This is a genomic window from Acidobacteriota bacterium, from assembly GCA_028874215.1.
Taxonomy (GTDB): Bacteria; Acidobacteriota; UBA6911; order RPQK01; family JAJDTT01; genus JAJDTT01.
Map to the genome: position 1 here is coordinate 1 of JAPPLF010000099.1, position 55,514 is coordinate 55,514.

At 63.5% G+C, this 55,514-nt stretch carries 57 protein-coding genes (1 of these 57 running past the window's edge); 23 read left to right on the forward strand and 34 right to left on the reverse strand.

Features of this window, described 5'->3' with window-relative positions:
- The first annotated feature begins 183 nt into the window (after window positions 1-183).
- Together argS and OXT71_19660 are read left to right on the forward strand one after the other, a co-directional pair.
- The gene (gene argS / locus OXT71_19655; GenBank protein MDE2928605.1) at window positions 184-2,214 is read left to right on the forward strand and encodes an arginine--tRNA ligase; all 2,031 of its coding nucleotides are present in this window, start codon (window positions 184-186) and stop codon (window positions 2,212-2,214) included.
- 2 nt (window positions 2,215-2,216) lie between these two features.
- Window positions 2,217-3,287: a hypothetical protein gene (locus OXT71_19660; GenBank protein ID MDE2928606.1), complete on the forward strand. Its 1,071-nt coding sequence runs from the start codon at window positions 2,217-2,219 to the stop codon at window positions 3,285-3,287.
- Between the two features lie 45 nt (window positions 3,288-3,332).
- Here OXT71_19660 and OXT71_19665 read toward each other — a convergent pair whose 3' ends face one another.
- The 8 genes from OXT71_19665 to ffh form a co-directional block, all read right to left on the reverse strand.
- Window positions 3,333-3,974, reverse strand: a complete 642-nt coding sequence (locus OXT71_19665) for a thiamine phosphate synthase (protein ID MDE2928607.1) — start codon at window positions 3,972-3,974, stop codon at window positions 3,333-3,335.
- The gene (locus OXT71_19670) at window positions 3,940-4,182 is read right to left on the reverse strand and encodes a hypothetical protein (GenBank protein ID MDE2928608.1); all 243 of its coding nucleotides are present in this window, start codon (window positions 4,180-4,182) and stop codon (window positions 3,940-3,942) included. The genes OXT71_19665 and OXT71_19670 overlap by 35 nt, the downstream gene beginning before the upstream one ends.
- Before the next feature lie 228 nt (window positions 4,183-4,410).
- Window positions 4,411-4,752, reverse strand: a complete 342-nt coding sequence (gene rplS, locus OXT71_19675) for a 50S ribosomal protein L19 (GenBank protein ID MDE2928609.1) — start codon at window positions 4,750-4,752, stop codon at window positions 4,411-4,413.
- Between the two features lie 10 nt (window positions 4,753-4,762).
- On the reverse strand, window positions 4,763-5,467 hold the full coding sequence (gene trmD / locus OXT71_19680) for a tRNA (guanosine(37)-N1)-methyltransferase TrmD (GenBank protein MDE2928610.1): 705 nt from the start codon (window positions 5,465-5,467) through the stop codon (window positions 4,763-4,765).
- 59 nt (window positions 5,468-5,526) lie between these two features.
- Window positions 5,527-6,042 carry a ribosome maturation factor RimM gene (gene rimM / locus OXT71_19685; protein MDE2928611.1) on the reverse strand — a complete coding sequence of 172 codons (516 nt, stop codon included), beginning with the start codon at window positions 6,040-6,042 and terminating at the stop codon, window positions 5,527-5,529.
- Window positions 6,043-6,273, reverse strand: coding sequence for a KH domain-containing protein (locus tag OXT71_19690; GenBank protein ID MDE2928612.1), 231 nt, complete (start codon window positions 6,271-6,273; stop codon window positions 6,043-6,045). It abuts the gene before it with no gap.
- An 85-nt stretch (window positions 6,274-6,358) separates the two neighbouring features.
- Window positions 6,359-6,607, reverse strand: a complete 249-nt coding sequence (rpsP, locus tag OXT71_19695; GenBank protein ID MDE2928613.1) for a 30S ribosomal protein S16 — start codon at window positions 6,605-6,607, stop codon at window positions 6,359-6,361.
- A 43-nt stretch (window positions 6,608-6,650) separates the two neighbouring features.
- Window positions 6,651-7,982, reverse strand: coding sequence for a signal recognition particle protein (gene ffh / locus OXT71_19700; GenBank protein MDE2928614.1), 1,332 nt, complete (start codon window positions 7,980-7,982; stop codon window positions 6,651-6,653).
- A 289-nt stretch (window positions 7,983-8,271) separates the two neighbouring features.
- Here ffh and selB point away from each other — a divergent pair, with 289 nt between their 5' ends.
- The 5 genes from selB (at window position 8,272) to tatA (ending at window position 14,453) form a co-directional block, all read left to right on the forward strand.
- Complete coding sequence (gene selB / locus OXT71_19705) at window positions 8,272-10,197, forward strand: selenocysteine-specific translation elongation factor (GenBank protein MDE2928615.1); 1,926 nt, start codon at window positions 8,272-8,274, stop codon at window positions 10,195-10,197.
- 325 nt (window positions 10,198-10,522) lie between these two features.
- Window positions 10,523-11,221, forward strand: a complete 699-nt coding sequence (locus OXT71_19710) for a spondin domain-containing protein (GenBank protein MDE2928616.1) — start codon at window positions 10,523-10,525, stop codon at window positions 11,219-11,221.
- A 161-nt stretch (window positions 11,222-11,382) separates the two neighbouring features.
- Window positions 11,383-12,864: a hypothetical protein gene (locus OXT71_19715; protein MDE2928617.1), complete on the forward strand. Its 1,482-nt coding sequence runs from the start codon at window positions 11,383-11,385 to the stop codon at window positions 12,862-12,864.
- Window positions 12,865-12,875: 11 nt separating this feature from the next.
- Window positions 12,876-14,195 carry a hypothetical protein gene (locus OXT71_19720; GenBank protein ID MDE2928618.1) on the forward strand — a complete coding sequence of 440 codons (1,320 nt, stop codon included), beginning with the start codon at window positions 12,876-12,878 and terminating at the stop codon, window positions 14,193-14,195.
- An 87-nt stretch (window positions 14,196-14,282) separates the two neighbouring features.
- Window positions 14,283-14,453, forward strand: coding sequence for a twin-arginine translocase TatA/TatE family subunit (gene tatA / locus OXT71_19725; GenBank protein ID MDE2928619.1), 171 nt, complete (start codon window positions 14,283-14,285; stop codon window positions 14,451-14,453).
- Window positions 14,454-14,605: 152 nt separating this feature from the next.
- Here tatA and OXT71_19730 read toward each other — a convergent pair whose 3' ends face one another.
- Window positions 14,606-14,923, reverse strand: coding sequence for a divalent-cation tolerance protein CutA (locus tag OXT71_19730; GenBank protein ID MDE2928620.1), 318 nt, complete (start codon window positions 14,921-14,923; stop codon window positions 14,606-14,608).
- A 13-nt stretch (window positions 14,924-14,936) separates the two neighbouring features.
- Here OXT71_19730 and OXT71_19735 point away from each other — a divergent pair, with 13 nt between their 5' ends.
- Window positions 14,937-15,269, forward strand: coding sequence for a septum formation initiator family protein (locus OXT71_19735; GenBank protein ID MDE2928621.1), 333 nt, complete (start codon window positions 14,937-14,939; stop codon window positions 15,267-15,269).
- Here the strand turns inward: OXT71_19735 and OXT71_19740 are convergent.
- Genes OXT71_19740 through pyrR form a run of 4 tightly spaced genes read right to left on the reverse strand, consistent with a single transcriptional unit; the run spans window position 15,214 to window position 19,927 of the window.
- Window positions 15,214-17,178: a protein-disulfide reductase DsbD family protein gene (locus OXT71_19740; GenBank protein ID MDE2928622.1), complete on the reverse strand. Its 1,965-nt coding sequence runs from the start codon at window positions 17,176-17,178 to the stop codon at window positions 15,214-15,216. The two genes, OXT71_19735 and OXT71_19740, sit on opposite strands and share 56 nt — an antisense overlap.
- Window positions 17,175-18,458 carry a dihydroorotase gene (locus OXT71_19745; protein ID MDE2928623.1) on the reverse strand — a complete coding sequence of 428 codons (1,284 nt, stop codon included), beginning with the start codon at window positions 18,456-18,458 and terminating at the stop codon, window positions 17,175-17,177. Before OXT71_19745 ends, OXT71_19740 begins: the two co-directional genes overlap by 4 nt.
- A complete protein-coding gene (locus OXT71_19750; GenBank protein ID MDE2928624.1) occupies window positions 18,455-19,390 on the reverse strand; it encodes an aspartate carbamoyltransferase catalytic subunit in 936 nt (311 codons plus the stop codon). Before OXT71_19750 ends, OXT71_19745 begins: the two co-directional genes overlap by 4 nt.
- Before the next feature lie 3 nt (window positions 19,391-19,393).
- Window positions 19,394-19,927 carry a bifunctional pyr operon transcriptional regulator/uracil phosphoribosyltransferase PyrR gene (gene pyrR, locus OXT71_19755; GenBank protein MDE2928625.1) on the reverse strand — a complete coding sequence of 178 codons (534 nt, stop codon included), beginning with the start codon at window positions 19,925-19,927 and terminating at the stop codon, window positions 19,394-19,396.
- A 69-nt stretch (window positions 19,928-19,996) separates the two neighbouring features.
- Between pyrR and OXT71_19760 the strand changes: the two genes are divergently transcribed.
- The 3 genes from OXT71_19760 to OXT71_19770 are packed head-to-tail and all read left to right on the forward strand — an operon-like array spanning window position 19,997 to window position 22,517.
- A complete protein-coding gene (locus tag OXT71_19760) occupies window positions 19,997-20,941 on the forward strand; it encodes a dihydroorotate dehydrogenase electron transfer subunit (GenBank protein ID MDE2928626.1) in 945 nt (314 codons plus the stop codon).
- Complete coding sequence (locus tag OXT71_19765; GenBank protein MDE2928627.1) at window positions 20,934-21,896, forward strand: dihydroorotate dehydrogenase; 963 nt, start codon at window positions 20,934-20,936, stop codon at window positions 21,894-21,896. Before OXT71_19760 ends, OXT71_19765 begins: the two co-directional genes overlap by 8 nt.
- A 3-nt stretch (window positions 21,897-21,899) precedes the next feature.
- Complete coding sequence (locus tag OXT71_19770) at window positions 21,900-22,517, forward strand: hypothetical protein (GenBank protein MDE2928628.1); 618 nt, start codon at window positions 21,900-21,902, stop codon at window positions 22,515-22,517.
- A 137-nt stretch (window positions 22,518-22,654) separates the two neighbouring features.
- On the opposite strand, the gene OXT71_19775 is transcribed toward OXT71_19770, so the two are convergent.
- Window positions 22,655-24,298, reverse strand: a complete 1,644-nt coding sequence (locus OXT71_19775; protein ID MDE2928629.1) for a M14 family zinc carboxypeptidase — start codon at window positions 24,296-24,298, stop codon at window positions 22,655-22,657.
- A 90-nt stretch (window positions 24,299-24,388) separates the two neighbouring features.
- Here OXT71_19775 and OXT71_19780 point away from each other — a divergent pair, with 90 nt between their 5' ends.
- Window positions 24,389-26,503 (forward strand): prolyl oligopeptidase family serine peptidase, encoded by a 2,115-nt coding sequence (locus OXT71_19780; protein ID MDE2928630.1) that lies wholly within the window; start codon window positions 24,389-24,391, stop codon window positions 26,501-26,503.
- Window positions 26,504-26,516: 13 nt separating this feature from the next.
- Here OXT71_19780 and OXT71_19785 read toward each other — a convergent pair whose 3' ends face one another.
- Together OXT71_19785 and coaD are read right to left on the reverse strand one after the other, a co-directional pair.
- Window positions 26,517-27,806: a peptidoglycan DD-metalloendopeptidase family protein gene (locus tag OXT71_19785; GenBank protein ID MDE2928631.1), complete on the reverse strand. Its 1,290-nt coding sequence runs from the start codon at window positions 27,804-27,806 to the stop codon at window positions 26,517-26,519.
- Window positions 27,807-27,855: 49 nt separating this feature from the next.
- Window positions 27,856-28,341, reverse strand: a complete 486-nt coding sequence (gene coaD, locus OXT71_19790) for a pantetheine-phosphate adenylyltransferase (GenBank protein ID MDE2928632.1) — start codon at window positions 28,339-28,341, stop codon at window positions 27,856-27,858.
- 279 nt (window positions 28,342-28,620) lie between these two features.
- Here coaD and OXT71_19795 point away from each other — a divergent pair, with 279 nt between their 5' ends.
- Complete coding sequence (locus OXT71_19795) at window positions 28,621-29,187, forward strand: RNA polymerase sigma factor (GenBank protein ID MDE2928633.1); 567 nt, start codon at window positions 28,621-28,623, stop codon at window positions 29,185-29,187.
- On the opposite strand, the gene rsmD is transcribed toward OXT71_19795, so the two are convergent.
- Together rsmD and recG are read right to left on the reverse strand one after the other, a co-directional pair.
- Window positions 29,132-29,794, reverse strand: a complete 663-nt coding sequence (rsmD, locus tag OXT71_19800) for a 16S rRNA (guanine(966)-N(2))-methyltransferase RsmD (GenBank protein ID MDE2928634.1) — start codon at window positions 29,792-29,794, stop codon at window positions 29,132-29,134. The genes OXT71_19795 and rsmD overlap by 56 nt on opposite strands.
- A 16-nt stretch (window positions 29,795-29,810) precedes the next feature.
- Window positions 29,811-31,934: an ATP-dependent DNA helicase RecG gene (recG, locus tag OXT71_19805; GenBank protein MDE2928635.1), complete on the reverse strand. Its 2,124-nt coding sequence runs from the start codon at window positions 31,932-31,934 to the stop codon at window positions 29,811-29,813.
- A gap of 70 nt (window positions 31,935-32,004) precedes the next feature.
- Between recG and OXT71_19810 the strand changes: the two genes are divergently transcribed.
- Complete coding sequence (locus tag OXT71_19810) at window positions 32,005-32,574, forward strand: type II secretion system protein GspG (protein MDE2928636.1); 570 nt, start codon at window positions 32,005-32,007, stop codon at window positions 32,572-32,574.
- The gene (locus tag OXT71_19815; protein ID MDE2928637.1) at window positions 32,574-33,443 is read left to right on the forward strand and encodes a thioredoxin fold domain-containing protein; all 870 of its coding nucleotides are present in this window, start codon (window positions 32,574-32,576) and stop codon (window positions 33,441-33,443) included. Before OXT71_19810 ends, OXT71_19815 begins: the two co-directional genes overlap by 1 nt.
- A 54-nt stretch (window positions 33,444-33,497) precedes the next feature.
- Here OXT71_19815 and ribA read toward each other — a convergent pair whose 3' ends face one another.
- The 5 genes from ribA to OXT71_19840 all read right to left on the reverse strand — a co-directional run bounded on the left by ribA (window position 33,498) and on the right by OXT71_19840 (window position 37,255).
- Window positions 33,498-34,097: a GTP cyclohydrolase II gene (ribA, locus tag OXT71_19820; GenBank protein ID MDE2928638.1), complete on the reverse strand. Its 600-nt coding sequence runs from the start codon at window positions 34,095-34,097 to the stop codon at window positions 33,498-33,500.
- Between the two features lie 12 nt (window positions 34,098-34,109).
- Complete coding sequence (locus tag OXT71_19825; protein ID MDE2928639.1) at window positions 34,110-34,706, reverse strand: UbiX family flavin prenyltransferase; 597 nt, start codon at window positions 34,704-34,706, stop codon at window positions 34,110-34,112.
- Between the two features lie 72 nt (window positions 34,707-34,778).
- The gene (locus tag OXT71_19830; protein ID MDE2928640.1) at window positions 34,779-35,798 is read right to left on the reverse strand and encodes a radical SAM protein; all 1,020 of its coding nucleotides are present in this window, start codon (window positions 35,796-35,798) and stop codon (window positions 34,779-34,781) included.
- Window positions 35,799-35,818: 20 nt separating this feature from the next.
- On the reverse strand, window positions 35,819-36,766 hold the full coding sequence (locus tag OXT71_19835; protein MDE2928641.1) for a paraslipin: 948 nt from the start codon (window positions 36,764-36,766) through the stop codon (window positions 35,819-35,821).
- A gap of 36 nt (window positions 36,767-36,802) precedes the next feature.
- On the reverse strand, window positions 36,803-37,255 hold the full coding sequence (locus OXT71_19840) for an NfeD family protein (GenBank protein MDE2928642.1): 453 nt from the start codon (window positions 37,253-37,255) through the stop codon (window positions 36,803-36,805).
- A 212-nt stretch (window positions 37,256-37,467) separates the two neighbouring features.
- Here OXT71_19840 and OXT71_19845 point away from each other — a divergent pair, with 212 nt between their 5' ends.
- The 3 genes from OXT71_19845 to OXT71_19855 are packed head-to-tail and all read left to right on the forward strand — an operon-like array spanning window position 37,468 to window position 40,412.
- Entirely contained in the window at window positions 37,468-38,397 is a 930-nt protein-coding gene (locus OXT71_19845) for a carbon-nitrogen hydrolase (protein ID MDE2928643.1), read from the forward strand.
- A gap of 1 nt (window position 38,398) precedes the next feature.
- On the forward strand, window positions 38,399-39,463 hold the full coding sequence (locus OXT71_19850; GenBank protein ID MDE2928644.1) for an agmatine deiminase family protein: 1,065 nt from the start codon (window positions 38,399-38,401) through the stop codon (window positions 39,461-39,463).
- A gap of 43 nt (window positions 39,464-39,506) precedes the next feature.
- A complete protein-coding gene (locus OXT71_19855; protein MDE2928645.1) occupies window positions 39,507-40,412 on the forward strand; it encodes a hypothetical protein in 906 nt (301 codons plus the stop codon).
- 44 nt (window positions 40,413-40,456) lie between these two features.
- Here the strand turns inward: OXT71_19855 and OXT71_19860 are convergent, their stop codons facing one another.
- The 5 genes from OXT71_19860 to ilvB form a co-directional block, all read right to left on the reverse strand.
- Window positions 40,457-40,906, reverse strand: a complete 450-nt coding sequence (locus OXT71_19860; GenBank protein ID MDE2928646.1) for a PIN domain-containing protein — start codon at window positions 40,904-40,906, stop codon at window positions 40,457-40,459.
- Window positions 40,903-41,160 (reverse strand): hypothetical protein, encoded by a 258-nt coding sequence (locus OXT71_19865; protein ID MDE2928647.1) that lies wholly within the window; start codon window positions 41,158-41,160, stop codon window positions 40,903-40,905. The genes OXT71_19860 and OXT71_19865 overlap by 4 nt, the downstream gene beginning before the upstream one ends.
- 175 nt (window positions 41,161-41,335) lie before the next feature.
- Complete coding sequence (locus OXT71_19870) at window positions 41,336-41,602, reverse strand: hypothetical protein (protein ID MDE2928648.1); 267 nt, start codon at window positions 41,600-41,602, stop codon at window positions 41,336-41,338.
- Window positions 41,603-41,741: 139 nt separating this feature from the next.
- Window positions 41,742-42,035, reverse strand: a complete 294-nt coding sequence (locus OXT71_19875) for a hypothetical protein (GenBank protein ID MDE2928649.1) — start codon at window positions 42,033-42,035, stop codon at window positions 41,742-41,744.
- 24 nt (window positions 42,036-42,059) lie between these two features.
- On the reverse strand, window positions 42,060-43,811 hold the full coding sequence (ilvB, locus tag OXT71_19880) for a biosynthetic-type acetolactate synthase large subunit (GenBank protein ID MDE2928650.1): 1,752 nt from the start codon (window positions 43,809-43,811) through the stop codon (window positions 42,060-42,062).
- Between the two features lie 215 nt (window positions 43,812-44,026).
- Between ilvB and OXT71_19885 the strand changes: the two genes are divergently transcribed.
- Entirely contained in the window at window positions 44,027-44,785 is a 759-nt protein-coding gene (locus OXT71_19885; protein MDE2928651.1) for a glucose 1-dehydrogenase, read from the forward strand.
- 13 nt (window positions 44,786-44,798) lie between these two features.
- Window positions 44,799-47,075: a PQQ-dependent sugar dehydrogenase gene (locus tag OXT71_19890; protein MDE2928652.1), complete on the forward strand. Its 2,277-nt coding sequence runs from the start codon at window positions 44,799-44,801 to the stop codon at window positions 47,073-47,075.
- Here OXT71_19890 and OXT71_19895 read toward each other — a convergent pair.
- The 4 genes from OXT71_19895 to OXT71_19910 form a co-directional block, all read right to left on the reverse strand.
- On the reverse strand, window positions 47,072-47,761 hold the full coding sequence (locus OXT71_19895; GenBank protein MDE2928653.1) for a gamma-glutamyl-gamma-aminobutyrate hydrolase family protein: 690 nt from the start codon (window positions 47,759-47,761) through the stop codon (window positions 47,072-47,074). The genes OXT71_19890 and OXT71_19895 overlap by 4 nt on opposite strands.
- Window positions 47,762-47,861: 100 nt before the next feature.
- On the reverse strand, window positions 47,862-49,112 hold the full coding sequence (locus tag OXT71_19900) for an Npt1/Npt2 family nucleotide transporter (GenBank protein ID MDE2928654.1): 1,251 nt from the start codon (window positions 49,110-49,112) through the stop codon (window positions 47,862-47,864).
- An 18-nt stretch (window positions 49,113-49,130) separates the two neighbouring features.
- A complete protein-coding gene (locus OXT71_19905) occupies window positions 49,131-50,501 on the reverse strand; it encodes an aminotransferase class III-fold pyridoxal phosphate-dependent enzyme (GenBank protein ID MDE2928655.1) in 1,371 nt (456 codons plus the stop codon).
- A 108-nt stretch (window positions 50,502-50,609) separates the two neighbouring features.
- On the reverse strand, window positions 50,610-51,791 hold the full coding sequence (locus tag OXT71_19910) for an aminotransferase class I/II-fold pyridoxal phosphate-dependent enzyme (protein ID MDE2928656.1): 1,182 nt from the start codon (window positions 51,789-51,791) through the stop codon (window positions 50,610-50,612).
- A gap of 255 nt (window positions 51,792-52,046) precedes the next feature.
- Here OXT71_19910 and OXT71_19915 point away from each other — a divergent pair, with 255 nt between their 5' ends.
- From OXT71_19915 to OXT71_19925, 3 genes are all read left to right on the forward strand, one after another.
- Window positions 52,047-52,325 (forward strand): hypothetical protein, encoded by a 279-nt coding sequence (locus OXT71_19915; GenBank protein MDE2928657.1) that lies wholly within the window; start codon window positions 52,047-52,049, stop codon window positions 52,323-52,325.
- A gap of 121 nt (window positions 52,326-52,446) precedes the next feature.
- Entirely contained in the window at window positions 52,447-52,686 is a 240-nt protein-coding gene (locus OXT71_19920; protein MDE2928658.1) for a hypothetical protein, read from the forward strand.
- 53 nt (window positions 52,687-52,739) lie between these two features.
- On the forward strand, window positions 52,740-53,897 hold the full coding sequence (locus OXT71_19925; GenBank protein ID MDE2928659.1) for a sialidase family protein: 1,158 nt from the start codon (window positions 52,740-52,742) through the stop codon (window positions 53,895-53,897).
- A 3-nt stretch (window positions 53,898-53,900) separates the two neighbouring features.
- On the opposite strand, the gene OXT71_19930 is transcribed toward OXT71_19925, so the two are convergent.
- Together OXT71_19930 and OXT71_19935 are read right to left on the reverse strand one after the other, a co-directional pair.
- Window positions 53,901-55,418: a sodium/solute symporter gene (locus tag OXT71_19930; protein ID MDE2928660.1), complete on the reverse strand. Its 1,518-nt coding sequence runs from the start codon at window positions 55,416-55,418 to the stop codon at window positions 53,901-53,903.
- A 53-nt stretch (window positions 55,419-55,471) separates the two neighbouring features.
- Window positions 55,472-55,514 carry the 3' portion of a glutathione peroxidase gene (locus tag OXT71_19935; protein ID MDE2928661.1) on the reverse strand. 545 nt of this gene lie beyond the right edge of the window, so the window shows 43 of its 588 coding nt (coding positions 546-588); the start codon falls outside the window, past its right edge; it ends in the stop codon at window positions 55,472-55,474.

Here is a 55,514-nt window from a genome sequence, read left to right on the forward strand (position 1 = left end):
CGGCTCGGCTCCCGTCTCCCGGCAGCTCAGGAATCGGCGGTTGGGAAACCGCCGCTCCTGGATGGGCGATTTCCTATTCGCCCGGCTCGGCTCCCGTCTCCCGGCAGCTCAGGAGCGGCGGTTGGGAAACTGCCGCTCCTGCGCCAAGGATGCCGCCCCTCCTGCGTCTGATATCATTGGCCCATGTTGCTGCGCCGGGCCCGCCAGAGCGAGGCGTTGTTCCGGGACTTCGTGCGCGAACGATTTTCCCTGGAACTGGGGTCCGCCGCCGCCAAATCCCCTCCCCGGATCGAGTTCGGGGACCTGGCCTTCGCCTTTCCCTTCGAATTGGCCCGGAGCCTGCGCCGGGCGCCCCGCGACATCGCCTCGGAGATCGCCGCCAACTTCCCGGTGCCCCCCTGGATGGAACGGGTCGAGGCGGCCGGAGGCTACGTCAACGTTTTTCTGAGGCGGGATCGATTCCTGGCCGATCTCCAAGACTCCCTCTCCCCATCGCCGGAACCGGCGCGCGGCCCGAAGATCATCGTCGAGCACACCAATATCAACCCCAACAAGGCGGCTCACATCGGGCACCTCCGGAACGCGGTCCTGGGGGACACTTTCGGGCGCCTGTTGCGCTCTCGGGGCCATTCGGTGGAGATCCAGAACTACATCGACGACACCGGCGTTCAGGTCGCCGACGTCGTGGTCGGATTCCGGCAGTTGCGGAAGTTGAGCCTGGAGCAGGTCCGGGCGATTCCCGAGCCCTTCGACTACTACTGCTGGGACCTGTACGCCCAGGTCTGCGACTGGTATGGACAGGAGGACTCGCGCCTGGAACACCGGCGCCGCACCCTTCGAGAGATCGAGGAGGGAGAGGGCGAGACCGGCCGGATGGCCGAGCACATTTCCCTCCGGATCGTGAACGCCCACCTGAGAACCATGTGGCGCATCGGCGTCCGCTACGACGTCCTTCCCCGCGAGAGCCAGATCCTGCGGGAGCGATTCTGGGACGAGGCCTTCGACCAGCTCAAGCAACGCAAGGCCATCACTTTCGTTTCGGACGGACCCAATCGAGGCTGCTGGGTGATGCGGCTTCCAGGCGAGAACGGTCAGCCTGCCGAGGAGAAGATCATCGTCCGCAGCGACGGGACCGTCACCTACGTGGGCAAGGACATTGCCTATCAACTCTGGAAGTTCGGCCTGCTGGAGAAGAACTTTCGCTACCGGGTCGTGCACCGTTATCCGGATCGGGACGAAGTCTGGATGACCAGTTCCGACGGAGCCTCCGACGTCGAGAAGGACTTCGGGCGCGGCCGGAGCGTCTACAACGTCATCGACGTCCGCCAGTCCTACCTGCAGCGGGTAGTGGTCCACGGCCTTCGCAGCCTGGGCCACGATGTCCCCGCCGATCACTCCACCCACTTTTCCTATGAAATGGTGGCTCTCTCCCTGAAATGCAGCCAGGAACTTGGGATCGAGCTCTCGGATGCGGATCGCGCCAGACCCTATGTGGAAGTCTCCGGACGCAGGGGACTGGGAGTCAAGGCCGACGACCTGGTGGACAAGCTGATCGAGAAGTCACTCCTGGAAGTGGCCGACCGGCAGCCGGACCTGACCCAGGAGGCGCGCCTGCGGATCGCCACCCAGATCGCCATCGGCGCCCTACGTTATTTCCTCCTCAAATATGCCCGCAACTCGGTCATCGCATTCGACTTCGGCGAGGCTCTGAGCTTCGAGGGAGAAACCGGCCCCTATCTGCAATATTCGGTGGTGCGCGCCAACAACATCTTCCGCAAGCTGCGCTCCCGGCGGGGCGGCGCAGCGCAACGGAATCAGGAGGGTCTGCAAGAGGAGGGGCAATTTCCAATCGCCCGTTCTTCACGCGCTACCGGAGTTCGGCGGTTGGAAAACCGCCGCTCCAAGGACCTTGGGGAGCACCCGGAACGATTCGCCGATCTGCTCGGGGACGATCAGATCTGGAAGTTGTTGCTTCAGGCCGGAAGGTCGGAAGGCGCCATCGAGCAGTCTCTCAAGACCCTGGAAATGTCCTACTTGGCCAAGCACGCTTTCTCGCTGGCCCAGATGTTCAACATCTTCTACCATAGCCATCACATCCTTTCGCAAAAGGACTCGCGCAAGCAGACCTGCTACTTGGCTGTTGCGGACACGGCACGCCGGGCCATGACTCGGTCTCTCGCACTCCTGGGCATTGAAGTTCCGGAAAGAATGTAGGCATGTCCTGCGTTTCCCAGATTCCGCTCCTGGCGTTGCTGGCATCGCTTGCCGGCGGACCGGCCTCCGATACGTTGCCGCGTCTGGAGGAGGTCTTCAGCGTGTCCGAACTGCGCCTCTATCGGGCGAAGAAGGACTACAAGTCGCACATGAAGCTTTTTCGGAAGGCCCTGGAGCGAAATTCCAAGCTTTTGTCAGCCTATGCGAAGAAGTCGGACCCCGGGGCCGTCCTGAAGGTGCTGGCGGACATGAAGGCCCTCTCAGAACATGCTCTGCGGGAAACCCCGGCCCGGGAGAAGGACGGCCGCTCCCGGGAAACGAAGCGTCTGGAAATCAGGGCGAGGCGCATCGTGGAGGCGATGGAGGATCTCAAGCTCGTCCTGCCGTTTGAATACCGGGAAGATATCGACGACTGCATCCGGTCTCTGGAAAAGCTGCGCAAGCACCTGTTGGGTCACCTGTTTGGCCGGGTTGCCCCGTCCGGCGCCTTCTCCGCACCCGGTATCGCTCACGGACTGCTGGCTTCCAAACCGGTGTCACGGGCGGTCTCCTTTGCCCAGTCCTCAGACGGTTTCACCGATGAGGAATACACCAAGATCCAAAGGGCGCAGAAACTGGACCGGCGAACCCGCGTGTTCCTGAAGATCGCGGAGGATCGTCTGGAGGCGCTGGACGAGCGCTGGACCCGGCTGACGGGGAAGGAACCGCCGGTAACCGGGAAAAAGCGGAAGAAAAAGAAGAAAAAGAAGAGCCGGAACGGCGAGGACGAGGGTCCGCTGGCGTTCCATGCCCACTGGGAACTGCTCCATGCCTATGAGCGGGCCATCGACGGCATCATGATCAACATCGACGAGAAGGCCAATCAACGGCGGCTCTCGGGCGAGGAGATCCACAAAGTCCTGAAAAGGTTCTGCGAGAACGTCCTCAAGTTCGAACCGCGCATGGAAACCATGGAGAAGCTGGCGGTCCAACTGGACGATGACGACTATTGGCTGACCCTGGAAGAGGCCAGGAAGACCACCGAGATCGCCCGCAAGGGATGCCGCCTGGGTCTGGGCGGCGACCTGGAATAGCCGGCCGGCGCCCGTCTCGTCCCGCGCAGACCGGTCTCGGATCAATCAGATCTCCGAATTCGCATGCGGTCCCTCGACCGCCCGCATCAGCCACGTGATCCCGGCCAGGCCTGCGGCCCCGCAGCTCGCGATGCGGTCCAAATCGGACTCCACGACCCCTCCCAGGGCAAATACCGGGATCTCGACGGAGTGCGCGATGCGCTCCAATTCCGGGAATCCCAGTGCCGGTGCGCGCGCCTCTTTGGAGAGAGGGTTCCGAACCGGGCTCACCAACACGTAGTCGGCTCCCTCCGCCGCGGCCCGCAACACGTCGTCACGGCTGTGAGCCGACTTGCCCAGGAGAAACGCCCGGGATCCGTACTGCTCACGGAACCGGATGGCGCACGACAGATCCTGCTTCGAAGTCAGGTGGCTTCCGCCGGCCCCTTCCTGAAGGGCCAGTTCCACGTGAGTGTTGACCAGGAACACCTTTCCGACCCGGCGCGCCAACTCGGCGCCCCGCTTCACCAGGGGGCGGGCCTCCGCCGGCGAGAGGTCTTTTTCCCGCCACTGCAGGGCGTCGGCCGGGCTGCCGAAAATGCGATCCAGATAGTCTTCAGGCGCCAAACTGGGAAAGGCGCCGCGATTTGAGATGCCGTAGAGGTAGGGGGGACTATGTCCTTGGAAAATATCGCTGATAATGGACAATTTCCCACGTCCCCAGGATCAGGTTGGCCAACCCCAGACCGGAAACCGCACCGCGAACGAAATTGTTGAGCATGATCAGCCGGAGCCAGGGGTAGAGGTCCAGGAGAGAGTTCTGGCTCCATTGTTCCCACCAGGGAAACAGGAGCAGAAAGATCCCGACCTCGAAGCAGTAGAGCACGTAGAGACCGAACAGGACCTTCTGAATCATGAACCGCCGTCTGACACTGACTGCGGAATCTCCCCGTGAACTGTCAGCAGTCCGTGTCCAAGGCCTCCTTGACAGCCCGTGGCAAAAGTCCCGCGAGCACCGAAACCGTAGATGAGCCTCCCGGTCCGGGCGCGGCGAGCGATCCCGCCAAGTGAATCGACCGGGAAGGAACGCCGGCCACGGAATCAGCGCGCAGGCGGAAGGGCGAGACGAGCCCGCGCCGGGCCGTCAGCGCTTCTCCCGGATCCTGGCCTTCTTCCCCTTGAGCTCGCGCAGATAGTAGAGCTTGGCCCGCCGGACTCGTCCTCTGCGCAGTACCTGCACACCTTCGATCAACGGGGAGTGGAAGGGGAAGATACGCTCCACACCGTAGCCGAACGAGATCCTGCGAACCGTGAAGGTGGAACCCAGCCCCCGCTTGCGAATGGCGATGACGACTCCCTCGAAGGGCTGTACGCGAGTCTTGTTGCCCTCCCTGATCTTGAAGTTGACCCGGACCGTGTCTCCGGGTCCGAAATCGGGGATCCCGTCCCTCAACTGTGACTGTTCAACCAGTTGTATCGAATTCATGACTCCACCCTCATCCTTTCGCCCTGCCGCAACTCGCGCCCGAAGCGAGCAAATCGGGCCTGCGATCCCGAGTACGTCTCAGAGCCTGTTCCTCTCGCCAGGAACGGATCTCTTTATGGTTCCCCGACAACAGGACCTCGGGGACCGCACGATCCCGGTAGGTGGCCGGCCGGGTGTACTGAGGATAGTCCAACAACCCGGTGGCAAACGACTCCTGCTCCAATGAAGCCGGCTTGCCCACCACGCCCGGAATCATTCGCACGATCGCGTCCACTATCAGCAGGGCCGGCAGTTCGCCACCCGTGACCACGAAGTCTCCCATGGAGATCTCTTCGTCCACCAGATCATCCAACGCCCTCTGGTCCACTCCCTCGTAACGTCCACATATGAAGGTCAGATGGGATTTCCGGGACAATTCCACCGCCTTCTCTTGCGTGAACCGGCTTCCCTGCGGACTCGGATAGACGACCCAGGGCTTTCGCCGGCCCCGGCGACATCGTTCCACCGCGCGGAACAGGGGTTCGGGCTTGAGCACCATGCCCTCTCCGCCTCCGTAGGGCCGATCGTCCACGGTTCGGTGCCGATCCGTCGTAAATTCCCGGAGGTCCACCAACTCCAAGCGAAACAAACCCTTTCGGATCGCCTGATGCAGGATACCGTAATCGAAAAATCCCTGACACATCCCGGGGAAAATGGTGATGACGTCGACCTGCATTTCAGAAGCAACTCCTGCAGACCGTCCCGCTGGTCCGCAGTCAAACGCCCCGCGACGTGCTAGCCCGAAGGAGCCAGTCCCGGAGGAAGGTCCACCTGGATGACCCCGCGGTCCAGATCCACATCCCGAATGAACGCCCGTGCCAACGGGATCATGAGCTCCCCATCGTTTTGGTCCCGGATCACCAGATTCACGCCTTCGGAACCGGTTCGAAACAATTCGACCACCGTGCCCAGATCGTGTCCTTTCTGCTCGACGCTCAAACCCAGGAGATCAGACTCGAAGAAGGCCCCTTCCGGGAGCGGCATGCGCTCCTCCAAGGGGATCTGGACCTCCCCCCCGATCAGTTCCCGGACCTGTTCGGGCCGTTCCCTGCCCCGAAACTTCAGCAGCACGCGGCCCTTGTGAAAACGGGCCGACTCGATGAACTCCTGGTACTCGGCGCCGGGAAGGGCCACCCGGACGTCGTTCGTAGAGGAGAATCGCTCTGGGAAGTCCGTCAGAAGCTCGGCGGAAACCTCACCACGTATTCCCCTCGCCTTGACGATGAGAGCTATGGCTATGAATTCAGTCAACTACTCGAGGATTTCCAGGACGAACCTTTTGCGCACCTTCATTCCGGCCGCTCCCAACAACGTACGAATGGCACGGGCGGTTCGTCCGTGCCTGCCGATGACCTTGCCAAGATCATGCTGGGCGACCCTCAGTTCGAGCACGGTGGTCTGTTCCCCCGCCACCTCGGTCACTCGAACTTCTTCCGGATCATCGACCAGCGTCTTCGCTATCATCTCGACAAGCTCTCTCATAGTTGCCTCCTGGCAGTGCTGCCGGGAGCCCGTGACCGGCGCCGTTATGGCGCCGGCACGAAGCTGCTCGTGACCATCAACCGACTCAGGGTTGCTCTTGCCGGCGAACCCTGCTGATCAGTCCGGTGACCGTTCCCGAAGGCTGAGCCCCCAGATTCATCCAGTGGTCGATTCGCTCCAGGTTCAAGCTGAGACGAACCGGTTTGAGAGCCGGATTGTAATATCCCAGGATTTCAAGAAATCGCCCGTCCCTGGGACTGCTGCGCTCAGCCACCACAACCCGGTAGTGGGGATCCTTCTTGGCGCCGTGTCGACTTAACCGTATTCTCAACAATCGATTACCTCCAACAAAAACAGTATTTTATCAAAAAGAGACTCTAGACGGGGAAGCCGATGCGACTCCGGGACCGGCCCAGAAACCCCCGCTTCATACGTTTCATCATGGTTCGAGCCTGCAGGTACTGCTTCAGGAGGCGGTTGACGTCGGACACCGTCCGGCCGCTGCCGCGGGCGATCCGGCGGCGCCGGGAGCCCTTGATGATCCGGGGGTTTGCGCGCTCCATGGGAGTCATGGAATTGATCATGGCCTCCATGGCGTCCAGTTGCTTTTCTTCGAGCTGGACCTGTCCCATCCCCTTGAACATTCCTCCCTGCGGGAGCATGCCCATAACCTGTTCCAGTGGTCCCAGCTTGCGGAGCTGGCGCAATTGGACCCTGAAGTCGTCCAGGGTGAATTCATCCCTCCGGATCCTCTCCAGAATCTTCCGGCTGTCCTGCGGCGTCACCGCCGCTTCAGCCTTCTCGATGAGGCGGAGGACATCCCCCTGGCCCAGTATCCGGCCGGCCATCCGCTCCGGATGAAAGGTTTCGAAGGCGCCGTAGTCCTCACCCGTTCCGATGAATTTGATGGGCTGACCCGTGACGGTCCGGATCGAAAGGGCCGCGCCGCCGCGGGCGTCCCCATCCATCTTGGTGAGGACCACGCCGGACAGATCGAGCCGGTCTCCAAAGCTCTTGGCCGAACGGACGGCATCCTGACCCGTCATGGCATCGGCGACCAGAAGAACTTCGTGGGCCCCCACTCCGGCCACGATCTCCTGCAACTCGATCATGAGCTCCTCGTCCACGTGGAGGCGCCCCGCCGTGTCGACGAGCAGCGGGTCGAATCCCATGTTTGCGGCCCGCTTCCTGGCCGTCCGGGCCCGGCGAACCGGATCCCGGGCCGGGGGGTCCTCCACCTCGATCCCGATGGCGGAGCCCACGACCGAGAGTTGATGGATGGCCGCCGGGCGGCGGACATCCGTCGACACCATCAGGGGCCGCCGGCCCTTGGCTTCGAGCCATCGCGCCAGTTTCCCCGTCGTGGTCGTTTTGCCGCTCCCTTGCAGACCGACCAACACGATAACCGTCGGCCTTCGAACTCCCCTGGTCAGCTCGGCCGTCTCCGATCCGAGAAGGCGAGTGAGCTCCTCGTTGACGATCTTTACGACCTGTTGACCGGGGGTGAGGCTGCGCATCACTTCCTGTCCCAAGGCCTTTTCCCGGATTCCGGAGATGAACGACTTGACCACGCCGAAATGGACGTCGGCCTCCAGCAGGGCGATGCGGATCTGGCGCAGCGAGGCATTCAGGTGCGCCTTGGAGACGCGCCCCTCCCCCTTGAGGTCCCTCAGAATCTTCTGCAGCCGTGAAGACAGGTTCTCGAACATGACGTCAGCCTCGAACAGTCGCCTCCATTCTATCGCGCCTGTCAAAACCGGGCCGGTCCCGGCCGAACGCCGCCACGCCGGGCGTTCCGAATTGCGAGCAGCCCGTGGCAATAGTCGTCACGGCATTCGACCGCGTCTGCATCCCGCCGGACGGCGTTGCTCCTCGGTCACATATTCCCGATATGCTCCCTCAGAGCGCCTTGTTCGGCGGGCGCAGTCCCGGTCTCGGTGCTCGCGAGACTTCTGCCACGAACTGCACGTCTGCGGGACGAAATCGGAATTCCCGGGAATGAGAGACTTTCTGGTTGGAACCGCCGGTCACATCGATCACGGCAAGACCACCCTCCTGAAAGCCTTGACGGGCATCGACGCCGACCGCCTGGAGGAAGAGAAGCGCCGCGGGATCACCATCGACATCGGCTTCGCCCACCTGTCCCTGGGTCACGTCCGTATCGGGTTCGTCGACGTTCCGGGGCACGAAAGGCTGGTCAAGAACATGCTGGCCGGCATCGGCGGCATCGACTTGGCTCTGCTCATCGTCGCCGCCGACGAATCGATCATGCCGCAGACGCTGGAGCATTTTCACATCTGCCGGCTCCTGGACATTCCCGCAGGAATCGTCGTCCTCACCAAGTGCGATTCGGTGGAGCCGGAACTTCTGAACCTGGTTCGGGAAGAGATTCGAGCCATGACCCGGGGCAGCTTGCTTGAAAACAGTCCGGTCATCGCCGTGGACAGCATCTCGGGGAGCGGGCTGGAGCGACTGAAACAGGCCCTGCTCGATCAAGCTCGAGGACCCGGTCGGAATCGTGGCTTCCGGCAGGAACGATTGATCCGGCTGCCGGTGGACCGGGTCTTCACCAAGCGGGGATTCGGGACGGTGGTGACCGGCACCCTGACCTCGGGAATCATCGAGCAGGGAGACGCCGTTGCCGTCTATCCTTCCGGAAAGAGGGGCAAGATCCGCCGCGTCGAGATCTTCAACCGCGAGGCTGCCAAGGCGGTGGCGGGCCAGCGGACCGCATTGAACCTCTCGGGACTGGGAAAGGACGACCTGAACAGGGGGATGGTCCTTTCGCGGCCCGGAGGTCTTCGGCCGACTCGTTCTCTGGACGCCTCGATCAGCGTGCTGACGGACGCGCCGCGCCCGCTGAAACGAAAAACTCCAGTCCGATTTCACCACGGAAGTGGACAGTGGCACGGCCATGTGTATCCACTGGAAGGGAAAGAGGTGGCTCCCGGCCGGCGCGCGATGGTTCAGTTGCGACTCCATCAACCCGCCCTGTGCTGGATTGGAGACCGGTTCATTCTCAGATTGGACTCTCCGCCCGTCACCGTCGGAGGCGGAGTGGTGTTGGACGACCACCCGCCCCGTCACCGTGCCCGGAATCTCTCCGGAGCGCTGTCGGCATTGAAGGCGCTTCATTCGGGACTGGAAGCCACCTGCCGCGACACGGACCGGATCCGGCTCGAGTTCCTGGTTCGCTCCAAAGGGGAGCCCGGGATTGACATCGGCGAGTTGGCCGCCCGGACCGGCGCGCCGCGGAGGCGATTGCTGGAACACCTGCGGGAGCATCGGGATATCGAGCTCGTGCCCCAGGAGCCGTCTCTGGCAGTGACGCGGGCAGCCCTGCGAAGTCTGCAGGAATCGATGCTCTCCTACCTGAACGATTTCCACTCTCGAAACCCGCTGGCCGCGGGCGTCTCCAGGGAAGAGCTTCGAAACCGGTTCCTGAGGTCCTCCAGTATCGACTACTTCCAGTTCCTGCTGCAGCGGCTGGAGCAGCGGGAACTGATCCGCATCGACCGCTCGATCGTCATGCGGCGAGATTGGGCGCCCCGCCTGAATCCGGCTCAGGAGGGAGTGCGGCGGTCCATTCTGGATGCTCTCCGGAGAAGTTTTCCCCGGCCTCCGAACCTGACGGAGCTGAAGCAGCGGCTGCACCACCCGCCGTCCCGGACCGAAGAGGTCTGTTTCTTCCTGATCCAACAAGGTGATCTGGTCCGGGTCGGCGGGGAATTCGTCTTGACCCCGTTTCAAATCGACCGTCTCAAAAACGAACTCACGATCAAGTTCTCTCCCGGCCAATCGTTTTCGGTCCCCGAGTTCAAGGACTCCCTGGGGATCAGCCGCAAGTACGCCATCCCGTTTCTCGAGTACCTGGACCGGGAGGGAGTCACCCGGCGCCAGGGAGACGGAAGAGTCGTTCTTTAACCACCCGTGGCAAAAGCCGGCACGGCATTCGACCGTCCCTGCACAGGCGCGGACTGCGTTGCTGCAGGTCTGCGTTAAATCCCTCCTGAACCGGAGCTGAGCCTCATTTCTCACCCGGCGCAAAAAGTTCATAGACTGAAATTGTGCACAGTGCAACGGTAAGGATGTGGCCGCAGACTTGTCGAACCGGGCGGCACCGAACTTCCCGCCCGCACAACTCCCAAGACGCACGGACTCGATGTTCCGCCGCGTTACGGGCCAGGTGCGGGTCTGGAGGTCCCGGGCTGCCCATGGTCAAAAGGTAAAGACGAAAAAGGAGAATCCAATGAAATTCAGGATGAATTCCATTTTCACGGTCTGCATCATTGTGTCTCTCGCCTTGGCCTCCGGCGCCACCGGCCTCGCTCAGGACACTTTCCAGGTCACAGTCCACAACCTGACCGGGAGTCAACTCATCACCCCGCCTTTGGTCGTGGTGCATGATTCCTCCACCTCCCTCTTCACGGTCGGACAGCCCGCAAGCGCCGAATTGGCGACGCTGGCGGAAGAGGGAAACCCCATGCCGCTGATGGAAGCCGCGATGGGAATGGAGGGAGTATTCGATACCGGAGTGGCCTTCGGTCCCGGAGACCCGCCGGTCATTCCCCCCGGCGAGTCCGCCAGCGTGATGGTGGAGGCCACGCCCCAGTACAAGTGGCTTTCGGTCGTGGGCATGCTGGCGACGACCAATGATTCATTCTTTGCAGTCAGCAGAGTGGAGCTTCCGGTGCGAGTGGCTTTCTACTTCCTCGGGCCCCGCTCCTTGACGGTGAGCGCCCCGGCCTACGATGCAGGAAGCGAGGCAAACTCCGAGTCGTGTGACTTCATTCCCGGCCCTCCCTGTGGAAATCACGTCCACGATCCGGCCGAGGCCGAAGGCTTCGTTCATATCAGCAACGGGGTTCACGGAGCCGGCGACGTCAATGCCGCCGATGCCGACTGGCGCAATCCCGTAGCCCGAGTGACGATCACCCGGGTCGATTGAAACGCCTGACGGCGGCGGAATGATTCCGCGCTCACGACAGGGGCCGGCCCATTCGCCGGCCCCTGTCTTCCCATGAGAAGAGAATTGAACATGGAAGCCCTCCGGGATAGCCTGGACCGCGAAAGGGGCGGCGAGTCTCCTTCTTCAACGGAGGTTTGGACATGAGAACAGGCAGGTTGGCGGCAGCGGCGGTTTCGCTGGGACTTTCAATGGTGGAGGCTTCGCCCGCCGGGCAGGACAAACCGGAAGGGCCCATCGATATCGGTTCCCGCCTGGAACTGTTCGTCGACGACTTCCTCATCGAATCCATGGACGGGCTGGAACTTCGACTGCAGCGCCCGCGGTCCGCCGGGAAAATCGTGGTCTTCGACCGGCCCTGGGAAGGCACCACCAGCGTCTACCACACCGTCTTCAAGGATGGAGACGGCTATCGCCTCTACTACCGGGGCAGCAGCGCTGCGGACTATGCCGACGAGGCCCAGTTGAGTCCGGAGGAAAAGATCGTCCCCAACCACGAATCGGTGACCTGCATGCTGGAGAGCCGGGATGGGATCGAGTGGACCCGGCCCTCTCTGGGCCTGGTCGAGTTCCAGGGATCCACCGACAACAACATCGTCTGGAAAGGAATGGCATCCTGCTGCTTCGCTCCGTTCAAGGACGACAATCCCGATGCTCCCCCCGAGGAACGCTATAAGGCATTGGGCAACGCGGGACCCGGATGGCCCAATCACGTCCTGAAGGCGTTCGTCTCGGCGGATGGAAAGCAGTGGCGTCTCGCCAGCGAGGAGGCGGCCATCAGCGACGGCAAGTTCGACTCGCTGAACGTCCCGTTCTGGGACCCGGTCCGTCGCCGGTACGGGGCCGTGTACCGCGACTCCGACGGAGTCCGCAGCGTCAAGTTCGCCACCTCCAAAGACTTTCTCAATTGGACTCCGGGAACCTGGGCCGACTACGGCGGCACTCCACGCGAGCACCTTTACACGAACGGGACACAGCCCTATTTTCGCGCGCCCCACATCCTGATCGCGCTCCCCAAGAGGTTCGTCCCCTGGAGGACGTACCATTCCACCATGCCCACCGCCGGAGTCTCGGAAGCGGTCTTCATGAGCAGCCGCGACGGCATTCACTGGGACCGGCGTTTCATGGAGGCGTTCATCCGCCCGGGCCGGGATCCCCGGAACTGGGTTCACCGGACCAATATGCCCTCCGCCGGCGTGGTTGCCACTTCCGATGACGAGATGTCCCTCTACGTGTCGCGCCACTACACCTTTCCCAGCGCCCACCTGGAGCGGATGGTGCTGAGGACCGACGGCTACGTCTCCATCCACGCCGGCCATGAGGGGGGAGAATGGGTCAGTCGTCCTCTGATCTTCGAGGGCGGAAATCTGGTTCTGAACCTTGCCACCTCCGCGGCGGGCAGCATTCGCCTGGAGGTGCAGGATACGAAGGGCCTTCCACTCCCCGGGTTCGCGCTGGAGGAATCGCCCCTGATCTGGGGGGATGAGATCGAGCACACGGTGAGGTGGAAACGCAAGTATGGCCGGCCGGCCTCGGACCAGCCCCTGAAGAGGATCGCCGGCAAACCGGTTCGGCTCAGGTTCGTCATGAAGGACGCGGACCTCTACTCCCTCAGGTTCAGGTAGCTGGAGTCCCGGTGAGTGTAGAAACCAGGGACAGCCGCCGCCGCTTCAGCCGGCTGCTGGCGGGCATTCTGGCATTCGGCTGCCTTGGCGCCTCCCCCAACTCCCTGCGCATTGCCCGGCCGGAGGAATCCGCAAATCCCGGCTCGGCCGCGGACCAGTTGCGCCGATCCACCGAAACGGTCCTGGCCAGAGTCAGCGCGATTCGCAACCTTCCCGCCACAGGCTCCGTCGACGTCGGGCTCCGAAGCCGCAACGAGATTCGCCGCTACGTCCTCGCCCGAATGGCTGAAGAGTATCCGCCCGAGGAACTCGATCTCGACCGGCGCCTTCTGGTGAAGCTGGCCCTGATACCGGAGTCTCTGGACTATCGCAGGACCCTGGTGCGACTGCTCACCGAACAGGTGGCCGGTTACTACGACCCCAAGGCCCGGACCCTGCATGTCGCCGACTGGGTGCCGGTCCAGGAACAGCTCCCGGTGATGGCCCATGAGTTGGCCCATGCGCTCCAAGATCAGCACTTCGATCTGGACAAGCTGCTGGAGGGCGTCGAAGGGAACGAAGACACCACCCAAGCCCATGTCGCCGTGGTGGAGGGAGAGGGCCTGGGACTCATGTTGGAATACGTTCTGGAACCCGCGGGAATGAGCTTCCTGGACATTCCGGACATCGTCCAGATGCAAAAGGACCAGATGGCGAACGCCAGCCAGAGCTATGACGTCTTTCGGACGGTTCCCGCCTTTTTCCGGGAGGCGCTGCTCTTTCCCTACGTCCAGGGGGCGCGATTCCTTCAACACTACGTCAGGCGCCACGGTTGGCCGGGTGTGGACCGGCTTTACGCCGACCTGCCCCGGTCCACGGAACAGATTCTCCATCCGGAAAAGTACGAGTCCCCGAAGGATGAACCGACTCATGTGGAACCCCCGCCGCTTCCCGCCGGCCTCGGGGGGCGCTGGGAGCGGATCTACCGGAACGTCCTGGGAGAATTCATGTTCCGGCTGATCCTGGACCAGTTCCTGGAAGCGGATCCGGCCCGGGGCGCCGCCGCCGGCTGGGACGGCGACTCGGTCCAGCTTTTTGAGGGCGCCGAAGGAGAGTTGGCGCTTTGGATCCGTTCGGTCTGGGACACCGAACAGGACGCCGCCGAGTTCGTCGAGGCCTACGAAGACCTCATCCGGCTCAAGTACGGTCCGGCCGGTCCGCGGGAGGACCCCGACGGGGCGCCCGCGCGCCGTCTCTGGAGAACGGAAACCGACGTCCTGATTCTGGAGCGGGCCGGTCTGCGTGTCGACCTGCTGGAAGCCACCTTGCAGGGTCCAAGCGGCCATCCGTGAGCGGCCGGCGATTTGACAGTGTGGGAGCCGGAGGATTAAGATTCGGTCATCGAATCTTGATTTTGGATATCTGAGAGGTCACCGGCAATGGGTGGTTTGGGTGTTACGGAACTCGTCATCATTCTCATTATCGTGGTCGTGATCTTCGGCGCCAGCCGCCTTCCCCAACTGGGGAAAGGACTGGGTCAAGGAATCCGGAATTTCAAGGATTCCATAAGGGCCTCCCAGGAAAAAGGGATCGAGAAGAAAACGGAATAGTCCCGGCGCCCGGTTCCGGAGCCGTCCCCCCTTTTGCGACACGCAGCCATTGGGAGGGGCGATTTCCAATCGCCCGTCTTTCTATTGCCGGTCCGCCCACGCTCGAAGATTCGGCGGTTTGGAAACCGCCGCCCCAAGGAGGGACTTCCGTTCTAACCGGTTTCGGCAACGACCCAGTCCAGATAGGGCCTGCTCCCCTCCTGAACCGGCCAACAAAGGATTTCCGGGACATCGTAGGGGTGGAGTTCCCCGATCCGCTCCATCAATTCCCGCAGCTGGCCGTCCCGGGTCTTGATCACCAGCAGGAGTTCGGCGTCCTCCTCGATCCGGCCCTCCCACTTGTAAACCGAGGTCACGTTCTCGATAATATTCACGCAGGCGGCGAGACGGTCCTCAACCAGCCTCCGGGCCAGTCTTCGGGCGGCGTCGGCGCTGTCGATGGTGCAAAAGACGATTCGGACCGGTGTCATAGGTTCCTCCTCTATGGCTATCAGTCGCAAGGCACGACGGGAAACCTTCTGGATCCTGCTCTTGGCGGCCTGCTTCTTCCTCACCTACATCCTGATCTTCGCCGAAGGGGGCTACCTGGAGTTCCGCAAGGCCCGGGGCGAGTTGCAGCAACTCCTGATGGAAAACCAGGAGCTGCGCCAGCAGCAGCAACTCTACCGGGAGCAGATCCGGAAGCTGCGCGAAGACCCCGACGAAGTCGAACGCATCGCCCGGGACCGTCACGGCTACGCCAAGCCGGGCGACATCATCGTCAACCTGCCCGGCCGGACCGATTCGCCTCCAGGCCGCGATCCAGGAAGTCGATAAACTCCTCCGGGTTCCGGGTCAACCCCGGAAAAGTGGCCACCACCTCGTTTTCCGGCGACAGCACCACGTAGAACGGAAGCGCGATGGTCCCGAAGCGCTCCTGCTCGAGACGCATGTTCTCGGCATGCTCCGGACCCGTGCCGTCGGTGTACAAACGGACCAGAAGATACTGGCGAAATCTCTCTTGAACCTGGGGCAGGGTAAAGACGTTCGCCTCCATCCAGCGGCAATTGGTGCAGGTGTAGCCGGTAAAATCGATGAAGACCGGCTTGCCCGACTCCCGCGCCCCGGCCAGACCGGACTCATAGTCGTCGATCCAATCCAGTTCTTCGCCGGCGCCTTGCCCAAGGGAACCCACGACGGACGCCGGATTCCCGTAGTCGCGAGGAGGCAGGAACGCGTCCAACTCTCCCAACGGGAACCCGATGAGTCCCCGGATCAGATGAATCGATATGGCGGCGAAGAAGACCGCGAAGAAAGCCCGCGAAACTCCGATGGATTCGGTCGCCTGTTCGTGGGGAAAGCGAAACCAGCCCAGGAGATAGAAAAGGATCATCACCGAAATGGCCAGCCAGATGGCGATGAGGCCCGGCCGGGTCAGGAGTTCCCACTGGTAGACCAGATCCACGTTGCTGAGGAACTTGAAGGCGAAGGCGACCTCCAGGAAACCCATGGTGATCTTGACCGAGTTCAGCCAGTTTCCGCTTCGGGGCAGCGATTTGAGCCAGGACGGGAACAACGCCAACAGGAAGAAAGGCGAGGAGAAGACCACCGCAAAGGCAGTCACGCCCAATAGCGACCAGAGCCAGTCCCCCTGAATGGCGGCGACCATCAGCGTTCCCACGAAGGGGACGGTGCAGGTGAAGGACACCAGCGAAAACGTCAGAGCCATGAGCAGGATCCCGGCGATCCCCCCCGTGGCCGATGCCTTCCGGTCCAACGCGGTGGTCCAACTGGCGGGGAGGCGAAGCTCCAGCACTTCGAACAGGCTCAGGGCGAAGGCGATGAAGATCGCGGCGATCAGGAGATTGATGCCCGGATTCGCCGCCAGGCGGTTGATGCCGCCCGATCCGAAGAGGAAAGTGAGGCCGAAGCCCAGCAGCGTAAAGGTCAGGATGATCCCCAGGGAATAGAGGGAGGCGTCGCGGAGGGCCTGGCCGCGCGTCACGGCCTGACGTTTGGTGAAGTAGGAGACGGTGATGGGGATCATGGGGAAAACGCACGGCGTCAGGAGCGCCAGCGCTCCCATGCCCATGGCGAAGGCGATGTAGCCCAGCGTCTCCACCGGAATACCGCCCGAGTCTCCGGCGGCTGCCGGGGCACCCGAAGCGGCGCCGGGAGGCTCTTCCTGGACGGCCGGGGACGGAGCGGGCTCCGCTTCCTGGGTATCAGCCGGCGGACTCCCGGCGGGGGCCCGAGCCTCCGAAACCCGCACGGCGGCTTCGAAAACCTTGGTCTGGGGCGGCAGGCAGAGGGTATCGCTGCAGACCATGAAGCGAACCTTGACTCCGAGCGTTTCTGCACCCGGCCCGGTCGAGGAACGCACTCGAACCGGTACGCCAAAGTCCACCTGTTCCTCGAAGTACTCGGTATCGATATCGAAACTGGGATCGTAGGCGACGATGGGGGTCGGCTGGGTCACGGGACCGGCGGCCTCGAATCCCGACTCCTTCACGACGGTCACTGTGGTCTTGACCGGTGGAGGAGGCTGGTTGAGCGAGTAGATATGCCACCCCGGCGCCAACTCGGCGCGCAGCTTTGCCTCGAAGACCTCCCCGGCGGGAACCTCAGCCGAATCCACCAGCAGTTCGAACCGAACCTGGTCTTGAGCTTGTACCGGCAGAATCAGGAGCATCCAGATCCAGCCGGCCCCACACACCCTCACAATCCGTCGAATCGCAATTTTCACGCTGACTCCTGCCGGTGGACGACCCGGCCGCCCACCACGGTGAGCACCGGCGCCCCGCGAAGCTCCCAGCCCCGGAACGGACAATTGCGTCCCTTGGACTTGAAGCGCGACGGATCCACCACCTGCCGGCGTTCCGGATCGATGACCGTCACGTCGGCGTCCGCACCTTCCGCCAAGGTCCCCTTCCCCAGTTTGAGGATCCGGCTGGGATTGAGACTGAAGAGCTCCACCAGCCTGGGGACCGGGACCACGCCGGCACAGACCAGGTGCTCCCAGCAGAGCGGGATGGCCGTCTCCATGCCGATGACGCCGCTGGCCGCCGCCTCGAACGGCTCCTCCTTGTCCAACCGGGTGTGAGGCGCATGGTCGGTGGCCAGACAGTCGATGCTCCCGTCCGCCAGACCCTCCAACATGGCCTCGACATCGGCTCTTTCCCGCAGCGGAGGCATCATCTTGAAGTCGGTGTCGAAATCCCGGATGTCGTCGTCGGTCAGGCTGAAGTGATGGGGCAATACCTCGCAGGTGACCCGGATTCCCTGCGCTTTGGCGGTCCTCACCTGGTCCAGGGACTCCCGCGTGGAAATGTGGAGAATGTGGACCCGGCCGCCCGTGATCCGGCTCAGGATGATGTCGCGGACCACATGGAGCTCCTCGGCGGCGCGGCTCATCCCCCTCAGCCCCAGCCGGGTCGACGCCTTCCCCTCGTTCATGCATCCGTCGGCGGCCAGGAACAGATCCTCGCAGTGGTCCATCACCGGGATGTCGAAGATCCTGGCGTATTCCAGCGCCCGGCGCATGACCTGGCTGTTCTGCACCGGGCGTCCGTCGTCGGTGATGGCGACGATCCCCGCCGAGTGCATCTCCCCGATCTCCGCCAGTTGTTCGCCCCGGGAACCCAGGGTGATGGCGCCGGTGGGATAGACGTTCACCAGGCCCGCTTCGGCGGCCCGTTCCAGAATGAACCGGGTGATGGCGGCGTTGTCGTTGACGGGAGTCGTATTGGGCATGCAGACGATGCTGGTGAAGCCTCCCGCCGCCGCCGCCCGGGACCCGGTGAGAATGGTCTCCTTGTCCTCCCGGCCCGGTTCCCGAAGGTGGACGTGCATGTCGACGAAACCGGGAGTGACCACACAGCCGTCGACGTCGATGGTCTCGCCGCTCCTGCGAGTGGCTACGTTCCCCACGCCCGCCACTTTCCCATCCTCGATGAGAACGTCCGTCCGCCGATCCAGATCCTGGGACGGGTCCACGACCCGGCCTCCGCGCAGCAACAGGCTCACGACTCCTCCTCGCCGGCTCCCAAAAGGAGATACAGGACCGCCATTCTCACCGCCAGCCCGTTGGTCACCTGATTCAGTATGACCGAATGGTCGCCGTCGGCGACGTCCGGATCGATCTCGACGCCGCGATTGATGGGTCCCGGATGCATGATGATGGCGTCCTTGCGGGCGGACCGCATCCTCTCGAGGCTCAGTCCGAAGAGACGGAAATATTCCCGGACCGAAGGAAAGAAGACTTCATGCTGCCTCTCCCTCTGGGTCCTGAGCATCATCACCACGTCCGCATCCGCCAGGGCCTCCTCCAGATGGAAGGTGACGGTGGCTCCCAACTGTCCGAACTCCAGCGGTATCAGCGTTGGAGGGCCGCAGATCCAGACTCGGGCCCCCATCTTGTTCAACAGGTAGGTGTTGGAACGGGCGACCCGGCTGTGAGAGATGTCCCCGACAATGGCGACCTTCAGGTCCCGGATGGAACCCTTGCGCTCCAGGATGGTGTAGGCGTCCAAAAGCGCCTGCGTCGGATGCTCGTGCATTCCGTCCCCCGCGTTGACGATGGAGCACTCGCGGCAGGTTTCGGCCAGCAACCAGGGCGCTCCGGCCGCCTGGTGACGCAGGACGATGATCTCGGGACTCATGGATTCCAGGTTGCGGGCCGTGTCGACGAGGGTCTCCCCCTTTCCCACGCTGCTGGTGGAAACGCTGAAGTTCAGGATGTCGGCGCTCAGGCGCTTGGCGGCGATCTCGAACGATGAGCGGGTGCGGGTCGACGCCTCGTAGAAGAGGTTGATGATGGATCTTCCTCGAAGCGTCGGCACCTTCTTGATTGGACGGGTGGCGATCTCGCCGAAGCCCCGCGCCGTGTTCAGAATCAGCTCGATGTCGCCGACCGGCATCCCTTCGATGCCCAGAAGATGCCTGCTGCTGAGCGGCATGGGTTACGCGCCCTTCCGGGTGAGAAACACCCCCTCGTCCCGGTCCACAGGGGCGATGTGCACGTCGACCGTCTGGTCTTCCCGGGTCGCAACCCGGCGGCCCACGAAGTCCGCCTGGATGGGAAGCTCGCGGTGTCCCCGGTCGATGAGCACCACCAGCTCCACCCGCTTGGGCCGGCCGTAGTCCAGAAGGCTCTCCAGGGCCGCCCGCACGGTACGGCCAGTGTAGAGCACGTCGTCCACCAGCAGCAGGGTCCGGCCGGTGACGGGAAAATCCAACTGGGACGCTCCGACGATGGGCTGCGGCCCGACCAGGGACAAGTCGTCCCGATAGAAGTTGATGTCCAGGATCCCCAGCGGCAGGCGGTGCCCCGTCAGGTCTTCGATATTCCGCTTCAGACGCCGCGCCAGGGGAACTCCGCGGCGGCGGATCCCCACCAGAGCCGCCTCCTGGATGTCCGGATGGGATTCGACCAGGTCCCTGGAGATCTTCAGGAGCGTGCGCTCCATCTCACGATTCGTCATCAACAGTTGCAACGGACTCCTCCGGCACTAACTGAGGGCGGCCTGAGATTTTGAGGTTAGCACAGGGATGGCCCGGCGAGAATGAGTTCCGGCGAATTCGAAAGAGAGAAGGCCGGCGGGCGAACCCGGGGCTCAGCCGGAGACCTCCCCTTCCCCCACTCCTCTCACACTTTCACTGCCCTGTGCTATCGTGAAGTGGTGATTCACGTGGTCCAGGCGCCGGTCGTCGGGAGCGTCGGCTATCCCGGTTTCAACCACCTCTTGGCGCTTCGTTCCCGTGAGATTGCCGACAGCGCCAAACCCGGCCAGTTCGTCATGGCCGGTCTGGTGGACTGCTCTTCCGACCCCCTTCTCAAGCGCGCTCTGGCCGTCTACTCGATCCCTCGCATGTCCGGCGACGGCGATCTCCTCACGCTGCTGATCAAGGTGGTGGGGCCGGGGACCCGTCAGTTGGCGGCGCTCCGGAAAGACGACCGGGTCAGCCTGATCGGCCCGCTGGGAAACGGATTCGACACCTCCCGGGCCAAGGGCCGGGTCAGCGTTCTGGTCGCGGGGGGAGTGGGCATCGCCTCCGTCTTCCTGTTGGCCAAGGAACTCAGCGAGGCCGGGGAGGAAGTCCATCTTCTGTACGGCGCCCGCAGGGCCCGGGACCTGGTGGGACTCGAGGACTTTCAGGACCTGGGGATCCAGGTCCAGGTCGCGACGGAAGACGGCAGCCGAGGTTTCCGGGGACTGGTCACCCAGATTCTGGAGCCTTACTTCCGCTCCTATCCGGCTCGGAGACTGGCCGTTTACACCTGCGGACCCAATCCCATGATGCAGGCCGTCTCCAGGCTGGCCTCCGCTCACGAAGCCGGTTGCCAGGTATCGGTGGAGACCCCCATGGCCTGCGGTTTCGGCGTCTGCCTGGGGTGCAGCGTAAGAACCGTCCGCTCCTATCGCCTGGCCTGCACCCACGGCCCCGTGTTCGATGCCCGGGAGGTGGTCTGGGACACGGCAACGGAAGGGGAAGGGGTCCATGCCTGAGCCGGTCAACCTTGCCGTGGAGATCTCCGGCATCCGTTTCAAGAACCCGGTGCTGACGGCCTCGGGCACCTTCGGCTACGGACTGGAGTTCACCCGCTTCTTCGACATCTCCCGGCTGGGCGGCTTCTGCACCAAGGGACTCTCCCTCCTTCCCCGACCGGGTAACGCGCCCGGCCGGATCTTCGAGACTCCGTCGGGGATGCTCAATGCCATAGGATTGGAAAACGTCGGTGTGGAGGCATTCGTCCAGGACAAGCTTCCACGGCTGGAACCCTACGAGACCCACGTCATCGCCAACATCTTCGGCAAGAGCATCGGCGAATTCACCGCCCTCACCGACCGGCTCAACCCCTGTCCCAAGGTGAGCGCCCTGGAGCTGAACATCTCCTGTCCCAACATCTCCGAGGGAGGAATCGAATTCGGACACGATCCGGACCTGACCTTCCAAGTGGTCCAGGCCGTGACCCGGGTGTCGGCCAAACCGGTCTGGGTGAAGCTGTCGCCCAATGTCACCGACATCGGCATCTTTGCCCGAGCCTGCCAGGAGGCGGGCGCCGACGCCGTCACTCTGGTCAACACCTTCGTGGGTATGAGCGTGGACGTTCACCGGCGCCGGCCCATGATCTCCAATGTGACTGCCGGCCTCTCGGGGCCTGCCATCCGGCCCTTGGCCGTTCGGCTGGTCCATCAGGTCGCCGAGAGCGTGGAGATTCCCGTCATCGGCATCGGCGGCATCGCCACCACCCGGGACGCCCTGGAGTTTCTCATTGCCGGAGCCCGGGCGGTCCAACTCGGGACCGCCAACTTCTCGGATCCGTTGGCTGCCCCGAAGGTGATCCAGGGCCTGGAGGACTATTGCCGGAGTCACGGAATTCGGGACATCAACCAGATCTCCGGCTCGTTGCGAACCCGGGAACGGCCGATCCCATCCGGTGCGGCCGGCGGAGGCGCGTAAGACATGGGAGTCCACCAGCGCGGACTGAGGCATGGTTTGAGCGTGCTCCTGGCCGGCCTCCACCTGGCCCTGGCGGCTCCGGCGGCCGCCGGACAGTTGTCGCCGACGGATACGGCCGAACCGGCGGAGGCCTCGGCCTGCCATGCCTTCGTCGACTACGAGAACATCTGGACCATCGAGCTGATCCGATCGCTGGACGAGAACATCACTCCCATCCTGAACATCGTCACGTTCACCAAGGGAGAGTGGGACCTGAGACCCGATCAGATCCACATTTTCAACCGCAAGGGAAAGGAAGCGCGGATCAGACGCTTCGCCATGGATACGGGCGTTCCCGGCGACGCCTACAAGAGCAACTACCTGAAGGTCCTGGGAAACAGCTTCGTCGGAGTCGACCTGGAGGGCAAGCTCAAGGACTTCCCGACTTCACCCCGTGTCACCATCGACCTGGCCCATTATCGCTTCGAACTCCAGCCTCTGGACTGCGAAGCCTTCGACAACCTGGCCCACCGGATCAACAAGATCAATTTCAACAGCCCCGACATCCGGGAAGACTTCGACCTGATCAAGATCCCCCACATGGGACGCAGGCTGCCCCGGCCCAAGCCTCACGAATGGTAAAAGGAGGCAATTTCCAATCGCCCGTGCGCCGGGTTCCCTGACGTTCCAAGAATCGGCGGTTGGGAAACCGCCGCTCCGCTCCCGCTCCGTTTGGCCGGGCATGGCCCGACGGGGGAGCCTTCCTCTTTCCCGGCGTTTTACCTCCTTCCGAGCCGGTCCAGCACCTCACGCGGCGGCGTCCAGCCGTAGCTTCGGGTTACGTCGGGCCGGTAGGCGACGGTCAGGACGAAGATGCGAAGGTCCCGCGCTTTCTCGGGTGGAACGTTGACCTGAACCTGGGTGAAACCGTTTCCGAACCAGCTCTGGTAGCCGTCGTCCGGACTCTCGGTGAGGGCGTGTCCGTTCAGACGGACGTCCACCAGTTGAGGCCGGCGGTACGGGATCCGGAACCGGAAGCCGATTCCATGCAGGATCCGGGAGGAACCGGGCGCGTCGGACTGGTTTCCCCTGTCCAGCACGACCAGGACTTCGGGGCCCGCCCGGACGAAGGTCTCCACGGACTGGGCATCGATTCCCGGCCGACCCCGGAGGTTGGATAGGAAGACCTCCGGATCCGAGTCCAGAACCCGGGACGCGTCCCTGTCCACTGCGACCAAGTAGCTGTCGCGGCCCGCGGTCTGGGGATAGAGGATGCCCTGAAGGAATCGCTCCTGCTTCTCCCAGAGCTCGACGCGGCTTCTGCGGCGCTCGGCGGCGGTCCGGCCCCAGGCCGTGACGTAGTGCCCGGTGAACGACTTCACCCGGTTTACGGGGTAGCCGGAGATGGGCTGGTCCTGCCAGAATCCGTTTCCGATCAGCAGAAGCCCCTTCAGCCGGGCGACCCCGGCTTCCTCCCAGCCCACCTCCAGGACGGTCTGAAGGGTATGGTAGCGGGCGTATCCAATTTGGGCCGTGTAGAAGCGGGTCCGGCCCCGCCACAAGCGGCCGGACAACGCGTCCAGGGCCGGAGCCCAGAACCCCCGCTGGGCATCGGCCTCGGCCCGGTCCGATCCATACCCCGCTTCGACCCCCGCCTGAATCATGGCGTCGGTGATCCGCGGATCCCAGGGACGCAGCAGGAAGTTGGAATATGCGGATCCGGTGGACTCGAACATGGTCTGTCCGCGATAGGACCGCCGGTCCCCCAGCTTGTCCACCGGATACTCCTGAAGTCCGGTGCCATGGATGTCGGCGTGGACCTCCGGACGGTAACGGTCCATCACGGAAAGGACCGCCCGGATCTCCGGGACCTTGTCCGGTTGCTTGAAGGAGAGGTTCTCCAGATCCCAATTTTCGTCGCCCCCTCCGTAGGGATTCATGCCTTGAGACGTGCCGAAGCGATCGGTCACGAAGAAGGCGTATGGATTCACGATGGGCATCAGAAGCAGGACCTGCTTGCGCCGGGTCTCGGCGGCCTCGTCACTGCCGCCCAGGAGCCATTCGGCCAAATGCAAAATGGTGGTGGTGCCGGAACGCTCGGGACCGCCGTGCAGCGCGGTGACGAGGCAGACCTGCTTGTCTTCGTCCGGTACGGTCGAATCGGTGATCTTGAGAAGAAAGATGGGCATCTTCTCCGCCGACTCGGCCACACGTTCGACCTGGAGGATCTTCCCGTGCCGCTCGGACCAGTATTCCAACGTCGCTTCGTACTCCTGGAGCGTGATGCGATGCATCTTCTGCTTCCAGGGTTGGGGCAGTCCGGCCAGCAACCGGTCGAGATTCGTGCCGGGTTCCTGGCTCGCGGACAGCGCGCCGGCGAACAATGGAAGTGACGTCAACAGGATCAAAGAAATCTTCTTCATACCGATCCACCTCCTGACACGGCACCGGACTGGCCGCGCGTCCCCGCTTCCCAATAAACTGGCGCGCACGACTGGGAGAAAATGAAGCCCTTGCCCAAATTTCTGAAATCGATCTGGATACTGGTCATGTGCTCCACCATTCCGTCCGAGGCCTCCCCAACTTTGAGGGTTCTCCCCGAAAGGATCAACCGGGTGGAGACCAGGAAAATGGTTCGCCAGTATCTCCTGGACCAGGCCGAGAAGGCGTTCCTGCGCCGCGAGGCGGCGTTCGAAGAACTCAGGACGCCCGGGCAGATGCGGGAGCACCAGCGGCGCATGCGGGAATTCCTGCGGGCCCAACTCGGGGGCTTTCCCGAAAGGACGCCGCTTCAGGCTCGCGTCGTGGGCCACCACCGGCGCGACGGCTACAGCGTGGAGCGCGTCCTGTACCAGAGCCGTCCCGGGCATTACGTCACGGCGCTCCTCTACCTCCCCGACGGTCCGCCCCCCTATCCCGGGGTCCTGATCGCCTGCGGGCACGCGCCCAGCGCCAAATCGTCGGAAATGTACCAGCGGGCCGGCGTCCTTCTGGCCAAAGGGGGAATGGCCGCGTTGTGCTACGACCCCATCGGGCAAGGGGAGCGCCACCAGATTCTCCATCCCGACGGACGGCCCCGCTTCGAGAACGGAATCGAGCACATGCTGGTGGCGGTGAGTTCCATTCCCCTGGGCCTCAGCGCCGCCACCTACCGGATCTGGGACGGGATCCGGAGTATCGACTACCTGACGAGCCGGGAGGAGATCGATCCGGACCGGATCGGACTCACGGGCAACTCGGGGGGCGGATTGGTGACCACTCTGCTCATGGCGCTGGACGAGCGCATTGCCTGCGCTGCTCCCTCCTGCTACATCACTCACGTGAAGGAGCTGCTGCACACGCAGGGGCCGGGAGACTCGGAACAACAGGTCTACGGCGAAATCGCCCAGGGTCTCGGACATGCCGACTACCTCATGATCCGGGCGCCGAAACCGACTCTCATCTGCGCCGCCACCCGCGACGACATGTTCGACATCTCCGGATCTTGGCGGTCGCTGCGGGAGGCCAAACGTTTCTACGGACGCCTGGGATACCCGGAAAGAGTCGACCTGGTGGAAGCCGACGTGGTCCACGGTTTCTATCGGCCCCTGCGGGAGGGCATGGCCCGCTGGATGCGCCGCTGGCTCCTGGGAATCGACGACGCCCTCCGCGAGGACGACTCCCCTCTCCTGAGCGAGGAGGAAGGGTCCATGCAGGAGTTCATCACGGCCTCGGGACCGGACTACAGCGAGTTCCGCCCGGTTCGGCTGCCGGTGCTCCGTGCCAGTCCCGAAGGCCAGGTTCAGCTCATCCCCGGCGCCCGAACCGTCTTCCAATTCAATCGGGAGCGGGAAAAGGAGTTCGCCGCTGTCAGGCGCGCCTGGTGGCGGCAGACTCCCAGAGACGAAGCGCTGGCGGAGGTCCGGCGCCTGGCGGGAATCCGCCGTCTGGACGAACTGCCCCTCTTGACGGTGGAAGATGCGGGAACCCTGCCCCGGCCCGGGTATACGATTCACAAGCAGGTCCTTCACCCGGAGCCGGGCATCCGGCTCCCCGCCCTGCGCTTCGTGCCCGATGCCGGCGGCCGGGACATGGTCCTGTACCTTCATGGCGAAGGCAAGCAGGTGGATGCCGAACCCGAGGGCCCCATCGAGAAGCTGGTGCTGGACGGGCGCGAAGTCCTGGCCGTCGATCTGCGAGGCGTGGGCGAGACTCAGCCGGCCAAGGGAAAGTGGGGCTACGGTCCGTTGTTCGGAGCGGACTGGGAAGAGTTCTACATGGCCTACATGCTGGGCCGATCGTACCTGGGGATGCGGGCCGAGGAGATTCTCGTCATCGCCCGCCACCTGGCCGGGAGCACGGGGTCCGAAGCCGCACGCAGGGTTCACCTGGTGGGGATCGGCGAGGCCGGACCCGCCGCCCTCCATGCCGCGGCCCTGGAGCCGGCGCTGTTCGCTTCACTGGAACTGCGCCGTTCGCTGGTCTCCTGGTCCAACGTGATTCAGACCGAGGTGCCCGTGAACCAGTTGGTGAACACGGTCCACGGGTCATTGCGGAAGTACGATCTCCCGGATCTCCTGAAGAGCCTCTCTGCAATGAAGGTCGGAGTCATCAACCCGGCCGACGCCGCCGGTCAGCCCCTGCCCTGACTCGATCTGCGGCTTATCCGGTCTTGGCCTTGCGGGTGAAATACTCGGCCGTGGCGGGAAATGAACTCAGACGCTGCAACAGGTCGTTTCTGACGCCCCGAAAGGCGTCCAGATGCTGCGGAGCCACCGGTTTTTCGGGCGGGAATTTGAGCTTGGAGGGATTCCGGTACCGGCCGGTTTGATCCTGGATCCGATAGTCCAGATGGGGCCCCGTGGAAAGGCCGGTGGATCCGACTCTCCCGATGACGTCCCCCTGCTCCACGCGCTGGCCCCGGCGAACCTGGATCCGGGACAGGTGCGCGTAGCTGGTGGAATACTGTCCATGGCGGATCTTCACCATCTTCCCGTAGCCCCCTTTGCGGCCGGCGAACGAGACGGTCCCGGAAGCGACCGAGATCACCTCGGTGCCGGTGGGGGCGCCGTAATCGACTCCCAGGTGCGGACGGCGGCGCTTCAATATGGGATGGAAACGGGAATAGGAGAAGCCGGAAGTGATGCGGGGATCGAACCTGAAAGGCACCCGGAGGAACGCTTTCCGCAAGGAGTTCCCCTTCTCGTCGAAGTAGTCCTGCTTGCCCGTCTCCGGATCAGTGAACAGGCAACCGAACAGACTCCTGTCCATCTGGTCGAACCGGACGGCCAGCACATCGCCGTACTTGACGAACCGGCCGGCCCGATACTTCTTCTCCACCAGCAGGGTAAGCGAATCTTGAGGTTGCAACTGGGTGAAGTCGAGATCCCAGCCGAGAATATCCAGCACCTTGGAGACGAGGGCGTACTTCTCGCCCTGGGAGATCAAGGCTTCCGTCAGACTGGTCCGGATCTCCCCGAAGACCCGTTTCTCCTCCAACTGGAAATCGTATTTATGACGAGTCGCCACGTACCGGTCGCGCTCCTGACGGACGACCAGGTATTCCTCGTCGTCGATGTCGTAGCGGACGCTTCGAAACGATCCGTCGAGTTCCAGCTCCAGAACCAGGCGATTCCCCGGCCGGACCCGGTCCAGGTTGTAGACGTCCCGCGTATCCTCCACCAGCCGGTGGATCTCCGAACCCGAAACGTCGAATCCGCGGAGTACGGTCGCCAAAGTGGCGCCGCGAGGGATGCCGGCCTTTCGAACCGTCACGGGCTCGGGCTCGGGAACCTGGGGTCCGGCGTCGGACACCGTCTCCGGAACCGTCCCGGAAAGCGATCGGCCCCGCTCGAGGCCGATCCAGTGCCTCTGAAACAGCACCACCACGACCAGCGAAACCGATACCACGGCCAGAAGGCCAAGACCGTACCTGCTCTTTATCGGACCCACAGGACTATCCCCTTCGTTGCGAGACCCGGACTCTTCCACAGAGATCCCGTTATCCGTCCAAAGCGCGCAGACTCGACTCTACGACCTCAGGCACCAGGCCGGTGATCTCCCCTCCCAAGGTGTAGACCTCCTTGACCAGGCTGGAACTCAGGTACGAGTACTCGGAGGAAGGCAGCATGAATATGGTTTCGATGCAAGACTCCATCCTCCGGTTCATCAGGGCCATCTGGAATTCGTATTCGTAATCGGTGACGGCCCGGATGCCGCGGACGATGACCCGGGCACCCTTCTCCACTGCGTAACTCACCAAAAGGCCATCGAAAGAATCCACCTTAACATTTGGCCATGACCTGGTGACTTGCCGCAGCATGGCGAGCCTCTTCTCGGCGCTGAAAAGTGGTTTCTTTTCCAGGTTTTGCAGCACCGCGACGATCACCGTGTCAAAGACGTTCCGGCTTCGGCGGATGATGTCGAGATGACCGTTGGTCACGGGATCGAAAGACCCGGGATAGATTGCGATGACCGGCTCAGCCATGAGATCCGCATCATGTTACGCAGGCCATGATTGAATGACAACCGCGGCGGGGACAGGCAGAGCGTCCCGCAGACCGAGGGGAACGGCGCGGCAAGTGCCGCAACAACGGCGCCTTTGCCGCCCATCCGCATGCCCCGGCCAGGTTGCGAAATCGTCGTTGACACCGGCGGAACCGAATCCCTACAATAGCCGACCTGTTTCGCTGCAGGTTTTTCCCACCCCCTGATCGGCCTGCAGCGGCTTGCTAATTTCCGTTTCTGCGAAGCGGGTGTAGACCGCATGCTGGAACGGGTTTGGCAAAAAAAGTACACCGCTCTTCGCTCCATTGTTCGTAGCTTCCTGTTCGACGACGCACGCGTCGAGGACATCCTCCAGGACGCTCTTTCCCAGGTGTTAGCCTCGGGGCGGAGCTTTCCTGACGAGTTGGAGACCTACCGCTACCTGCGCCGGTCCGTCTTCAACGCCAGCATCGACCACTACCGCGCTTCCCGGCGCCGTATCTATCTGCCTCTTCCGGAGGAACCGGGTGAGTTCACGCTTCCGATCCACAACGCTCCCGCCGACCCCCTCACTCTCCTGCTCCAACGAGAGAGGAAGACTATCCGAGGTGACGTTCTCCGGGAGATCACGCATGCCATGTCCGAGCTTCCGGGCGTTCAGCAGGAGGCGATCCGGATGATCATGGGCCCGCGGGAAATGAAGCTGAAGGATCTCTGCCGGATCAAGGGAATTCCCTACAGCACGCTACGCAGCCGCATGCTGGCCGGCGTCGAACGATTGCGCCGCCGGCTCAAGGCCAGGAGCCTCTATCGCGAGTACGTGAACCTGGGTCGAAGGAGGAGGTGACAACTTCAGGATCGACCGCGGACCCGGTTTCATCCGGCCGTCCGCTGCCCGGATCCCGCGGTTCTTCCGGAATCGCGTAGAAGAGAAGCTTGTTGTCGCCGACCCGCACCGTGCGGGTCCAAGTGATCCGGGGGGACGTTTCCGGACGCGGAGTCTTCTTGAACACCTCCAGGACGATGGTGCTCTCCGGGCGCATCCAGGGCATGGCCGAGAGCCTCTCCAGAAGCTTGGCGTGGCGTTTGAACTTGTAGGGCGGATCCAGAAAGACGAAGTCGACGGCGGGAGGCCGGAGATTCCTCAGCAGGGTGAAGGAATCCTTTTGGTGAATCTCGAATCCCTCCTCCACGCGGCAAAGGGCCAGATTCTTCCGGACCAGCGCCGTGGATTCCCGGAACCGGTCGTTGAAGATCACGTATCGGGCGCCCCGGCTGATGGCCTCGATTCCCACGGCTCCCGACCCCGTGAACAGGTCGAGCCAGACGGAACCCGGGACCCGGTCGCGAACGACGTTGAAGAGTGTCTCCCGGGCCCGGTCGGTGGTGGGCCGGATATCGGCCCTGAAACCGGCTAGCCTCTTGCCGCGGAATCTACCGGCGATGATCCTCATGCCCGTTCCAGCGGAATCAACCGACGTCGAAGAGACCGAACCGGCTCCGCCACTGGTCCGCCAACCGGACCAGTTGGCCCTTGCCCTCTCCCTTGGCGTCTTCGGTCAGGACGCTGAAATGATCCCGTGCCTCCCGGGCCGCCAACTCCAGCAGGCGGCGGTCCCGGACGATGTTGCCGAACCGGAACTGGGGAATCCCCGACTGCCGGGTCCCCACGAACTCCCCGGGCCCCCGAATCTCCAGGTCCTTCTCGGCAATGCGGAAGCCGTCGGAAGTCCGGCACATGATATCCAAGCGGCGGAAGGCATTCTCGGATCGAGCCCCGCCGGTTAAGAGAACGCAGGTCCCCCGGTGGCCACCGCGCCCGATCCGGCCCCGCAACTGATGGAGTTGGGAGAGGCCGAAACGTTCGGCATGCTCCACCACCATGACCGTTGCATTGGGAACGTCCAGACCCACCTCCACGACCGTCGTCGCCACCAGAATCTGTATCTTGCCGTCGCGCAGGGCCTGCATCTGCGCATCTTTCTCCTCACTCTTGAGGCGGCCGTGGATCAGGCCCAGCCCGTAGCCCGGGAACACTTCCCGGAGTTGACCGGCCATCTCCTCGGCGGCCCGCAGTTCCAGCTTGTCCGATTCCTCGATCAACGGATACACCACGTACGCTTGACGGCCCTGGGCCAGTTCCCGCTTCAGGAGGCCGTAGACCCGGTCCCGGTCCGGTTCAGAGTAGAGGACCGTCTCGACCGGCCGGCGCCCCGGAGGCAACTCGTCCAGCACCGAGAGGTCCAGGTCGCCGTACACCGTCAGGGCGAGGCTTCTGGGAATCGGAGTGGCCGTCATGATCAACACGTCGGGTTGATCCCCCTTGCCCATGAGCCGCGACCGTTGCAGCACCCCGAAACGGTGTTGCTCGTCGATCACCGCCAGACCCAGGTCCCGAAACCGGACCGGCGCCTCGATCAGGGCGTGAGTCCCGATGACCAGTTGGACGGCGCCCGAACGGATCTGCTCCAGGATGCCCTGGCGCCGCTTGCCCCGGACCCGTCCCGTGAGCAGCGCCAACCTGTAACCGGTGTCCCGCAGGTATCGCGAAAGCGTCTGGAAGTGCTGCTCGGCCAGGATCTCCGTCGGCGCCATGAGAGCGGCCTGGAATCCGTTCTCCAGCACCACCACCATGGCCTGGAGGGCGACGATGGTCTTGCCCGAGCCCACGTCCCCATGGAGCAGCCGTCTCATGACGTTGCCGCTGAGCAGATCGTCGACGATCTCGCCCACCACTCTCTTCTGGGCGGACGTGGGATGGAAGGGAAGGATCCCCTTCACCACCTCCCGAACCCCATCGTTGATCTCGATCCGACGGGTCTTGGGCAGGGACTCCCGGTCCCGGCGCACCACCTGGAGACCCAGGTGAAACAGGAAGAACTCCTCGAAGACGAATCTGCGCTGCGCCGGAGTCGCGCTCGACTCCAGATCCTCCAGGAAAGCCTCCCGCTTCCGGTCTTCCGGCAGGACGGGGAAATGGAGTTCGCGCCACGCCCGGCGGCGGTCCGGCAGGCCGTGCTTCTCCAGCAACCGGCCGGGAATCGGGTCCTGCGTGTCCCGCTGCAATTCGGTCACGGCGCGATGGACGATGGTGCGCAGCGACCGGGTCGTCAGTTTTCCCACCCGCCGGTAGATGGGCACGATCCGCCCGGAATGGATGGCCGAGTCCGACGAGGAAATCACGAGCTCCCATTCCGGGTTCAGGAGCACCGGGCGGAGAGTGTAGTCGTCGCGGCGAACCTGGCCATAGAGAATCAGCCGCTGTCCGTTGCGGAGGACGTGTTGGAGGTAGGGTTGGTTGAAGAACTTGACCGCAAGCGCTCCCGAACGGTCCTCCACCACCATTTCGAAGATCCGGACCTTCTTCATCGGGGTGGAGTAGTTCCCGCAAACGGCGATCTCGCCCTCCACCAGGGCGTCCTCACCGACCCGTAGCTGGTTCACGAGCCGGAAGCTGGACCGGTCCTCGTAGCGAAACGGCTTGTAGTTGAGGAGATCCTCGACGGTGCCGATCCGGGCTTTCTGCAGCATGGCGGCCCGGGCCGGCCCCACTCCCTTCACGTACTGAACCGGCACATCCAACCGCAGCGGCATCCGGTCAATCTACCACTCCGGTACGGCAGGCACGCCGGGTGCATAGCGAGAGTCGCGGCGCGCTGCTAACATGAAGAATGTGAAGCGGATACTCATGGCAGTGCTCTTTCTGCCTCTCCTGGCTTGCGGCAAGAGTCTGGAGCGGCAGATCGTGGACGACCTGAGCAACATGGACCAGGCCCGGCTCGGCAAGGGGCAGGTCCGCATCGACAAGCTGAGACGGACCGGGAACCACGCCGTCGCCGAGGTGACTCTCAAGACCGCCGTCAAGCTCATTCGAAAAGACCGCGCGTGGGTCGTCGAAGAGATCCGGCTGGGCGACCGGCGATGGGAAAAGGTGGAGAACATTCTGGCGGCGTTGGCCGAGGAAAGGTCGCTGCGCACGCGCTCCGACCTGAAGCTGATCGACTCTGCCATCAGCCGTTACCGGCTGGAACGCGGGGAGCTGCCGCCGGCCGGGAGCTACCGTGAACTCATGGACCACCTGGCCCCGGAGTACATGCAGCCCACCACCGAGCTGGATGGATGGTTCAACCAGTACGTTTATCGGACCCTGTCGGCCAAGGACTACGATCTCCGTTCGGCGGGACCCGACGGGATCGCCCGAACCTCGGATGACGTGACATTGGAGCAACCCTGATGCGAAAAGACACCAGTGTTCTGCTCGCGACTCTGGGACTTTGCCTGGTGCTGCTGGTGGGGTTCTCCCTCTACCGGTCCCTGCCCGGCCGGCTCCCCTGGATTCAGAGCTATCAACAGGCCCTGAAGCAGGCGCAGCAGGAAGGCAAGCTCGTCCTGGCGTACCTCTATACGGATTGGTGCGGATACTGCAAGAAGATGGAGGCGGAGACCTTCACCGACCAGGCGGTCATCGACGAGATGTCCGACAGCTACGTCTGGCTCAAGCTCAACGCCGAAACGGACCGTGAGGGCCAGCAACTCCAGGAGAGGTTCAACATCACCGGCTATCCGGGTCTGATTCTGCTCGACGGCGACGGGCAGGAGATGGAGCGGATCTCGGGTTTCGTCCCGGCGGAAGCATTTCGGCAGCGCGTGGCGGCCGCGGCAGGCGGCCCGGGGTCCTTCGCCAGCCTCTTGCGAACGGCGAGCCGGGAACCCGATTCCATCGATGTCCAATATCGCCTGGCCGAGGAATACATCGAACGCCAGGATTTCTCCGCCGCCATCGAACGGCTGCGCCGGGTCATCGAGCTGGATCCTGAGAACAGCTCGGGGAAGGCCGACTTGAGCTACTACTACCTGGCTCTGAGCCTGGCCTCCCAGGGGAACGAGGAACTGGCGCTCGTGGAACTCGATTCCCTGCAATCCAACTTCCCCGGGAGCGACTACATCGCCGACAGCACTTTCCTGAGGGGCCAGATCTACTACCACTCAGGGAACCGGGATCAAGCCGAGAAGGTCCTCGCGGCCTACGTGCAGGATTTTCCGGAGCACATCCACGTTTCCAAGGCCCGCGACATTCTGGCGGAAAGAGAAGAAGCGGAGTAGGAAACCGGAAGGCGGCGCCGGGACCCCGATCGCCGCGCCCGAGACGATCTCCCTCTACAACAGGTGCCCGAGCTTTTCCTTCTTGGTCTTCAGGTACTCCTGCGAGACCGGTGAGGGCTCCACGACCAGGGGAACCCGTTCCACCACCTGGAGCCCTTCGGCCTCCAGGCCGCGAATCTTGGCGGGGTTGTTGGACATGAGGCGAATCCGGGAGATTCCCAATCGGAGGAGCACCACCGCGCAAAAGCGATAGGAGCGCAGGTCCGCCTCGAAACCCAGCCGGGCGTTGGCCTCCACCGTATCGGCCCCCTGATCCTGGAACTGATACGCGTGAAGTTTGTTGATGAGGCCGATTCCCCGGCCTTCTTGAAACTGATAGAGCAGGACGCCGCTGCCGGCCTCGGCGATCATCTGAAGGGCCCGTTCCAACTGTTCCCCGCAATCGCAGCGGAGCGAGTGAAAGATGTCGCCGGTGACGCACTGCGAGTGGATCCGCACCAGGGTGGGCCTCTGGTCACTCAGAGGCTGGCGGACCAGCGCCACCAACTGTTCGTCGTCTTCCTCGCTTTCGAACCCGTAGATCCGGAACGGTCCGAAACGAGTCGGCAGCGCCGCATTGGGCACCGTATCGAGACTCGCCAGGACCTCACTCATGGGCTGATAGTATCACTCCCCGCGGCGAGCGAGTGAACCCGACGGCGTGGCCCAGCGCTTCATTCCCTTGACGGAGATGTCGAAGACATCCAGGGCCCGTCCCAGGCTGTGGTCCACCAGATCCTGGAGACTTTCGGGATGATGGTAGAAGGAGGGGATGGGCGGGGCGACGATCGCTCCCAGCTCCGCCACTTCCACCAGCCGCCGGAGATGGCCCAGGTGCAAAGGAGACTCGCGCACCAGCAGCACCAGCGGCCTTCTCTCTTTCAGGGTCACGTCCGCCGCCCGGGTCAGGAGGTCCTTGGTAATGGAATTGGCCAGGCAGGAGACGGTATGGATCGAGCAGGGGGCGACGATCATGCCCCGGGTCTTGAAGGAACCGCTGGAAATCGCGGCCGCCATGTCGCCCGGTTCATGGACCACGTCAGCCAGATTCCGCACCTGGTCCAGTTCGTAGCCGGTTTCCAGCTCGACGGTCCTGGGCACGGTCCGGGTGTAGACCAGGTGAGTCTCCACCTCCGGGACGGCGCGCAGAAGTTCCAGCAGCCGGATCCCGTAGATGGGCGCCGACGCGCCTGACAACCCAACCACCAGTGGACGAGAACTCATGCCTCCGCCTTTCGGGTGCGGCGGGTCATGGGAAGGCGTTCACCGTCGGCTCCCCGCCTTTCCAAACGCAACCTACGCCCCCGATTCCGGGAGGATTTCGAGCCCCTGGGGAGCCCGCCACTCGTCGACCAGGGAGGCTTGGTGGACACAGGAAACGGTGCAGTACGGAGCGCAACTTTTTGGGGTCCGGTGCTCCCGCCGGATATCCGCCAGAGTGTATTCCGCCAGAGGAATTCCCGGGTGGCCGCGTTGCTGGGAACAGTAGTGCACGAGCCCGTCTTCGCAGACATACAGGTACCGGGACCCCGCCCGGCAGCGCCAGTCGTTGGGCCGGCCGGCAGCCAGGTTCTCCTGAAAGACCCGGTTCAGACGGGAATAGCCCCTCTTCGCCATGCTCTTGACCTGGTGGAAGATGTGCACTTCCTCGGAGCTGAGGGGCTTGAGCCCGCCATGCCCGTCATGGATGACGCCAACGGTGCAAGTGAACCCCAACGCAACGGCCCGGCGCGCGATGACCAGGGCATCTTGGGGATGATTCACGCCGGAACCCAGAACCGTATTGATGTTGACCTGGAACTCCGCCAATTCCGACAGGTAGAGGAGCTTCTTGTCCAGCACCTTCAGGCTCTTCATGGAGTTCTTGTCGGGCTTCACGTTGTCGATGCTGATCTGCAGATGCTCCAGCCCGGCCCGATTCAGGGACCGGATCCTCTTGCGCGCCAGGAGGTATCCGTTGGTGATGAGACCGGCGATCATGTTGCGGTCCCGGATCCGCGTGATGACGGCCTCCAACTCCCGATGCATCAAAGGCTCACCGCCGCTGATGGTGACAATGGAGGTCCCCAGGCGGGCCAGTTGATCGATCCGGTCCAGCATCACTTCGGTGGGGATGGGCGGGGAGAAGTCATCGTACTCGTTGCAGTAGGAACAGGAGAGATTGCAACGCCGCATGGGGATGATGTGCGCCAGAATCGGGTGACTCTGCGAGAGCAGGGCGCGACCCACCATCTTCAACTCACGCACGCGGATCTTGACGGATTGGAGTCTGCGCATGGGCCTGTGGCGGGCGCCGTTGGAACGGGTGCGGATCATAGCAGCCTGGTCCGGGGCCGTCAACGGCCGGCCGGACCGGACCCGTCGTCCTTGCGAGCCTTCTGAACCACCGTCATGGCCGAGGCGATCATGCCGGCCATGTCGGACAGGTTGGAGGGAATGATCAGGGAATTGTTGGTCCGCGCCAGATTGCCGAACTGCTTGATGTACTGCTCCGCGACCCGCAGGTTGACGGCATCCTGACCGCCCTGCTCATTGATGGCGGAGGCGATTTCCCGGATTCCCTTGGCCGTGGCCTCGGCCACCTTCTCGATCTCCGTCGCTTGCCCCACGGCTTCGTTGATCCGGCGCTGTTTCTCCCCCTCCGAGCGCTTGATCAACTCCTGCTTTTCCCCCTCGGCAACGTTGATCTTCGCCTGCTTCTCACCTTCCGACTGCGCCACCAAGGCCCGCTTCTCCCGCTCGGCCCGCATCTGCTTCTCCATGGCGCTCTTGATGCTCTGCGGAGGAATGATGTTCTTGACCTCGTAGCGGGTCACCTTCACGCCCCAGGGATCGGACGCCTTGTCCACCGCGTCGACGATCTCCGAGTTGATGGTCTCCCGCTCCTCGAAGGTGCGGTCCAGCTCCAACCGGCCGATAACGCTTCGCATGGTGGTCTGGGCCAACTGCGTGGACGCGAACTGGTAGTTGTTGATTCCGTAGGAGGCCTTGCCGGCGTCGATCACCTGCAGATAGAGAATGCCGTCCACCTCCACCGAGATGTTGTCCTGCGTGATGCAGGTCTGAGGCGGAACGTCCACCGCCTGCTCCTTGAGCGTATGCCGGTAGGCGACCTTGTCCACGAACGGCGTCAGGACATGGAACCCGGCCTTCAACGTGGCCCGGTACTTGCCCAGGCGCTCCACGATGAAGGCGGACCTCTGTGGAACGATCCGGATGGTCTTGAAAAACGCGATCAGCGCCAACAAGATCAGGCCGATCAGAACAACCGTGCTCATGTCCACCATGGTCACCTCCCGGCATTTCCGATGCCGATGAAATCAGATCTTCTTCACTGTCAGCGTCAGATTTTCCTTGTCCAGGATCTCGACCGCCGCGCCTTCGCGAATCCTCTCCCCGGACTCGGCTTCCCACGTGGTGCCCCGGTAATCGACGCGGCCGGTGCGGTCGGACCGGATCTCACGGGTCACCAGCGCGCGCCCGCCCACGAATTCGTCGGAGTCGACGCCGCCGGCCGCCGGCCGAGGGCGGTTGATCCTCCCCTTGATCCGGTTTCGGAAGACCAGCAGCAGCACGACGGACGAAACCACGAACACTCCCAACTGCAGGTTCAGGGAGATCTCCGACGTCATGCAGAGGAGGGCCACCAGCCAGGCGCCCAAAGCGAAGAAGATGAGGACCACTCCGGGATTGGCGAACTCCATGAGCAGCAGGACGACTCCCAGCCCGAACCAGAGGAATTGGGGTCTGAGCCATTCCTGAAGAGAATCCATCCATCCACCTCCGTTTCGCCTCTTGCCGGTCCTACTAGCCTATCAGTCCGCAGCCATGGCCGTGGGGGCCTGCCCCCGGTGGCAAGGCGCCTCTGTCCTCCCTCGCCGCCGGCTGTATCATGTGGACGCCCACGCCGAACTGCGGGAGAGCGGATCTTGCGGCGTCAGGGCCCATGGTCACGCCGCGCCGGGCGGACCGGAAGGATCTTCAGATGGCCGGTTCCAAACTCGACCGGGACGCCCCCGAACCCTCCGCATCGAGTGGACTTCGCCTGGGTCTGGTCCAGAGCCGCTGCACTCCCGATCCGGAGGAGAACCTGCAGCGGGCGCTGGACGGAGCGCGGGAAGCGGCCTCCGGAGGAGCCCATGTCGTCTGCCTCCAGGAACTCTTCCAGTTCCCCTACTTCTGCCAGCGGGAGGACCCGGCGTTCTTCGACTGGGCGGAGTCGATCCCGGGACCGGCGTCCCGGCGGCTGTCGCTGCTGGCCCGGGAACTCGGCGTGGTTCTCGTCGCTCCCCTCTTCGAGCGGCGCGCTCCCGGCCTCTACCACAACACGGCCCTGATCCTGGACGCCGGCGGCCGGTCCCTGGGGCTGTACCGCAAGATGCACATTCCCGACGACCCCTTCTACTACGAGAAGTTCTACTTCACCCCGGGGGACCTGGGCTTCCAGGCTCATGTCACTCCCCACGGATCCGTCGGCGTGCTCATCTGCTGGGACCAGTGGTTCCCCGAAGCCGCCCGGGCGACAGCCTTGGCCGGCGCCCGGTTGCTCCTCTACCCCAGCGCCATCGGCTGGTTCCGGGACGACTCGCCCCGGGAGCGGCGGGAGCAACAGGACGCCTGGGAGACCGTTCAACGCGCGCACGCCATCACCAACGGGGTCTTCGTGGCGGCGGTCAACCGGGTGGGCAACGAGGGCGCCATCGGGTTCTGGGGACGCTCCTTCGTCTGCGACCCCTGGGGAAGGGTCCTGGCCCGCGCATCGGATGACCGCGGCCAGGTCCTGGTGGTGGAATGCCGGTTGCCGGAGGTGGAGGCCACCCGCAGGACCTGGCCGTTTCTCCGGGATCGCCGGATCGAGAGCTATGACGGCCTCCTGTCGCGGTGGGGTTCCAAGCCGGATTTGCCGGACCTATGAGATGGCGTCCGGAACCGGCGCGCCGACTCCTCGAAGACTCGGCTACTTCATGCCTCCCGAGTGGCATCCCCACGAATCCACCTGGCTGGCCTGGCCCACGAACCGGGAGACGTGGCCCGGACGCGTGAGGCGAATCCAGTCGCTCTTCCTGGAGATGATGCGGCTCCTGGCGTCGGGAGAGAGAATCGACCTGCTGGTGGACCACCGGGAGCAGGAGGAGGAAGTCCGCGGCCGCTTGGACCCGGCCGCGCGGCGGCGGATTCGATTCCACCGGATCGCTACGGGCGACGCGTGGATCCGGGACTACGGTCCCAACTTTCTGATTCGATCCGGCGGCGAACAGGCCGCCGCCGGCTTCAACCAGTGGCGCTTCAACGCCTGGGGAGGCCGGTACCCGGAATTGGCGGTGGACGGAGACGTCCCGAGCCGGCTGGCCCCGTTGTTGGACATGCCTCGTTTCCGGCCCGGGCTGGTGCTGGAGGGAGGCGCCATCGACGTGGACGGACGGGGCGTCGTCCTGGCCTCGGAAACCTGCCTGCTCAATCCCAACCGAAACCCGGGACGAAGCCGGAAGGTCGTGGAGGACCGCCTGAGGAGCCATCTGGGCGCGTGCCGGACGATCTGGCTGGGAGACGGGTTGCCGGGTGACGACACCGACGGCCATGTGGACAACCTGGCGCGGTTCGTGCGCCCGGACACCATCGTCTGCGCGGTGGAGGAGGACTCCGATCGACCCCATCACCGAATCCTCGAGGACAACCGGCGGCGCCTGACGCTGGCCCGGCGGTCGGATGGCCGCCGGTACCGGATCCTGACCCTGCCACTGCCCTCCCCGCGGGAGACCGGACTTGATGGACTCCCGGCTTCCTACTTGAACTTCTACATCGCCAACCGGAGGATAATGGTCCCGGCGTTCGGATGCCGGCAGGACGAACTGGCCCGCAAGGCCGTGCAGGAGCTGTTCCCGCGGCGGCGGGCGGTCAGCCTGAATTGCCGGGACCTGATCCGGGGACTGGGAGGCATCCATTGCATCACGTTGCAACAGCCCCGGGCCGTCAGGGGTTGAGGAAGCGTTTGCCGGACGCGGTGGTCACGCTCCTGAGGGATCAATGATGCGACAATTTTTGTGGTTCCTGCTGGTCTTGGCATCCGGATTCTTTGCCGGCTCATACGACGGCGGCCTCGCCGGCGAAAGCCGCACGCGGCAGCAGCGACAGGTCGAGGAAAACCCTCCTGTTCTCAGGCCGGGGGAAGCAGCAGGCGTGAGGATCGTGCCCGGGATGTGGCGGCCGCACTATCCCTACGAGCAGATCGTCTGGATCAGCCCTCCCTGGCCCAGCGCCGATTACATCTGGTTGGATTTCCCGGAGGCCATCTTCTCCGATCAGGGGCTCCTCTACCTGAGTCATGTCAATTCGGACTATCCCCCGCTGTTTCCCGATCTGCCACGGACCCCATGGCGGGAGATCCCGAATGGGGTGGCCTTCGAACGGCAATTGCCGAATGGAGTTCGTTTCGGAGGAAGAGTGGTCAAAACGGACGACACGACCGTCGCACTGGAACTCCACATCGAAAACGGCAGTCCCCGTCCTCTGACCAATATCCGACTGCAAACCTGCGGCTATCTGCGGGCCATCCGCGAGTTCGCCGATTTCACCAATGACAACAAGTTCGTTCATCTGCCGGGCCAGGGCTGGCAATCTCTTCGGAAGTCAATCGAAACCAGGGCTTCGGCGGGGAGATATGCCATTGGATTTCGGGGGATCGGCCTGCCGGGAGCCGACCTGCCGGTCATCGCCGCACTCTCCAGCCTCGGTCAACGTTTCGTGACCATGACCTGGTTCGATGACACGTTGTCCCTGACCGGGAATTACAGGCACCCCTGCTTCCACGCGGATCCCGGTTTTGCGGACCTCGCACCCGGAGAATTCGCTTCCATCAAGGGTACGATCATTTTCTTCGAGGGTACTCTCGACCAGCTCGAAGCACGGATGAAGGCGAGCCGATCGCCTTAGACTCATTCTGTGGGACCGTTGTGCCCCCGGCGAGCAATGCGGGCCTACGGGTGCGCGTCCGTCCATGGATTCACCGTAACGACGCCGGTGTTGCGAAAATCCCGCTGGTTTCGGGTGACGACGGTCAGGCCGTGGCGGTTCGCCGTGCCCGCCAACATGGCATCGGGAAGATGCCCGTCGAGCGGCTCGCCCAGCCGCCGTTTGGCTTCCACGATGCGGGCGCAGACCCGGGCATCGGCGGCCGTCCAATCGAACACTCGATCCTGAAAAAGGCGATCCAGAACGCCTTCAAACCGGTGGGCAACGTCCTCCCGGCGCCGGCCGGGCTCGATTCGTCCGATTCCGTTGAAAATCTCCCAGACGGTGATGGACGCAAGTCCGATCCCCTGCCCGGCGATTCGGTCGAGAAACCTTTCGACGCGCCGCTCCGGACGAGGCCGCATCATTTCGGAAACGACGTTCGTGTCGAGGAGCCAGGCTATGGGAGCCCTCACACGCCGTCCTCGTCTGCGAATTCCACTGGCTTGTAGCCATAGCGGTCCGGCGGCGGCAGATCGATTCCGTCCTCCGGCCCGAAGTACCGCTTGAACACCTCGGACGGCTTGGTGCGCCGTTCGGCCCTCTCCCGTCCTTCACGAATGAGCCGGCGGACGAGTTCTTCCATGGAGACGCCGGCATCCCGCGCTGCCCTTTTCAGCCAGGACTTGTCCCCGGGTTCGATTCCACGGACGGTGATAACGGTACTCATCGTGGTGATTCCCTCGGACTGCATTTTTCACACCTGAGGCGGACCCTATGCTAGCACAAAATGCTGTCACCACTGGGACGAGTCCTGCCGTTGTTCGTACGAACGGCGAGATGGAGGTTACTGTGAAGAAAACGGACGTAGACTCGAAGCGCGGCGTAATCCCATGCCGCCTCGACTAGGGTCCGAGCGTTCCTTCGGGGAGATAGCGATCCAGGAAATAGGCCACGGCAATTGCGGTGCCGACCAGGCCGACAAGCGAACCCACGAACCCTCCGACCTGGACCCAGAGTGCCCGGTAGAGTCTGGTTTCCAGCCGCGCGATGTCCTGCTTCGTGGCCAAATGCTCACCAATTGGAACGGCTGCCGCTGCCGCTCTCGCCTTGGCCTCTTCCACACCTGCGTCAATAAACGCGTCGTAAATCTCGCTGACCATAACTCCCATGAGCGCCCCTACTTCAGTCCAGTCTACCTTCTTGCTGATGAATCAGACAGCTTCCGCGGCAAATGCCCAGCACTGCTGCGACGAGTCTGATCCCTGTTTGTAGGAACGGCGGGACGGAGGAAACTGCGAAGAAATTGAGCTACTCGCCGCGGATTTTGCGAATTTCCCGCTCCATCTGGCGATTCAGGCGGGACTTGTCCCGGGAAAGCTGCTGGTTCAGTTCCTGGATCTTGTCCGCGGCCCCCGTCTCGGCGGCCACAGCGATCTGAGCCTGCTTGTGGATCTCCACCTCGGCGATGCGGGCCTGGTACTTGTTTCGGACCCGGGCAATGGCATCCCGCTGCTCGTCGTTCAGGCTTACGACCGAATATTCTTCCTGAGCCTCCAGCTTCTCGAGAGCCAGTTCCCAAGCGGACTTCAACTCGCCAGGCATCGGCAGATCCTTTCCAGCTCGGCCCTACGCCTCGTCGTAGATGGTATCGGCGAAGGTGTGTCCCGACGGAATCATGGGCAGGACGTGCTCCGTATAGGGGATCACGACGTCCAGAACGTAGGCGGTCTTGCTGTCCAACATCTCGTCCAGGGCGTCGGAAACTTCCTCCCGCCGGGTGATTCGGCGCGCCGGGAGTCCGAACCCCTGGGCCAGAGAGACGAAGTCGGGATAGATGTTCTTCGGATCCCGGGGATCGCCGATGAAGGTGTGAGCCCGATTGCTGGAGTAGAAGCGATCCTCCCACTGGACCACCATGCCCAGGTGCTGGTTGTTCAGGATCAGCGCCTTGACCGGGATTTCCTCCGCATAGGCGGTCGCCAGCTCCTGGATGTTCATGACGAAGCTTCCGTCTCCGTCCACGTCGATGACCTCCCAGTCAGGGCAGCCCAGCTTGGCGCCCAGCGCCGCCGGATAGCCGAACCCCATGGCCCCCAGACCCGCCGAAGTCAGAAGCGTGCGAGGATAGACGAACTTGAAGTACTGCGCGGCCCACATCTGGTGCTGACCCACCCCGGTGGTGAGAATGGCCTTGCCCCGGGTTTTCCGGGAGAGGAGGTCCAGAACGTACTGCGGCATGATCCGGTCTCCCTCCTGGCGGTAGTGGAAGGGCTTGGAACGCTTCACCTCCATCAAGTTCCACAACCAACCGGAGTAGTCCGTCTTGCCCAAGTCCATCCGGTTGAGACGCCGCAAGAGGTCGTGGACGTCACCGGTCACCGGAATCTGGGCCGGCTTGATCTTGTTGATCTCGGAAGAATCGATGTCCACGTGGACGATGGTGCCGTGCTTGGCGAATTCCTCGGCCTTTCCGGTGACGCGGTCATCGAAGCGAACTCCGAAGGCCAGCAGCAGATCGGCGTTGTTGACCGCGTAGTTGGCGTAGACGGCGCCATGCATGCCCAGCATGTCGAAGCAGAGAGGATGGCCGGCCGGGAAACTGCCCAGGCCCAGGACCGTCATCACCGTGGGAATGCCCGTCTTCTCGACGAAGCGCCGCAACTCTCCGGAGGCATTGGAGCAGATGATGCCGTTGCCGGCGTAGATGATGGGGCGCCTGGACTTGCGAATCGCCCGTGCGATCTGACCCAGTTCCCGGTCCCTGGCCTTGATTTTCGAGCGATAGCTCCGGAGGTCCACGCGGGACGGCCACTTGGGCTTGGCGCTGGACTGTTGGACGTCCTTGGGAATGTCGATCAGAACCGGACCGGGCCGCCCGCTGGACGCCACGTGGAAGGCCTCCTTGACGATGTGGGGCAGGTCCGAGACTTTCTGGACCAGGTAGTTGTGCTTGGTGATGGGACGGGTGATCCCGACAATGTCGGTCTCCTGAAAGGCGTCCTTCCCGATCATGGTCTGGGGCACCTGTCCGGTGACGGCCACGATGGGGACCGAGTCCATCTTGGCGTCGGCGATTCCCGTCACCAGGTTGGTCGCCCCGGGACCGGACGTCGCCAGGGCAACGCCCACCTTTCCCGTGGCCTTGGCATACCCTTCCGCCATGAAGATGCCGCCTTGCTCATGACGGGGAAGGATGACCCGGATCTTGTCCTGGACTCCCAGCCGGGTCAGAGCCTGATGAATCTCCATCGAGGCTCCGCCGGGATACCCGAAAATCACCTCTACGTTCTCCCGCACCAGAGCCTCGGCCAGAATGTCCGAGCCCTGGAGTCTTTGCACTCGGGAGGGGGCGCTGGGGGAGACACTTGAGGAAGCCATGACCATGTAACCTGTCAGTTGTTCCGATTTCAGGGAATTCCTATTGTAACCAGACGAATCTCGGATTCTATCACCAAATTTCAGCGGCGGCGCAAATGGGCGGGATTCGCGGATCGGCAACCAGGGACTGTGCTTAGGAGAATTTTGTTTGGAATTCAGGTGAGGCCGGACAGCTTGCGAAGCTTCGGAACCGGGTGATAAAACTGGCCTTCGACATGCGCCTCAAGGACAAGGTCGCCATCATCACGGGAGCCGCAGCCGGCATCGGAGAGGCCTCCTCCCGCCTGTTCGCCGCCGAAGGAGCCACGGTCGTGGCGCTGGACCTCGACCCGGCGGGTCTGGAGCGGTTGGTGGACGATATTCGGGACCAGGGATTCGCCTGCCACGGCCTCTGCGTCGACGTGACCTCCTCCTCCCGGTGCCGGGAAGCCATGGAGTGGACGGCCCGGGAACTGGGCCGGATCGACGTATTGTTCAACAACGCCGGCTTCGTGCACCAAGGGACGCTGCTGGAGGCTACGGAGGAGGACTGGGACCAGGCCCTGGACCTCAATGTCAAGAGCATGTTCCGAACCTGCCGCCATGCGCTTCCCGTCATGCTGCGCCAGGGCTCGGGAAACATCATCAACACCGCGTCCGTCGCCGGCCTCTCCGGAGTCGTGAAACGGGGCGTCTACTCGGTCTCCAAAGCGGCGGTCGTGGGCCTGACCAAGAGCCTGGCCATCGATTACGTCAACAACGGGATTCGCGCCAACTGCATCTGTCCGGGGACGGTGGACACGCCCTCGCTTCAGTCCCGGATCAACACTGCGGCGGATCCCGTGCAGGCCAGGAAGGACTTCATCGCCCGCCAGCCCCTGGGCCGCCTCTGCCAAGCCGAGGAGATCGCGGCGCTGGCCCTCTACCTGGCCTCCGACGATTCCGTTTTCATGACCGGCCAGGCGGTGATCATCGATGGAGCCATGACCCTCTAAAGGAGAGTTCGGCATGGGCAGAAAAACTCTGCTGGTTGCAATCTTGGCCGCGGTTCTGGCGGGAATCATCCTCTGGTTGCCGCTGTCGGATCCGGCTCCCGTCGGCATCGAGCACCGGGAAGCGTGGACCACCTCGCGGGTCCACGGCACACCGGATCCGCCCGATCCCTACACCACGGAAGTCGCGTTTCCGGAGATTCGCTTCGACCAGCCTCTGGAGGTGACGACCGTTCCCGGCACCAACCTCATCGCCGTGGTCGAGCGTTTCGGTAAGATCTACGTCTTCGAGAATCGTCCCGGAGTCACCGAGACGCACCTGTTCATGGACGTCGGGAAGCCGGTCTACGGACTGGAGTTCCACCCCGACTTCCAGGAAAACCGGTACTTCTACGTGAGCCAGGTGGACCATCACACGAAGGAACTGCCGGAAGGCAGCCAACTCTCCCGCTACCGGGCGAATCCGGGGCACCCCCCCACCGGCGACCGGGACTCGGAAACGGTCCTCCTCGTCTGGCCTTCGGGCGGCCACAACGGAGGCTGCATCCGGTTCGGTCCGGACGGATACCTTTATCTGGGCACCGGCGACGCGAGCGGCATCGCCGACAGCCTGGTGACCGGCCAGAACCCCGACGACTTCCCGGGATCGATCCTCCGAATCGACGTGAACCGTCCCGATCCCGGGAAAAACTACGGCATCCCGCCCGACAATCCCTATGTGGGGAGAGAAGGATTTCGGCCGGAGGTCTGGGCCTACGGACTCCGTCAGCCCTGGAAGTTCAGCTTCGGTCCGGCCCGCCGCCTGTGGGTCGGCGAGATCGGCCAGGACCTCTGGGAGATGATCCACATCATCGAGAAGGGAGGAAACTACGGCTGGAGCGTGATGGAGGCGACCCATCCCTTCCGGCCCGAGCGCCCCCTGGGTCCCACGCCCATCCTGCCTCCGTTGGTGGAACACTCCCACACCGACTTCCGTTCCATCACCGGCGGCTACGTCTACCGGGGAACGCGCCTGGAGTCGCTGGCGGACAGCTACGTCTACGGAGACCACGACACCGGGAAGATCTGGTCCCTCGATTACGACGGCACGCGGGTTGAGAATCTCCGCCAACTGGCCGACACGCTGCTGCGAATCGTCGCCATCGGTCAGGACCAGAACCACGAGCTCCTGTTTTTGGACTTCGTCGGCGGCCAGTTCCACCGATTGGTTCCACGCCCCGAATCCCCCGGTCAAACGGCGGATTTTCCCCGGTTGCTGAGCGAGACCGGGCTGTTCACCTCCACCGGGGAAATGACCCCCGCCCCGGGCCTGATCCCCTATTCGGTCAACGCCGCCCTCTGGTCGGACCACGCCGCCAAGGAACGCTACATCGCGTTGCCGGACCTGTCGCAGATCGAGTACGACTCGGTGATCTACCCGCAGCCGGCGCCGGGCGTCCCCCCGGGTTGGAAATTCCCCGACGGAACCGTCCTGGTCAAGACCTTCTCGCTGGAAATGGAGAGGGGAAACCCCGACAGCCTCAGGCGATTGGAGACGCGGCTTCTTCACCACGAGCGCATTCCCGGAACCGATGAAGTGGGAGCGCAGGTCTGGAAGGGATATGTCTACCTCTGGAACGAGGAGCAGACCGACGCCGAGCTGTTGGAAAGCGAGGGCCTGGACCGGGCGTTCACCATTCGGGAGGCGGACGGCGGCACCAGCGAGCAGATCTGGCGGTTCCCCAGCCGCGCCGAGTGCACCCTCTGCCACACAACGGCTGCGAAATACATCCTCGGCATCAATACCCTGCAGATGAACAAGGACCACGACTACGGGGGAGTGGTGGCCAACCAGCTTCGGACCTTGGACCATCTGGGCGTCTTCACCAACCCGCTGCCGGCTCCGCCGGAAAAGCTGGGCCGGCTGGTCGACTACGGGAATCCCGATCTGGAAACCGATCTGCGGGCGCGTTCCTACCTTCACGCCAACTGCTCCCACTGTCACGTGAAGTGGGGGGGCGGCAACGCCGACTTTCAATTGATCGGCTCCATGCCGCTGGAGCAGACCGGCATCGTCGACACCGTCGCCGCTCATGGCGTATTCGAACTGGATCAGCCGCGGCTGGTGGTCCCGGGACACCCGGACCGGTCCATCATCCCCCATCGCATGGCCATGGTGGGCCTGGGCCGCATGCCCCACATCGCCTCCAACGTGGTGGATGAAGAGGGAGTGCGCCTGGTTCGGGAGTGGATCCGGAGTCTGCCGGTCCAACAGACGCGGAACCGTTCCAAGGATGGCAACGGACCCGGTTAACCCGCAGTTCTCAAGTACGTGAGCAACTCCACCATCAATCCATTGACGGCCCCGTAGTTCCCGGGCGCGGCGTGGAGCAGCTCGTCCTCCGACTGTACGTACCTGGAAGGGACGAGTTCCGCCCGGCAGTTGACGACCAGTTTCTTTGCCGCGTCCGGCGTCGTCTCCAGGTGGAACTGCATGCCGACGGCCGATCTCCCGATCTGGAAGGCCTGATTCTCGCAGCCGTCGCTTCGCGCCAGATGGACCGCGCCGGGAGGCAGATCGAAGGTCTCCCCGTGCCAGTGAAATGCCTGGATGACCTCGGGAAACCGGAAGCAGTCCGGTCCTCCGTCGATTCCACGCAGCGGAAGCCAGCCGATCTCCTTCAGCTCGTTGGGGTAGACCCGGGCGCCCAGGGCGCTGGCGATGAGCTGTGCACCGAGGCAGATCCCCAAGACCGGCTTCCCGGCCTCGATGGCCCGGCGGATGAACCGCTTCTCGGAGACCAGCCAGGGAAGCTCCTCCTCGTCGTTGACGCTCATGGGGCCGCCCATGGCGATGAGGAAGTCGACGTCGTCCAGCTCGGGCACCTCTGCCGATTCAAAGAATCTCGTGCAGGTCACCTCGTAGCCGGCGTCGACCAGCCAGGGCCGGATGCATCCGAGGCCTTCGAAGGGAACGTGCTGGAAATAGTGAGCGCGCATGGGATTGTCAATTGACGGTCCGTGCTGAAATTCGCGACGGGCTGTGGAGTTTGTATCTGCAACGGATAAAGAAGGCAAGCCGGGGGTCACGGACGACGACTCAACCGCGGCGGACGGCCAGCGCCAGCACGACCCACAATCCTGCCAGTACGATGATCGCCATGCTGATCCAGTTGACGGAAAAGTGCAGGAAAGAGGTGAGGACCAGCAGCAATCCCCCGGCCAGACCTCTCGACCATCGATCCACGAAGAGGTCGATGAACACCTTGGCCCGCTTCTTGACCTCGAGGGGCACCGGCAGGAAGAGCAGTTCCCTGCCCGTCTTGTCGACGGAGGGACGGAGGCTGCCGTCGATACCCCGCAATATGACGGCGCCCCAGAGCGTGGGGACTGCCAACATGCCCACTGAAGTAAACAGCAGCCCCAGCGGGAGCAACAGGATAGCCCCGGACACGCCCCAGAACCGGATCAGCCGGTAGGTCAGAAAGGTCTGTAGAAGCAAGGATACGATGTTGAGTCGCCCGTAGAACTTTCCCAGGAAGGCTGCCAGCGCCTGCTGGTCCGGATACGCCTGGACGGCGACGGTCTTGAACTGGAAAACCACCAACGTGGCCACCACCGCGCTGAGGAAAAGCAGGCCCCCGATGCCGGCGAGATGGCGGTGGTCCCGGAGCATAGAACGCGCTTCCCGCAAAGAGTTTCGCACCGGTTCCTGGAGAGGGGCCGCCGTTGCGGGAGTCCGGCCGGGCGGCCGAGCGAGGCTTCCGGCGCGGTTCAGGAGTATTGTTGAGAGCGCCAGGAAACCGGCGCAGAACAGCAGCAGGTCCCGGGTCGGGATCTCCACGACTCCGACCAGAAAGCCGGCCGACTCGCCTCCGATGATGGCTCCCAGTATGCCGCCGAGATTCACGACTGCGAAAATCCGCTTGGCCTGGGCCGAGTTCAGGACCGAATTGGCGAAGAGCCAGAATTGCGACGTGGTCAGGATTCCGTAGATGTCGACCCAGACGTAGAAGGCGTAGTAAATCCACCAGATCTCCAACGCCAGAAGCCAACGAAGAAGCAGCAGGCAACCGATCAGAACGGCACTGGTCAACTGGATCAGCCGGTTCAGGTCAAGAATCCGGGCCAATCTTCCGTAGACGAGCGTGACGGGCAAAGCCACGAGGGCAATCAGGACAAAAACCGCGGGAAGGTTACTGGGACCGGGGCCAACCAGAAACAAGCTGTCTCTGGCCGGCTTGAGGAAGAAATAGGTCAGGAGGATGAGGCCGTAACCGGAGAACAGGACCGCGGCGAGTCGGACTTCCTCCTTGCGGACCCCGAAGAGGAAGTCCACCAGCCGTATCATGGATCAGCCCGCCTTCAATTACCGGGCTGCAGTCTCCGCGGCTGCGACTCCGGAGACCGGCCAACCCTCCCGAATCAGGGCGCGGAGCGCTCTCTCATAAGCTTCTACGGTGAAGTCCACGTCCTCGTCGGTGTGGGCCGCGGTCATCCGCCAACTCACCCCTCCCTGGGTGTCCACCCCCTCATTCAGGAGGGCCTTCCGGAGAACGCCGGCCCGGGTCGGATCGTTGGCGGCTTTGAGCTGTTCATGGGGAACGGTGCACCCGTTCGCTTCATCCCACTCTCCCTCGACCCCCAGCGCCACGAACAGGCCCGAGGCAAGACCGTAAGCGAGGCCGGGGATTCCCAGCCGGTCCAGGACTCCTTGCAGACCCGACCGGAGCTGTTCGTTCACGGCCTCGACCCGTTCGTTGACCGGTTCCCGGTCCAGGATCTCGAGACACGCGGCTCCCGCTACGGCGGACAGCGGATTGGCATTGAAAGTGCCGGGATGGGCGACCCGGCGCCGGGCATCCCATTCGGGGTCGCCACGGTGCTGGATCATGTCCAGGATCTCCGCCTTGCCCACGACGGCCGCCCCGGGAAGGCCTCCGGCCAGGATCTTGGCGTGGGTGCTCAGATCCGGCGTGATTCCGTAGCGTTGCTGGACTCCTCCCAGCGAGGCTCGAAATCCGGTGATGACCTCGTCGAAGATCAGCAGCACCCCTTTATCCCGGGTGACCTCCCTCAACCGGCGAAGGAACCCCGGTGTTATGGGCAGAAGACCGCCGATGGCCCCCGTGGGCTCTACGATCACCGCCGCAATGTCGCGGTCATTCTCCAGGGCCCGCTCCACCTCGCCGATTTCCGGCGCCACCTGAACCACGGTTCCTGCCGTTCCCTGGGGAACTCCGGCGGCCTCCCCCTTGGGACTCAGGACGACGTAGTCGCTCCAGCCGTGGAAATGGTGGTGAAACTTGAGGATTTTGTTCCGTCCCGTGTAGGCCCGGACCAGGCGGAAGGCCATCAGGTCCGCCTCGGTCCCCGACGAGTGAAAACGGACCTTCTCGGAACAGGGGACCAGCTTGTTCACGATCTCGGCCCACCGGATCTCCTGCTCGGTGGCGCCTCCCACGTGGGTGCCCCGCCCCATCTGCTCCCTGACCGCCTCAACGATGGCGGGGTAGGAGTGTCCCAGGACAATCGCCCCGTGCCCGACTACGTAGTCGATGTACCGGTTCCCGTCCACGTCCCATTTGTAGGCCCCCTCGGAATGAGTCATGTAGAGGGGAAAGGGAGTGATCCAACGCGAGTCGTGGGTGGCGCCGTCGGGAAAGGCGCGGCGTCCTCCGCCGGCCAGGCGGAAGGACCCGGGATGGTCGTCGTAGTATCGCTCGTCCACGGACTTCATAAATGTGCTCCTGTTTTACTGATGCAGGCCAAGTCTACTGAGAGGCCGCGGCAAAAGTCACCACCGGCAGCGGGAGGCTTCGTCCGGCTGAAGCGCGATCTTCACCGGTCACGAGATCCCTTCCAGGCTCTGCTCAAAATCTTCCAACAGATCTCCGGGGTCCTCGATGCCCACCGAGACCCGCACCAGCGAGTCGGAGATTCCCATCCGAATCCGCTCTGAAGCCGGCACTCCGGCATGTGAGGTCGTGGCCGGACGGGTGACCAGGGTCTCCACTCCTCCCAGGCTGGGAGCCGACCGGGGAATTCGAAGACGACTCAGCAACGATTCGGCCGCCGCGACCCCTCCCCGCGCCTCGAAGCTCAGCATCCCGCCGAAGCCGGAGAAGAGCTTCCGGGCCCGCCCATGCTGGGGATGGGTCTCCAGACCGGGGTAGTTGACCTCTTCGACCGCCGGGTGCGCCTCCAGAAAACGGGCCAATGCCAAGGCGTTCTCGTTGTGCCGGCCCACCCGCAGGACCAGGGTCTTGATCCCCCGATGCAGCAGGAAGCAGGCATGAGGATCCAGGACGCCTCCCAGGTGATTCAACCGGTGGGTCACCCGGCGCACCAGCTCCCGGGGCCCGATGACGACCCCCGCCGCCAGGTCCGAATGGCCGTTGAGGTACTTGGTGCCGCTGTGGACGACGAGATCGAAGCCCGATTCCACGGGCCGATAGTTGACGGGCGTGGCGAAGGTGCTGTCGATGATGGAGACCAGGCCATGTTTCCGGGCGAATCGAACCAACCGCTCCAGGTCCGGAACCTGCATCAGGGGATTGGTGATGGTCTCCACGTAGATGGCGCGCGTGGACGGTTTCAGGAGAGCGGACCAGGTCTCGGGGCGGTTGCCGTCCATGAGGTCGTGACCGATCCCGAAGTCCGCCAGGTCACGGGTAACGAAGGTGTGAGTCCCGCCGTAGAGCCCTTCCAACGCCAACAGGTGGTCTCCATTTGAGAGCAGCGCCAACAGTGTGGTGGTGATGGCGGCCATTCCGCTGGAGGCGACGACCGCCGCCTCGCCCCCCTCCAGCGAAGCCAGCTTGGCGTGGAGGGCCTGGTGATTGGGGGTGTTGTTGAGGCGGACATAGCGAACCGCGTCGTAGCTCTCCTCGCCCGCGGTCTCGAAGGTGGCCGACTGGAAAACGGGGATGCTCACCGCGCCCTCGATTCGAGGTTCGGGCTCGCCGGCGTGGACGGCGCGCGTTGCCAACCGCGGGTTCAGCTCTGAATGGTCACTGGCATCTGACATTCCACCTCCTGCGCGCGGCTCCGATTCGGCAAGGAGCCGGCGGCCTGGACCGGACACTTCACGTCCTAACGACGCTCGTTCCCCCGGCGTCTTGGCATCTCACGACATCCATGCCGGCCGTCCCTCGGCTGCCTGACCGTCTCACCTGGACTGGACGGGCACAACTCTACCGGAGCCACCCGGAGTGGGGTATCATACGTGAGTCTGGCGTGGACGAGGAACCGGACTCTTTGGCACGGCAGGCAGGATGAGACAATGATGCTGGGGAAATATCGCTTGGCCAAGAACGGCTTCATATTTGGCTTTTTTTCTGGCATGACTTCAACTGGGTTGCTGTATCCCTCCAAATTCAAGCCTGAGCGATACACACGCTCCTACAGTGGCGACCTGTTTACCATCGGCGCAGACATGTGGAGAGCTTTTGAAATAGTGCAAAATGAAAAAGAAACCCAAACCCCGGAATTCCGACACTCCCGCGAAGATCGAACCGAGTTTGAAGAGCTTGCCCCAGCGGATTCCTCCGGAAATCCTTGAAAAACTTCCGGAAGAGACCCGGATTGCTTTTGTGGAAGCGGTGTCATTTAGAGGCCCCCTCCCACCACCTGCTCTAAATCGTCAATATGAGGAGGTCTTATAGGGCTCGGCCAACCGCATCATGAGGCTTGCAGAGAACGAGCAGATGCATCGCCAGACATGGGAAAACAAGGCCTTGGATTTTCAGGGCAAAGAAATCGAGCGTGGCCAGTGGCTGGGTTTCGTCTTGGCGGCATTGGCGATCGGTGGAGGCGTCGGGTGCGCGTATCTTGACCAACCTTGGGTCGCCGCTGTCCTGGTTGGCACGGCTTTGACTGGAATCTTGACTGCGTTCATCAAGGATCGATCGGACAAAGAGTAACTGTCCACGAGGACTCGCTTGGGCGAGAATCGCGTCCGTCTTCGATGATCCCCATGAAATTGAATCGGCGAGAGATGATCCGAACCGCCGCCGCCGTCACTTCCGTTACTACGTTCTCCAGCAGCCGCAGGGTCCGCGCGGGCGCCATCAGGGAGACTTCGGTGGTCAGCCTCCGTCCCCACCTCTATCACGGGTGGCCCACCGTCGCCCGGCGCTCCGGCGGCGAGTTGCTCGTGGTCTGCTCCGGAGGACGGGAAGGCCATGTCTGCCCCTTCGGGTGGGTGGAACTGATGCGCTCCCACGACGAAGGCCGGACCTGGACCTGGCCCCGGATATTGATGGACGGTCCCCTCGATGATCGGGACGCCGGAGTCGTGGAGACCCAAAAGGGCAGCCTGCTGGTCACCACCTTCACCTCGGTGGCCTACCAGAAGCTCCTGGCCGGGGCCCAGGACAAGAGTCCGGGAAGTGACGGAGCCTGGCCGCAAGAGAAGCTGGCTCGCTGGCAAGCCGCCCACGCCCGGATCCCGGTTCACCGGCGCGAGGCGCTGCTGGGAGGGTGGATGCTGCGTTCCACCGACGGCGGCGACACCTGGTCGGCCCCTTACCGGGTCCCCGTCAACAGCCCCCACGGACCCATTCCGCTCTCCGACGGACGATTGCTCTACCCGGGAAAGCAGTTCGGCCACGGCGAGGGCCGGATCGGGGCGTGCGAATCCACCGACGACGGCATGAGCTGGCGCTGGGCCGGAGGGATTCCCGTCCGTCCGGGCGACAGCCAGCACAACTATCACGAGTTGCATGGCGTCGAGGCCGCCGACGGCACCCTCATCATCCAGATCCGGAACCACAACGAAGTCAACGAACGGGAGACCCTCCAATCCGAATCGAGTGACGGTGGCCGGACCTGGTCGATGCCCCGGCCCATCGGCGTTTGGGGGCTTCCCTCCCACCTGCTCCGCCTCCGGGACGGCCGGCTGGTCATGACCTACGGGTACCGGCGCCGGCCCTACGGCAACCAGGCCCGGCTGAGCACCGACCACGGCCGGTCCTGGTCCGAACCGGTCACGCTCTCGGCGGACGGCCACTCGGGAGACCTGGGCTATCCGTCCACGGTCGAACTGAACGACGGAACCCTGTTGAGCATCTGGTACGAGAAGCTGGCCAGTTCGCCCCGGGCGGTGCTTCGCCAGGCCCGCTGGTCGCTGTAGCTGCTACCGCGCCACCCTCCTCCGGCTCCGCCGGTGCTGCCAGTAGCTGATGAGCGTCCCGGCGGAGAGGTCCACGGCCAGGGCGGAGGGCGCCACCCACATGAAGCTGACCGGGTCCTTTCCCGTCACCGGATCCATGCCGAAGAGGGGCCCGGAGAAGGCCGTCAACGCGCCGGCCACGATCCCCAGGCCGGTGCCCACAGCCACTCCCAGAGGCTTGGCAAAGGGAACGAAAAAAGCGAAGAAGAAGAGCCCGAAGACGGGCGCCGCCAGGAGCGAGGAGGTCTTGTTGCTCACCGCCCAGATGTTCCCGGGCACATGCTGCAGGAAGGAACCGCCCACCACGACGCCCCCCCCGATGGCGAAAGCCAGGATCTTGGCGATGCGGGTTCGCTTTCGCTCGCTGGCCGGAAGCCTGCCGAAGCGGGCCAGGAAATCCCGGGTGACGACCGCCGTTATGGAGTTGACCCCCGAATCGATGCTGGACATGGCCGCGGCGAACATGGCGGAGACCACCAGTCCCGAAACGCCGGGCGGCAGCATGTAGGCGATGTAGTAGGGGAAGACGTCGTCCCCGTCCCGGACCAGCTCAATCCCTCCGGGCAGCTTCCCGGGGAATTCCTGAAAGTATCCCAAGAGGGCGAATCCCACCGTCCAGAGGGAGACGATGATGACGACGCTCACGATCAGGTGGGTCAGGTAGGCCCGGCGGGCCGCGCGGACGTCCCGGGTCGCCATGAAGCGCTGGACCATGGTCTGGTCGCCTCCGGCGACGCAGATGGTGAGGACGAAGACGTAAAAAATGGATCCCAGGATGCTGATCCGGACTCCGGGATCGAAGCTGAAGAGGGGTTGAACGTCCCAGTGCGGCTGCCAGCCGGTGGGAATCCAGCTCAGTCCCCCCAGTTCCCAGGTCACCAGGCCGATGGCCAGGCAGGCGCCGCCGAACATGAGAAGGGCCTGGACGGTGTCGGTGATCACCACCGCCCGAAGACCTCCCAGCGACGTGTAGAGGACCGCCACCAGTCCGGTGAGGAGGGTGACCAGCGGGATCCAGGCCTCGTCCACCCCTAACATGACGGTCACGGCCTTGGCGGACAGGAAGACCAGCAGCGACATCCAGGTGAGTCGGAGCAGGACGAAGAGGACCGCCCCCAACAGCCGGACCCGCACCCCCAATCGTTCTTCCAGGAGCTCGTAGGCGCTGGTCACCCGGCTCCTCATGTAGACGGGGATGATGGCGTACACGACGATCAGGAAGGCGAAGGGATAGGCCAGGAAGTTGAGCAGCCCTCCCGGCCCTTTGGAGATGGCCTCTCCGGGGACGGCCAGATAGGAAATGGTGCTCAGGAGCGTGGCGAACATGGAGAACCCGATGAGCATCGGGTTCATCCGGCCGCTGCCGGTAAAGTACTCCCGGGTCGTCTTCTGCCGGCGGCCGCAGGTGTAGCCCAGGACGACGGTTCCCAGGGCGTAGAGGAGGAGGATGGCCCAGTCGACCGCCGTCAGTCCGCCCGGCAAGCGTCTACCCTATCCCGCCGGACCTCGCGAGGAGCCTCCCGCGGCGCTGGACTCTACTGCTCGGAGAGCTTGCTTTCGATCAGGCTGACGACCGCG

Bases quoted from the DNA above. Each gene is read 5' to 3' on its own strand.
- argS (MDE2928605.1), top strand. From the start codon at position 184: ATGTTGCTGCGCCGGGCCCGCCAGAGCGAGGCGTTGTTCCGGGACTTC.
- OXT71_19660 (MDE2928606.1), top strand. From the start codon at position 2,217: ATGTCCTGCGTTTCCCAGATTCCGCTCCTGGCGTTGCTGGCATCGCTT.
- OXT71_19670 (MDE2928608.1), bottom strand. From the start codon at position 4,182: ATGATTCAGAAGGTCCTGTTCGGTCTCTACGTGCTCTACTGCTTCGAG.
- rplS (MDE2928609.1), bottom strand. From the start codon at position 4,752: ATGAATTCGATACAACTGGTTGAACAGTCACAGTTGAGGGACGGGATC.
- trmD (MDE2928610.1), bottom strand. From the start codon at position 5,467: ATGCAGGTCGACGTCATCACCATTTTCCCCGGGATGTGTCAGGGATTT.
- OXT71_19690 (MDE2928612.1), bottom strand. From the start codon at position 6,273: ATGAGAGAGCTTGTCGAGATGATAGCGAAGACGCTGGTCGATGATCCG.
- ffh (MDE2928614.1), bottom strand. From the start codon at position 7,982: ATGTTCGAGAACCTGTCTTCACGGCTGCAGAAGATTCTGAGGGACCTC.
- selB (MDE2928615.1), top strand. From the start codon at position 8,272: ATGAGAGACTTTCTGGTTGGAACCGCCGGTCACATCGATCACGGCAAG.
- OXT71_19710 (MDE2928616.1), top strand. From the start codon at position 10,523: ATGAAATTCAGGATGAATTCCATTTTCACGGTCTGCATCATTGTGTCT.
- OXT71_19715 (MDE2928617.1), top strand. From the start codon at position 11,383: ATGAGAACAGGCAGGTTGGCGGCAGCGGCGGTTTCGCTGGGACTTTCA.
- tatA (MDE2928619.1), top strand. From the start codon at position 14,283: ATGGGTGGTTTGGGTGTTACGGAACTCGTCATCATTCTCATTATCGTG.
- OXT71_19730 (MDE2928620.1), bottom strand. From the start codon at position 14,923: ATGACACCGGTCCGAATCGTCTTTTGCACCATCGACAGCGCCGACGCC.
- OXT71_19735 (MDE2928621.1), top strand. From the start codon at position 14,937: ATGGCTATCAGTCGCAAGGCACGACGGGAAACCTTCTGGATCCTGCTC.
- OXT71_19750 (MDE2928624.1), bottom strand. From the start codon at position 19,390: ATGCCGCTCAGCAGCAGGCATCTTCTGGGCATCGAAGGGATGCCGGTC.
- OXT71_19760 (MDE2928626.1), top strand. From the start codon at position 19,997: ATGAGTTCCGGCGAATTCGAAAGAGAGAAGGCCGGCGGGCGAACCCGG.
- OXT71_19765 (MDE2928627.1), top strand. From the start codon at position 20,934: ATGCCTGAGCCGGTCAACCTTGCCGTGGAGATCTCCGGCATCCGTTTC.
- OXT71_19770 (MDE2928628.1), top strand. From the start codon at position 21,900: ATGGGAGTCCACCAGCGCGGACTGAGGCATGGTTTGAGCGTGCTCCTG.
- OXT71_19775 (MDE2928629.1), bottom strand. From the start codon at position 24,298: ATGAAGAAGATTTCTTTGATCCTGTTGACGTCACTTCCATTGTTCGCC.
- coaD (MDE2928632.1), bottom strand. From the start codon at position 28,341: ATGGCTGAGCCGGTCATCGCAATCTATCCCGGGTCTTTCGATCCCGTG.
- OXT71_19795 (MDE2928633.1), top strand. From the start codon at position 28,621: ATGCTGGAACGGGTTTGGCAAAAAAAGTACACCGCTCTTCGCTCCATT.
- rsmD (MDE2928634.1), bottom strand. From the start codon at position 29,794: ATGAGGATCATCGCCGGTAGATTCCGCGGCAAGAGGCTAGCCGGTTTC.
- recG (MDE2928635.1), bottom strand. From the start codon at position 31,934: ATGCCGCTGCGGTTGGATGTGCCGGTTCAGTACGTGAAGGGAGTGGGG.
- OXT71_19810 (MDE2928636.1), top strand. From the start codon at position 32,005: ATGAAGAATGTGAAGCGGATACTCATGGCAGTGCTCTTTCTGCCTCTC.
- OXT71_19815 (MDE2928637.1), top strand. From the start codon at position 32,574: ATGCGAAAAGACACCAGTGTTCTGCTCGCGACTCTGGGACTTTGCCTG.
- ribA (MDE2928638.1), bottom strand. From the start codon at position 34,097: ATGAGTGAGGTCCTGGCGAGTCTCGATACGGTGCCCAATGCGGCGCTG.
- OXT71_19825 (MDE2928639.1), bottom strand. From the start codon at position 34,706: ATGAGTTCTCGTCCACTGGTGGTTGGGTTGTCAGGCGCGTCGGCGCCC.
- OXT71_19830 (MDE2928640.1), bottom strand. From the start codon at position 35,798: ATGATCCGCACCCGTTCCAACGGCGCCCGCCACAGGCCCATGCGCAGA.
- OXT71_19840 (MDE2928642.1), bottom strand. From the start codon at position 37,255: ATGGATTCTCTTCAGGAATGGCTCAGACCCCAATTCCTCTGGTTCGGG.
- OXT71_19845 (MDE2928643.1), top strand. From the start codon at position 37,468: ATGGCCGGTTCCAAACTCGACCGGGACGCCCCCGAACCCTCCGCATCG.
- OXT71_19850 (MDE2928644.1), top strand. From the start codon at position 38,399: ATGGCGTCCGGAACCGGCGCGCCGACTCCTCGAAGACTCGGCTACTTC.
- OXT71_19855 (MDE2928645.1), top strand. From the start codon at position 39,507: ATGATGCGACAATTTTTGTGGTTCCTGCTGGTCTTGGCATCCGGATTC.
- OXT71_19865 (MDE2928647.1), bottom strand. From the start codon at position 41,160: ATGAGTACCGTTATCACCGTCCGTGGAATCGAACCCGGGGACAAGTCC.
- OXT71_19870 (MDE2928648.1), bottom strand. From the start codon at position 41,602: ATGGGAGTTATGGTCAGCGAGATTTACGACGCGTTTATTGACGCAGGT.
- OXT71_19875 (MDE2928649.1), bottom strand. From the start codon at position 42,035: ATGCCTGGCGAGTTGAAGTCCGCTTGGGAACTGGCTCTCGAGAAGCTG.
- ilvB (MDE2928650.1), bottom strand. From the start codon at position 43,811: ATGGCTTCCTCAAGTGTCTCCCCCAGCGCCCCCTCCCGAGTGCAAAGA.
- OXT71_19885 (MDE2928651.1), top strand. From the start codon at position 44,027: ATGCGCCTCAAGGACAAGGTCGCCATCATCACGGGAGCCGCAGCCGGC.
- OXT71_19890 (MDE2928652.1), top strand. From the start codon at position 44,799: ATGGGCAGAAAAACTCTGCTGGTTGCAATCTTGGCCGCGGTTCTGGCG.
- OXT71_19895 (MDE2928653.1), bottom strand. From the start codon at position 47,761: ATGCGCGCTCACTATTTCCAGCACGTTCCCTTCGAAGGCCTCGGATGC.
- OXT71_19900 (MDE2928654.1), bottom strand. From the start codon at position 49,112: ATGATACGGCTGGTGGACTTCCTCTTCGGGGTCCGCAAGGAGGAAGTC.
- OXT71_19905 (MDE2928655.1), bottom strand. From the start codon at position 50,501: ATGAAGTCCGTGGACGAGCGATACTACGACGACCATCCCGGGTCCTTC.
- OXT71_19910 (MDE2928656.1), bottom strand. From the start codon at position 51,791: ATGTCAGATGCCAGTGACCATTCAGAGCTGAACCCGCGGTTGGCAACG.
- OXT71_19915 (MDE2928657.1), top strand. From the start codon at position 52,047: ATGATGCTGGGGAAATATCGCTTGGCCAAGAACGGCTTCATATTTGGC.
- OXT71_19920 (MDE2928658.1), top strand. From the start codon at position 52,447: ATGAGGCTTGCAGAGAACGAGCAGATGCATCGCCAGACATGGGAAAAC.
- OXT71_19925 (MDE2928659.1), top strand. From the start codon at position 52,740: ATGAAATTGAATCGGCGAGAGATGATCCGAACCGCCGCCGCCGTCACT.